Origin of the sequence: Streptomyces sp. ISL-94, from assembly GCF_018614075.1 — a bacterium.
GTDB lineage: Bacteria > Actinomycetota > Actinomycetes > Streptomycetales > Streptomycetaceae > Streptomyces.
The window spans coordinates 1-57284 of sequence record NZ_JAGGOZ010000027.1 but is presented as its reverse complement, the minus strand read 5'-3'; the positions used below and the strand labels follow the sequence as shown (position 1 = coordinate 57284).

Annotated in this window: 48 protein-coding genes and 1 tRNA gene (1 of these 49 running past the window's edge); 30 read left to right on the top strand and 19 right to left on the bottom strand. The window is 72.0% G+C overall.

The genetic code is table 11. The features are described from left to right. Nucleotides 1-548: the final stretch of a hypothetical protein gene (locus J7E94_RS10420; protein ID WP_215014284.1), read on the top strand. The gene continues 571 nt to the left of window position 1, outside the view; only the last 548 of its 1119 coding nucleotides appear in the window; its start codon lies off the left edge, out of view; its stop codon occupies nt 546-548. Nucleotides 549-782: 234 nt separating this feature from the next. On the opposite strand, the gene J7E94_RS10415 is transcribed toward J7E94_RS10420, so the two are convergent. Beyond that, nucleotides 783-1553: an SURF1 family protein gene (locus tag J7E94_RS10415; RefSeq protein WP_215014283.1), complete on the bottom strand. Its 771-nt coding sequence runs from the start codon at nt 1551-1553 to the stop codon at nt 783-785. A 43-nt stretch (nt 1554-1596) separates the two neighbouring features. Continuing rightward, nucleotides 1597-3435 carry a prolyl oligopeptidase family serine peptidase gene (locus J7E94_RS10410; RefSeq protein WP_215014282.1) on the bottom strand — a complete coding sequence of 613 codons (1839 nt, stop codon included), beginning with the start codon at nt 3433-3435 and terminating at the stop codon, nt 1597-1599. Between the two features lie 188 nt (nt 3436-3623). On the opposite strand from J7E94_RS10410, the gene codA reads away from it, so the two are divergent. Continuing rightward, on the top strand, nt 3624-4916 hold the full coding sequence (codA, locus tag J7E94_RS10405) for a cytosine deaminase (RefSeq protein WP_285440736.1): 1293 nt from the start codon (nt 3624-3626) through the stop codon (nt 4914-4916). A gap of 88 nt (nt 4917-5004) precedes the next feature. Continuing rightward, nucleotides 5005-5505 (top strand): DUF5956 family protein, encoded by a 501-nt coding sequence (locus J7E94_RS10400; RefSeq protein WP_215014281.1) that lies wholly within the window; start codon nt 5005-5007, stop codon nt 5503-5505. A gap of 4 nt (nt 5506-5509) precedes the next feature. On the opposite strand, the gene J7E94_RS10395 is transcribed toward J7E94_RS10400, so the two are convergent. Further along, a complete protein-coding gene (locus J7E94_RS10395) occupies nt 5510-6163 on the bottom strand; it encodes a DUF1326 domain-containing protein (protein ID WP_215014280.1) in 654 nt (217 codons plus the stop codon). Between the two features lie 118 nt (nt 6164-6281). Here J7E94_RS10395 and J7E94_RS10390 point away from each other — a divergent pair, with 118 nt between their 5' ends. After that, a complete protein-coding gene (locus tag J7E94_RS10390; protein WP_215014278.1) occupies nt 6282-7112 on the top strand; it encodes a DUF2182 domain-containing protein in 831 nt (276 codons plus the stop codon). Between the two features lie 9 nt (nt 7113-7121). On the opposite strand, the gene J7E94_RS10385 is transcribed toward J7E94_RS10390, so the two are convergent. The 3 genes from J7E94_RS10385 to J7E94_RS10375 form a co-directional block, all read right to left on the bottom strand. Further along, nucleotides 7122-8615 carry a SulP family inorganic anion transporter gene (locus J7E94_RS10385; protein WP_215014276.1) on the bottom strand — a complete coding sequence of 498 codons (1494 nt, stop codon included), beginning with the start codon at nt 8613-8615 and terminating at the stop codon, nt 7122-7124. A 94-nt stretch (nt 8616-8709) separates the two neighbouring features. Continuing rightward, nucleotides 8710-8783 (bottom strand) — tRNA-Pro (locus J7E94_RS10380). A 113-nt stretch (nt 8784-8896) separates the two neighbouring features. Further along, nucleotides 8897-9838, bottom strand: a complete 942-nt coding sequence (locus J7E94_RS10375) for a metallophosphoesterase (RefSeq protein WP_215014274.1) — start codon at nt 9836-9838, stop codon at nt 8897-8899. Between the two features lie 67 nt (nt 9839-9905). On the opposite strand from J7E94_RS10375, the gene J7E94_RS10370 reads away from it, so the two are divergent. Continuing rightward, entirely contained in the window at nt 9906-10367 is a 462-nt protein-coding gene (locus J7E94_RS10370; protein ID WP_215014272.1) for a GatB/YqeY domain-containing protein, read from the top strand. Between the two features lie 91 nt (nt 10368-10458). Here J7E94_RS10370 and J7E94_RS10365 read toward each other — a convergent pair whose 3' ends face one another. Further along, complete coding sequence (locus J7E94_RS10365; RefSeq protein WP_215014270.1) at nt 10459-12756, bottom strand: transglycosylase domain-containing protein; 2298 nt, start codon at nt 12754-12756, stop codon at nt 10459-10461. A 385-nt stretch (nt 12757-13141) separates the two neighbouring features. Here J7E94_RS10365 and J7E94_RS10360 point away from each other — a divergent pair, with 385 nt between their 5' ends. Further along, nucleotides 13142-13492 carry a WhiB family transcriptional regulator gene (locus J7E94_RS10360; RefSeq protein WP_215014268.1) on the top strand — a complete coding sequence of 117 codons (351 nt, stop codon included), beginning with the start codon at nt 13142-13144 and terminating at the stop codon, nt 13490-13492. Between the two features lie 77 nt (nt 13493-13569). On the opposite strand, the gene J7E94_RS10355 is transcribed toward J7E94_RS10360, so the two are convergent. Together J7E94_RS10355 and J7E94_RS10350 are read right to left on the bottom strand one after the other, a co-directional pair. Beyond that, nucleotides 13570-14841 (bottom strand): ArsA family ATPase, encoded by a 1272-nt coding sequence (locus tag J7E94_RS10355; protein WP_374224420.1) that lies wholly within the window; start codon nt 14839-14841, stop codon nt 13570-13572. Beyond that, nucleotides 14838-15821, bottom strand: coding sequence for an ArsA-related P-loop ATPase (locus J7E94_RS10350; RefSeq protein WP_215014267.1), 984 nt, complete (start codon nt 15819-15821; stop codon nt 14838-14840). Before J7E94_RS10350 ends, J7E94_RS10355 begins: the two co-directional genes overlap by 4 nt. Before the next feature lie 53 nt (nt 15822-15874). Between J7E94_RS10350 and J7E94_RS10345 the strand changes: the two genes are divergently transcribed. From J7E94_RS10345 to J7E94_RS10330, 4 genes are all read left to right on the top strand, one after another. Continuing rightward, on the top strand, nt 15875-16036 hold the full coding sequence (locus tag J7E94_RS10345; protein WP_007264966.1) for a DUF4177 domain-containing protein: 162 nt from the start codon (nt 15875-15877) through the stop codon (nt 16034-16036). Beyond that, entirely contained in the window at nt 16033-16503 is a 471-nt protein-coding gene (locus J7E94_RS10340; protein ID WP_215014266.1) for a RidA family protein, read from the top strand. The genes J7E94_RS10345 and J7E94_RS10340 overlap by 4 nt, the downstream gene beginning before the upstream one ends. Nucleotides 16504-16789: 286 nt before the next feature. Next, a complete protein-coding gene (locus J7E94_RS10335) occupies nt 16790-17689 on the top strand; it encodes an NUDIX hydrolase (protein ID WP_215014265.1) in 900 nt (299 codons plus the stop codon). After that, a complete protein-coding gene (locus J7E94_RS10330) occupies nt 17686-18531 on the top strand; it encodes an MBL fold metallo-hydrolase (protein WP_215014264.1) in 846 nt (281 codons plus the stop codon). The genes J7E94_RS10335 and J7E94_RS10330 overlap by 4 nt, the downstream gene beginning before the upstream one ends. Nucleotides 18532-18547: 16 nt before the next feature. On the opposite strand, the gene J7E94_RS10325 is transcribed toward J7E94_RS10330, so the two are convergent. Beyond that, nucleotides 18548-19351: a nucleotidyltransferase domain-containing protein gene (locus J7E94_RS10325; protein WP_215014263.1), complete on the bottom strand. Its 804-nt coding sequence runs from the start codon at nt 19349-19351 to the stop codon at nt 18548-18550. Nucleotides 19352-19573: 222 nt separating this feature from the next. Next, nucleotides 19574-20248: a Crp/Fnr family transcriptional regulator gene (locus J7E94_RS10320; RefSeq protein WP_003981529.1), complete on the bottom strand. Its 675-nt coding sequence runs from the start codon at nt 20246-20248 to the stop codon at nt 19574-19576. Nucleotides 20249-20503: 255 nt separating this feature from the next. On the opposite strand from J7E94_RS10320, the gene nth reads away from it, so the two are divergent. From nth to J7E94_RS10305, 3 genes are all read left to right on the top strand, one after another. Beyond that, nucleotides 20504-21364, top strand: coding sequence for an endonuclease III (nth, locus tag J7E94_RS10315; RefSeq protein ID WP_215014262.1), 861 nt, complete (start codon nt 20504-20506; stop codon nt 21362-21364). A gap of 231 nt (nt 21365-21595) precedes the next feature. After that, nucleotides 21596-22318, top strand: coding sequence for a CoA pyrophosphatase (locus J7E94_RS10310; RefSeq protein WP_215014260.1), 723 nt, complete (start codon nt 21596-21598; stop codon nt 22316-22318). A gap of 13 nt (nt 22319-22331) precedes the next feature. Continuing rightward, on the top strand, nt 22332-23534 hold the full coding sequence (locus J7E94_RS10305; RefSeq protein WP_215014258.1) for a MarP family serine protease: 1203 nt from the start codon (nt 22332-22334) through the stop codon (nt 23532-23534). A gap of 319 nt (nt 23535-23853) precedes the next feature. On the opposite strand, the gene J7E94_RS10300 is transcribed toward J7E94_RS10305, so the two are convergent. The 5 genes from J7E94_RS10300 to J7E94_RS10280 all read right to left on the bottom strand — a co-directional run bounded on the left by J7E94_RS10300 (nt 23854) and on the right by J7E94_RS10280 (nt 31501). After that, on the bottom strand, nt 23854-24810 hold the full coding sequence (locus J7E94_RS10300) for an alpha/beta fold hydrolase (protein ID WP_215014256.1): 957 nt from the start codon (nt 24808-24810) through the stop codon (nt 23854-23856). Next, nucleotides 24807-25265, bottom strand: a complete 459-nt coding sequence (locus J7E94_RS10295; protein ID WP_215014254.1) for a phage holin family protein — start codon at nt 25263-25265, stop codon at nt 24807-24809. Before J7E94_RS10295 ends, J7E94_RS10300 begins: the two co-directional genes overlap by 4 nt. Before the next feature lie 54 nt (nt 25266-25319). Then, on the bottom strand, nt 25320-26753 hold the full coding sequence (nhaA, locus tag J7E94_RS10290) for a Na+/H+ antiporter NhaA (RefSeq protein WP_308344832.1): 1434 nt from the start codon (nt 26751-26753) through the stop codon (nt 25320-25322). A gap of 224 nt (nt 26754-26977) precedes the next feature. Further along, the gene (acs, locus tag J7E94_RS10285) at nt 26978-28933 is read right to left on the bottom strand and encodes an acetate--CoA ligase (RefSeq protein WP_308344831.1); all 1956 of its coding nucleotides are present in this window, start codon (nt 28931-28933) and stop codon (nt 26978-26980) included. Between the two features lie 210 nt (nt 28934-29143). After that, nucleotides 29144-31501 (bottom strand): SulP family inorganic anion transporter, encoded by a 2358-nt coding sequence (locus J7E94_RS10280; protein ID WP_215014252.1) that lies wholly within the window; start codon nt 31499-31501, stop codon nt 29144-29146. 234 nt (nt 31502-31735) lie between these two features. Here J7E94_RS10280 and J7E94_RS10275 point away from each other — a divergent pair, with 234 nt between their 5' ends. After that, a complete protein-coding gene (locus tag J7E94_RS10275; RefSeq protein WP_215014251.1) occupies nt 31736-33037 on the top strand; it encodes a hypothetical protein in 1302 nt (433 codons plus the stop codon). On the opposite strand, the gene J7E94_RS10270 is transcribed toward J7E94_RS10275, so the two are convergent. After that, on the bottom strand, nt 32991-34121 hold the full coding sequence (locus J7E94_RS10270; protein WP_251056442.1) for an ATP-binding protein: 1131 nt from the start codon (nt 34119-34121) through the stop codon (nt 32991-32993). The genes J7E94_RS10275 and J7E94_RS10270 overlap by 47 nt on opposite strands. Nucleotides 34122-34235: 114 nt before the next feature. On the opposite strand from J7E94_RS10270, the gene J7E94_RS10265 reads away from it, so the two are divergent. Then, a complete protein-coding gene (locus J7E94_RS10265; RefSeq protein WP_215014250.1) occupies nt 34236-35057 on the top strand; it encodes an oxidoreductase in 822 nt (273 codons plus the stop codon). Nucleotides 35058-35496: 439 nt separating this feature from the next. Here the strand turns inward: J7E94_RS10265 and J7E94_RS10260 are convergent, their stop codons facing one another. Continuing rightward, nucleotides 35497-36399, bottom strand: a complete 903-nt coding sequence (locus tag J7E94_RS10260; RefSeq protein WP_215014249.1) for an HAD family phosphatase — start codon at nt 36397-36399, stop codon at nt 35497-35499. Nucleotides 36400-36888: 489 nt separating this feature from the next. Here J7E94_RS10260 and ssd point away from each other — a divergent pair, with 489 nt between their 5' ends. From ssd to J7E94_RS10225, 7 genes are all read left to right on the top strand, one after another. Next, nucleotides 36889-38001 (top strand): septum site-determining protein Ssd, encoded by a 1113-nt coding sequence (ssd, locus tag J7E94_RS10255; protein WP_215014391.1) that lies wholly within the window; start codon nt 36889-36891, stop codon nt 37999-38001. Continuing rightward, the gene (locus tag J7E94_RS10250) at nt 37998-39146 is read left to right on the top strand and encodes a TadA family conjugal transfer-associated ATPase (protein WP_215014248.1); all 1149 of its coding nucleotides are present in this window, start codon (nt 37998-38000) and stop codon (nt 39144-39146) included. Before ssd ends, J7E94_RS10250 begins: the two co-directional genes overlap by 4 nt. Then, nucleotides 39143-40027 carry a type II secretion system F family protein gene (locus J7E94_RS10245; RefSeq protein ID WP_308344829.1) on the top strand — a complete coding sequence of 295 codons (885 nt, stop codon included), beginning with the start codon at nt 39143-39145 and terminating at the stop codon, nt 40025-40027. The genes J7E94_RS10250 and J7E94_RS10245 overlap by 4 nt, the downstream gene beginning before the upstream one ends. Beyond that, nucleotides 40027-40818 carry a type II secretion system F family protein gene (locus J7E94_RS10240; RefSeq protein ID WP_251056441.1) on the top strand — a complete coding sequence of 264 codons (792 nt, stop codon included), beginning with the start codon at nt 40027-40029 and terminating at the stop codon, nt 40816-40818. Before J7E94_RS10245 ends, J7E94_RS10240 begins: the two co-directional genes overlap by 1 nt. A 62-nt stretch (nt 40819-40880) precedes the next feature. Then, complete coding sequence (locus tag J7E94_RS10235) at nt 40881-41078, top strand: DUF4244 domain-containing protein (protein ID WP_215014246.1); 198 nt, start codon at nt 40881-40883, stop codon at nt 41076-41078. Continuing rightward, the gene (locus J7E94_RS10230; RefSeq protein ID WP_215014244.1) at nt 41065-41463 is read left to right on the top strand and encodes a TadE family type IV pilus minor pilin; all 399 of its coding nucleotides are present in this window, start codon (nt 41065-41067) and stop codon (nt 41461-41463) included. The genes J7E94_RS10235 and J7E94_RS10230 overlap by 14 nt, the downstream gene beginning before the upstream one ends. Before the next feature lie 26 nt (nt 41464-41489). Next, a complete protein-coding gene (locus J7E94_RS10225) occupies nt 41490-42002 on the top strand; it encodes an Rv3654c family TadE-like protein (protein ID WP_308344828.1) in 513 nt (170 codons plus the stop codon). A 100-nt stretch (nt 42003-42102) separates the two neighbouring features. On the opposite strand, the gene J7E94_RS10220 is transcribed toward J7E94_RS10225, so the two are convergent. Continuing rightward, entirely contained in the window at nt 42103-44583 is a 2481-nt protein-coding gene (locus J7E94_RS10220; protein WP_215014243.1) for a DEAD/DEAH box helicase, read from the bottom strand. Between the two features lie 81 nt (nt 44584-44664). Between J7E94_RS10220 and bldG the strand changes: the two genes are divergently transcribed. From bldG to tmk, 8 genes are all read left to right on the top strand, one after another. Next, nucleotides 44665-45006 carry an anti-sigma factor antagonist BldG gene (bldG, locus tag J7E94_RS10215; protein WP_069920854.1) on the top strand — a complete coding sequence of 114 codons (342 nt, stop codon included), beginning with the start codon at nt 44665-44667 and terminating at the stop codon, nt 45004-45006. Nucleotides 45007-45106: 100 nt separating this feature from the next. Continuing rightward, nucleotides 45107-45547, top strand: a complete 441-nt coding sequence (locus J7E94_RS10210) for an ATP-binding protein (protein WP_215014242.1) — start codon at nt 45107-45109, stop codon at nt 45545-45547. A gap of 277 nt (nt 45548-45824) precedes the next feature. Beyond that, on the top strand, nt 45825-48233 hold the full coding sequence (locus J7E94_RS10205; protein WP_215014241.1) for a sodium-translocating pyrophosphatase: 2409 nt from the start codon (nt 45825-45827) through the stop codon (nt 48231-48233). A 164-nt stretch (nt 48234-48397) separates the two neighbouring features. Beyond that, complete coding sequence (locus J7E94_RS10200; protein WP_215014240.1) at nt 48398-48964, top strand: small secreted protein; 567 nt, start codon at nt 48398-48400, stop codon at nt 48962-48964. 210 nt (nt 48965-49174) lie between these two features. Further along, the gene (locus J7E94_RS10195) at nt 49175-50695 is read left to right on the top strand and encodes a methyltransferase (RefSeq protein ID WP_215014239.1); all 1521 of its coding nucleotides are present in this window, start codon (nt 49175-49177) and stop codon (nt 50693-50695) included. A 114-nt stretch (nt 50696-50809) separates the two neighbouring features. Then, the gene (locus J7E94_RS10190; RefSeq protein WP_215014237.1) at nt 50810-51007 is read left to right on the top strand and encodes a hypothetical protein; all 198 of its coding nucleotides are present in this window, start codon (nt 50810-50812) and stop codon (nt 51005-51007) included. 314 nt (nt 51008-51321) lie between these two features. Further along, complete coding sequence (topA, locus tag J7E94_RS10185; protein WP_215014235.1) at nt 51322-54144, top strand: type I DNA topoisomerase; 2823 nt, start codon at nt 51322-51324, stop codon at nt 54142-54144. A 563-nt stretch (nt 54145-54707) separates the two neighbouring features. Beyond that, nucleotides 54708-57284 (top strand): dTMP kinase (gene tmk / locus J7E94_RS10180; protein ID WP_215014233.1); only part of this gene is annotated, 2577 nt, incomplete at its 3' end.

Below are 57284 nucleotides of genomic sequence, written 5' to 3'. Positions count from 1 at the left end.
TGGGCGCGGCCCGCGCCCCCCGGGCCGACGGCAAGGTGTACGGCAGTTTCAAGGTCACCAACGTCTCCGCACGGGGCTGCAGTGTCACCGGCCCGGACACCGTGACGGCGGCCGCCGCGGCCGCCACCGTGCCCGGCAAGGTCCCCGGGGTCACCGTGGTGGGCCACACGGCGGGGGACCCGGCCAGCGGACTCCTGCCGGACCCCTCGGCGGAGGCTCCGGTGCTGGTGCTCCCGCCGAACACGGCGTACGAGGTCCGCTTCGCGTGGGTGCCGTCGGGGGAGGCCTGTACGGCGGAGAGCCCGGACACGGGCGCGAGCGCGAAGCCGCCGCAGGAACAGAGCGGGGACGCCGGGACGGCGCCTTCCGGAACGGCGGGGGCCACGGACCCGCAGACGGGCGCCGAGCCCGCGGCACCGGCCGGCGTGGCGGTGTCGCACACGCCGCAGACGGGGTCTCCGACCACACAGACGACGATTCCCGAGGCGTGCGGCGGCACGCTGTACCGGACGGGCACGATCCCGGTGGACTCCCCGCCGAAGCCGTAGCCCTCCCGGGCGGGGTGGCGGTTCCGGCGGGCCCGGAGGGCCGGGTGTGCCGGGGCGTCTCCTCGGGTGGCGGTTCCGGCCGGGCCGGGCACGCGCCGGGGCGTCTCCTCGGGCACCGAACGTGGCCACGGGTCGGACAGGGATGCGGGACTGTGTTCGGCGCCCTGCGGGGACGCCCCGGCGCACGCCCAGCCCTCCGGGCAGCCGGCCCGCGCCCCGGAAGGGGGCCCTGGGTCAGGCTTGGTCCGCCGCTGCGGGCACCAGCCCGGCTTCCGCGTCGCGGAGGGTCTCCACCTCGCGGCGGTAGAGCCGGAACCACATGAAGAGCACGAAGGCGACGAAGACGAACCACTCGCCCGTGTAGCCGAGGTTCTGGAAGGCCTTCAGGTCGAGCCCGGTGTTGGTCGGCGCCTGCGCGGGCACCGGAGTCATGCCGTCCGCCGGCGTCTGCACGGTCAGCCAGGCGTCGTAGAGGCCGTACGGGACGATGTTGACCAGCGCGGCCGCCCCGATCACCCCGAGCTGCCCGGCCGGCAGGCCGCCCTGGGAGTGGACCCCCTTCGTACCGGAGTTCTCCGAGGCCTGGAGCGCGCCCGTGACCTCCACCCGACCCGTCGGCGCGGCCGGTGCCTTCGCCGCGTCCGCGGTCCCCGGCAGCCAGCCCCGGACCACCGGGACGGCCTTGCCGGCGTCGGTCTTCAGCAGGGTCAGGACGTAGAAGCCGGACTTCCCGTCGAGCCGCCGGTCGGGGACCAGCAGCTGTTCGGCGTACTCCCCGGAGGTCGAGGCCAGGCGCCCGGAGGTCTTCTTGTCCACCGGAAGCAGCGAGTCCAGCGGCGCGGCGGCCTGGTCGGCGGGCCGCTCGGCGGTCGCCTCCCGGTGGCTGTCGACGCGGTCCTCGAACCGGCCGAGCTGCCAGGACCCCATGAACAGGCAGAAGGGAACGGCGAGCGCGACGAAGACGTTGATCCCCCACCAGCGCGGGGTCAGGAGAAACCGGTGCACCCCACCACCGTACGGTGGGTGCACCGGTCGCCCTCCCGCAGGGTCAGGCGGGCAGGTGCTTCAGCGCGAACTCCAGCTCCATCCGGACCTGCTTGATCCGCTCCTCCACGACCAGCGAGCCGTGCCCCGCGTCGTACCGGTACACCTCGTGCACCGCCTCGCGCGCCGCCAGCCGGTCCACGTAGTTGTCGATCTGCCGGATCGGGCAGCGCGGGTCGTTGACGCCCGCCGCGATGTAGACGGGGGCCTTCACCGCGTCCACGTACGTCAGCGGCGAGGACGCCTCGAAGCGGTCCGGGACCTCCTCCGGCGTCCCGCCGAAGAGGGTGCGGTCCAGGGACTTCAGCGCCTCCATCTCGTCGTGGTAGGCCGTCACGTAGTCCGCGACCGGTACGGCGGCCAGGCCCACGGCCCACGCTCCCGGCTGCGTGCCGAGCCCCAGCAGCGTCAGGTAGCCGCCCCAAGAGCCGCCCGACAGGACGATGCGCGCCGGGTCCGCGAGGCCGGAGGAGACAGCCCACTCCCGGACCGCGGCGATGTCCTCCAGCTCGATCAGGCCGACCCGGTGCTTGAGGGCGTCCGTCCACGCGCGGCCGTAGCCGGTCGAGCCGCGGTAGTTGACCCGGACGACCGCGAAGCCGTGGTCCAGCCAGGCCGCCGGGGTCGCCGCGAAGGCGTCGCTGTCGTGCCAGGTGGGCCCGCCGTGGATCTCGAACACCGTCGGGAAGGGACCGTCGCCCCGCCCGGCCGGCCGCTGGGCGAGCGCGTGGATCCGGCCGCCCGGACCCTCCACCCACACGTCCTCCACCGGCACGGAGCGCGGAGCGCGGAGGCCGGGCGGGTCCAGGACGATCCCGCCCGCGTTGGACCGTACCGCCGGGGGCTCGGCCGCCGAGGACCACAGGAACTCCACCGTCCCGTCGGGCCGCGCCGTGGCACCCGCAACCGTCCCCGGCGGCGTGTCCACCCGTACGAGGTCCCGCGCGGCCAGGTCGTACCGCCACAGCTCGCTGCGCGCCTCGAAGCTGTGCGCGATCAGCAGGGCCGAGCCGTCCGGGTACCATTCGGCGCTGACATCGCCGGGCAGATCGATGGCCAGGCCCACCTCGGAGCCGGAGGCCACGTCCCACACCATCGGCTCCCAGCGGCCGCGCCGCTGGTGGCCGACGAGCAGCCGGGTGTCGCCCGCGACCGGCGCGAAACCGAGCACCTCCAGGCCCAGCTCCTCGGTGCCGCCCTTGGAGTCGTCCAGCTCGGCGACGGTGGTCCCGTCGAGGGTGAGCACGCGCACCGCGGAGTGCATCGCGTCACCGTGCTCGGTGTGCTCGATGGCGACCAGCGTTCCGTCGCGGGACAGGTCGCCGACGCCGGCCGACTCCCGGTGCCGGTAGATCACCGTGGGCGCGGAGCCGTCCGCGGGGACCACGTGGACGGTCGAGCCTCCCCCGGACTCCGTCTGGGGGGACCCCCAGTCGGTGGAACGCCCGACGACCGCCGTCCCGTCCCGGCCGATCGCGAGCCCGGCCGGGTAGGAGGGCTCCAGCCCGGGGGTGGCCGGCTCGTCGGGGCCGCCGGCGAAGGGCTGGCGCACCCAGGTGCCGAACTCGTCGCCGTCGGTGTCGGAGAACCACCAGATCCACTCGCCGTCGGGGGAGAGGGTGCCGTCGGTGGTGCCGTTGGGGCGGACGGTGGCCTGCCGCTGTGCGCCGGTGGCGCGGTCCCAGGCGTAGAGCTCGAAGGTCCCCGTCGCGTTGGAGACGAAGAGGCAACGGTCCGGGGCGTCCTCCGCCCACTCGGGCAGCCCGACGCGCGGCGCCCGGAAGCGCTTCTCCCAGTCGGGCATCTCGGGGGTGTTCTCGCTGTCGCTGGTCATGCCCCCCATTCTTGCCGCATCGGGCGCCCGGCCTGCCGGGGCAGGGACGTGCAGTCGGTCGCCGCGAAGACGCGGGGCATGCAGCAGAAGGCTCAGGCCAAGCGCGGCTGAATCCCGGCACCCACAGGGTGTCACCGGCCGGCCGGCCCGCGGTTTCCCTCCCGCGAAGCCGCGCCCCGCGTGCGTAGGCTGGCGGCATGCGGATGATCGTCCGGGGTGCCCGGCTGCTGCACGCTCACGGCCTCGTCGACGTGGAGGTCGCCGAGGACGGCCGGATCGCGCGGGTGGTCCCGTACGACGACCAGAAGGAACCGCCGGCCACCGGAGTCCTCATCGAGGCCCACGGCTCGCTCCTCAGCGCGCCCTTCGTCGAGCCGCACATCCACCTCGACACCGCCCTGACCGCCGGAGAACCGCGCCCCAACGCCTCCGGGACCCTCTGGGAGGGCATCGCGTGCTGGAGCGAGCGCAAGCGGACCCTGACCCGCGAGGACGTCGTCGCGCGGGCGAGCGAGGTGCTGCGCTGGCAGGCTGCGCAGGGCGTACTGCACGTCCGCACCCACTGCGACATCACCGACCCGGCCCTGACCGCGCTCGACGCGCTGCTGGAGGTGCGCGACCGGGTACGGGACGTCATGACCCTCCAGATCGTTGCCTTCCCGCAGGAGGGGATCGTCTCCTTCCCGGACGGCGAGGCGCTGCTGCGCGAGGCGGTCCGGCGCGGGGCGGACGTCGTCGGCGCCATCCCGCACTTCGAGGACACGCGCGAGGACGGGGTGGCCTCGCTCCGGACGGCCTTCGCGCTGGCCGAGGAGCACGGGCTGCGCGTGGACGCCCACTGCGACGAGATCGACGACGAGCAGTCCCGCTTCGTGGAGGTGCTGGCCACCCTCGCGCTGCGCTCGGGCCTGCGCGAGCGCGCCACGGCCTCCCACACGACGGCGATGGGCTCCTACAACGGCGCGTACAGCTTCAAACTCCAGCGGCTGCTCGCGCGTTCGGGCATCAACCTGGTCTCCAACCCCTTCGCCAACCTCAATCTCCAGGGGCGCTTCGACGCCTACCCCCGGCGGCGCGGCCTCACCCAGGTCAAGGAGATGCTGGCGGCGGGGGTCAATGTGGCCTTCGGCCACGACGACGTGATGGACCCCTGGAACGCCCTCGGCACCGCCAACCCGCTCCAGACCGCCCTCGTCGGGCTGTACGCGGCTCAGCTCACCGGCGCGGAGGAGATTCCGGTGGCCTTCTCGATGGTGACGGACCGTGCGGCGCGGGTCCTGGGCCTGTCGGACGCGGAGTACGGCCTCGCGGAGGGCGCCCCCGCCTCCTTCGTCCTGCTCCCGGCGCCGACGCCCGAGGAGGCGATCCGCCGCCAGGTCCGCCCCCGGTACGTCGTCGCCCGCGGCACCGTCGTCGCGCAGACCCCGCCCGCGCCGACCCGCCTGTCCTGGCCCGGGGAGCCTCCGAGCGAGGTCGACTTCAGCCGCTGACTGGGCTGACCGGCCGTCACAGGGACGCTTGACGGCCGCCACTACCGAGGTCACCGGCATCCGCCACCGCGTCGGATAACGTGCCCGCATGTCGTGGGACGAGGACGGAACACCGGACCCGCTCGCACTGCGCCGCACGGGCCGCAGCGAACTGGAACCGGACCGGCTGCCCGAGATCCGGGAGCTGGAGGTGCTCGGCTGGGAGCCGGCTCCCGAGGAACTGCGCTGGGCCTTCCTCCCGTACGTCTGGCCCCCGGCGGCCCGTACCTGGATCCCGGACCGCTCCACTCACTGGGCGGTGGAGACCTCGCTGGACGGCCACGGCCACATCACGGACGTGCAATGCGCCCCGCTCCCGGAGGGCGATCTCCGCGAGCTCGACGGGGAGACGGACACCGTCCTCGCTGCCTTGGGCCTCCCGCCCAGCCCCCGGGGCCGGCTCTGGCTGCTCCGCCCGGTCGGCTCCCTCCCCACGGTCGCCGCCGTCCTCGACCACCTCGACGCGACGGCCGCGGAGCGCGGGGTGCAGCCCGGCCTCTCCCCTGAGTTCCTCGGCCTGGCCGCCACGGAGCTGGCCGCGCTGGCATGAGGGGCTAGTCGGGCCCGGTCCAGTCGAAGGTGATGTGCTTGCTGGACTGGCCTTCCCTGTTCCACTGGAAGCCGTACGCGTCGGCGCGGTCCGCTGTCGAACGGCCCCAGGTCGCGACCTGGCCCGGCCCGGTCTCCGAGCCGGGCATGTTGGTCGACTGGACCCGGGCGCCCTCCGGCGTGGTGGGTCCCGTGAGCGCCTCCGCGCCGGCCTCGACCCGGCCGGGGACCGCGGCCCGCCAGCTCCCGAGGTCGTCGGCGACCTCGAACTCGATGGGGGCGAACTCCATCCCGCGCATCTCGGCGCCCATCATGCTCACCATCTCGGCGGGCCAGCTTCCCGCCTGGCCGCCGAAGATCATCTGGAGTGCCTCGCGCTGCGCGTCGTCGGCGCGCTCGTCGACGAAGACCGCCGCGTAGGTGTCGGAGTGCTCGGCCCAGACGTTGCCGACGAACGAGCCCAGCATCAGCACATTGAGTCCGTCCAGCGGCACGTCCCCGTAACGCCCCTCGCGGATGTGCCACGCCAGGACGCCCTCGCAGTCGCCGTAGGTGGGCAGCTGCGCGAAGGTGCAGGGGCAGGGCACCTTGCACTTGCAGGTGTCGAACCAGTCGCCTGCCGCGTGCCACCTCGGAACAGTCGCTGTCGTCTCGGACATCTCTGCCTCCTCGTGACCGTGTACCGGATCACCCAGGCCCATTATCCGCCCGCCGGGGCCGCCCGGAGGTCCTGGTTCCGCGCGGGCACGGGTAGGTCCGGTGTGCTGTGCTGGAGGTGTGCGCCGCGACCGGAAGGCCCCGTCCCCGTCACCGCCCCGGAGCCCGGCAGATTTCCTGTCGGCCCGGCAGCTGGCGCTCGCCTGGTCCGTCATGGCGCTGATGGCGCTGCTCGCCTGGGTGCTGGTCGTCGGCCAGGCCCGTGACACGGGGATCGAGCCGGGAACCATGGGCATGGGCGTCCCGCTGTTCCTGCTGCTGTGGCTGATCATGATGATCGCCATGATGTTCCCGTCCGTGGCCCCGGTGGCGATCACCTGGGCCCGGGCCATCGGCCGCCAGTCGTCCGGAGCCGTCCGCACGGCCCGTACCGCCCAGTTCGCGGCCGGGTACCTCCTGGCCTGGACGACCTTCGGCCTGATCGCCTACGGGCTCCTCGCCGGGACCGGGGCCCTGCTGGACGACCACCCCGGTGCCGGGCGCTGGATCGGCGCCGGCGCCTTCCTGATCGCCGGGCTGTACCAGTTCAGCCCGCTGAAGAACCTCTGCCTGAGCCACTGCCGCAGCCCCATGGGCCAGCTCGTGCGCTACGCCGGATTCCGGCCCGGGGCCCGCGATCTGCGGGTCGGGCTGCACCACGGGGCGTACTGCGTCGGCTGCTGCTGGGGGCTGATGATCGTCCTCGTCCCGCTGGGCTTCATGAACGTACTGGCCATGGCCGCCGTGGCCGGGGTGATCTTCGTGGAGAAGCTGTGGCGACTGGGCCCCGCCTTCTCCGCCGCTGTCGGGACCGTGTTCCTCGCCCTCGCGTTGCTGGCGCCCTTCCAGACCTGGCTGCTGCCCGGCCTGGAGCCGCAGCCGTCACCGATGACGGACATGCTCCGGCCGTAGGACGAACGGTCAAGAGCGCCGGGTGAGGCTCCCGTACAGGCGGGCGCTGGGCTCGTTGAGGCCGGTGATCTCGACGGTCTTGCCGAGCTGCGCGTAGCGGTGCTCGATCGCGTCGAGCGTGGCGACCGACGAGGCGTCCCAGATGTGGGCCGCGGACAGGTCGACGACCACGTGCGCCGGGTCGCCCGCGTAGTCGAACCGGCCGACCAGCTCGTTGGAGGAGGCGAAGAACAGCGCGCCGCTCACCGCGTACACGATCTGGCCGCCGTCGGGATCCGTCACCGAAGTGACGTCGGCGAGCCGCGCCACGCGCTTGGCGAAGATGACCATCGCCGTGACCGAGCCGGCGACCACGCCCACCGCGAGGTTGTGGGTGACGACCACGCACACGACGGTCAGCACCATCACCGTGATCTCGCCCGCGGGCATCCGCTTGAGCGTCTTCGGCGCGATGGAGTGCCAGTCGAAGGTCGCGAAGCAGACCATCACCATCACGGCGACCAGCGCGGCCATGGGGATCCGGGAGACGGCCGGGCCGAAGACGATGCACAGCACCAGCAGGAAGGCGCCCGCAAGGAAGGTGGACAGCCGGGTCCGGGCGCCCGACACCTTCACGTTGACCATCGTCTGGCCGATCATCGCGCAGCCGCCCATGCCGCCGAAGAAGCCGGTGACGATGTTCGCGATGCCCTGGCCGATCGACTCCCGCGTCTTCGACGAGCGCGTGCCGGTGATCTCGTCGACCAGCTTCGCCGTCATCAGCGACTCCATCAGCCCGACCAACGCCATGGCGAAGGCGTACGGGGCGATGGTGGCCAGGGTGTCGAGGGTGAACGGGACGTCGGGCAGGCCCGGCACCGGCAGCGAGGAGGGCAGGGCCCCCTTGTCGCCGACCGTGGGCACCGCGATCCCGGCCGCCACCGTGATCGCGGTCAGGATCACGATGGACACCAGCGGCGCCGGCACCAGCGTGGTCGCCTTCGGGAAGAAGACCATCAGCGCCAGCCCGGCCGCCAGCAGCGGATACACGGCCCACGGCACGTTCCGCAGCTCGGGCACCTGGGCCATGAACACCAGGATCGAGAGGGAGTTGACGAAGCCGACCATCACCGAGCGCGGGATGAACCGCATCAGTTTGCCGACGCCGAGCGCGCCCAGCAGGATCTGGAAGAGGCCCCCCAGGATGACCGCGGCGACCAGGTACCCGAACCCGTGCTCCCGGTTGAGCGGCGCGATGACCAGGGCCACGGCCCCCGTCGCCGCCGAGATCATCGCCGGCCTGCCGCCGACCACGGCGATCGTCACCGCCATCGTGAAGGACGCGAACAGCCCGACCGCCGGATCAACTCCGGCGATGATCGAGAACGAGATGGCCTCCGGAATCAGCGCGAGCGCGACCACCAGACCGGCCAGCACCTCGGTGCGCAGCACCCGCGGCGACAGCCACGCCGGACGGAACCCGCGTATCCGCGCGGCTATGGAGACGGTAGAAGAAGCAGACACCACAGAACGGACCTTGATCTCCCAAGCGATCACGACAACGCAGGAAGGGCCTGATCCGCTATGCGGATCAGGCCCTTGACCTGGTCTTACGAAGTCGGGGTGGCGGGATTTGAACCCACGACCTCTTCGTCCCGAACGAAGCGCGCTGCCAAGCTGCGCTACACCCCGATCGTCGCCTTGCAGCACTGCTGTCCTGGCGACATCGATTACTTTAGCGGACCTGCGGCCGGAGACGAAATCCGGTTTTCACGGAGCGTTCGCGGGGCCGGGGGAGCCACGGGTCATGACGCCTTCGGGGTCAGCGTCAGGAGCGTGGCCTCCGGCGGACACGCGAAGCGGACCGGGGTGAACCGGTTGGTGCCGCAGCCCGCCGAGACGTGGAGGAACGCGCGGTGGCCGCCCGCCTCGTGCGTGGACAGGCCCTTCACCCGCTCGGTGTCCAGGTCGCAGTTGGTCACGAGCGCCCCGTAGAAGGGGATGCACAGCTGCCCGCCGTGCGTGTGCCCGGCGAGGATCAGCGGGTAGCCGTCCGCCGTGAAGGCCTCGAGCGTGCGCAGGTACGGGGCGTGCACGACGGCGATCGAGAAGTCCGCGTCCGGATCCGGACCGCCCGCCACCCGCTCGTAGCGGTCCCGCTTGATGTGCGGGTCGTCCAGTCCGGTGAAGGCGAGCTCCAGGCCGTCCAGCTTCATCCGCGCCCGGGCGTTGGTGAGGTTCAGCCAGCCCGCCGCGTCGAAGGCGTCCCGCATCTCCTCCCACGGGTTGTGGACGGCGCCGACGACCGGCTTGTTGCCGTTCAACCCGTGCCGGCCCTGCACCTTCTCGATCAGGTAGCGCCCGGGGTTGCGCAGCCGCGGCCCGTAGTAGTCGTTCGACCCGAAGACGTACGCCCCCGGGAAGGACATCAGCGGACCCAGCGCGTCGAGCACCTCGGGGATGCCCTCGGTGTCGGAGAGGTTGTCGCCGGTGTTCACGACGAAGTCGGGGCGCAGGCCGGCCAGGGACTGGAGCCAGGCGCGCTTCTTGCGCTGCCCGCTGACCATGTGGATGTCCGAGACCTGCAGTATCCGCAGCGGCCGCATCCCCTGGGGCAGGACGGGGACGGTCACCCGCCGCAGGCGGAAGGACCGCGCTTCGAAACCGGCGGCATAGGCCACACCCGCGGCCCCCACCGCAGCGATTCCGGCAGCCGCTTTCAGGGGTACTCCGTAACGCGCACGCATGGCCCCATCGTCGCAGACCCGCAAAACCTACGGGCGCCAGCGCCCCCGCACCTGGCAGACTCGGGTCATGACCACGCTCAAGGCCAAGCTCCAGGAAGACCTCACGACCGCCATCAGGGCGCGCGACGAGCTGCACTCGTCCACGCTGCGCCTGACCCTCTCCGCCATCACCAAGGAGGAGGTCGCGGGCAAGGAGGCACGCGTGCTCTCCGACGAGGAAGTCCTCAAGGTGATCGCCAAGGAGGCGAAGAAGCGCCGCGAGGCCGCGGAGGCGTTCGCCCAGGGCGGCCGTCCCGAGCAGGCCGCGCGCGAGACCGCCGAGGGCGAGTTCCTCGACACGTACCTGCCCAAGCAGCTTTCCGACGACGAGCTCGCCGCGATCGTGGCGCAGGCCGTGGAGGAGGCCAAGGCGGCGGGTGCCGAGGGGCCGCGGGCCATGGGCGCCGTCATGAAGATCGTGAACCCCAAGGTGGCCGGGCTGGCGGAGGGCGGGCGCGTCGCCGCCGCCGTCAAGAAGCAGCTCTCCTAGCCGTGACCAGCCCGAGTAGTACTGAGTAGCCCTACGGGAAGGGGCCCCAGCCGGATCGATCCGGCTGGGGCCCCTCTCCTCTTGCTGCTTCCTACTGGTCCTCGCGGCCGCCGATCATGCCCGGGTCGAGGGTGATCCCGGGGAACGGGTTGTCCGGGGTGGCGCCGCCCGTCGTCCCGCCGGTGGCTCCGGCCGCCGTGGTGCCGCCGGGGCGTCCGCCGGGCTTGTTGTCGCCGCCCGGCTTGCCGGGCTTCGGGGGCTTGACCGGGGTCGTGGCCGGCCGGCCGCCGTTGCTGCCGCCGCCCGGGACCACGGGTTCCGGGATGCTGATCGTGACGAAGCTCGGGGCCTCGCGCCCGGCCAGGGCGCCGGTGACCGCGTCCTTCCAGATAGGGCCGGGCAGGCCGCCGCCGAAGACCTTGTCGTAGGACCTGCCGCCGATCACGATGTCCTCCATCGAGATCTTCGTGGCGCCGCCCGAGCCGACCCACACCGCGCCGGAGATGTTCGGGGTGTAGCCCACGAACCAGGCGTTGTAGCGGCCGTCGGTCGTACCGGTCTTGCCCGCGCTGTCGCGGTCGGTCAGACCGGCCCGCTCACCGGTACCGGAGTCGACCACTCCGCGCAGCAGGGTGTTGATGGTGTCGGCCGTGTCCTGCGACATGGCCCGGTCGCACTTGGACTTCGGCACCGCGAGGGCCTTGCCGTGCGCGTCGGTGATCGACTCGACGGCGACCGGCGTGCAGTAGATGCCCCGGTTGGCGAAGGTCGCGTACGCGTTGGCCATCGTCAGCGGGGAGAGTTCGGCCGAGCCGAGCGCGATCGACGGGGCCTCGGGCAGCTTCGAGCCGTCGGCCGGGACCACGCCGAGCTTCTGCGTCATCTCCGTCACCGGGCAGAGCCCGATCTCGCCGATCATCTCGACGAAGTAGGTGTTGATGGACTTCTCCATCGCCGTCTTCAGCGCGTACGGACCGATCTCGTCCTCGGTCTCGTTCTTGGCCGTCTGGATCTTGCCGTTGACGGGCAGGTTCAGCCACTGCGAGCCGTCGCACTTCTGGATCGGCGTCGGGTAGTCCATCTTGTTCGGCGCCGGGTACACCTGCGTCGGCGGCGTACCCCGCTCCAGCGCGGCCGCCGCGATGAACGGCTTGAAGGTCGAGCCGACCTGGAAGCCGAAGTTCGAGCCGCCCATCCGCTTGTCCACGGAGTAGTTGATCTGCGTCTCGTTCTTCCCGAAGCCGTACGGCTTGGACTGCCCCATCGCCAGCACCCGGCCGGTGCCCGGCTGGACCATGGTCACAGCCGTCGCGATCGAGTCCTCCTGGTAGACGTGGTCCTTGATCGACTCATTGGCCGCGTCCTGGGACTGCGGGTCCAGGGTCGTACGGACCGTCAGGCCGCCCTGGTTCCAGACCTTCGCCCGCTCTTCGCGCGTCTTGCCGAAGACCGGATCGGTCAGGAAGGAGTTGCGCACGTAGTCGCAGAAGAATCCGGCGCCCTTGACGGCGGTGATGCAGCCGTTCTTCGGCCGGGTCACCTTCAGGGTGACCGGCTTCGCCTTCGCCGCGTCCGCCTCCGCCTGCGAGACGTCCTTGATGTCGGCCATCCGCTGGAGGACGACGTTGCGCCGCTTCATCGCCTCGGTCGCGTCGTTCACCGGGTCGAACCGGCTCGGCGACTGGACGACGCCTGCCAGCAGCGCGGACTCCTCCAGGGTCAGGTCCTTGGCCGGCTTGCTGAAGTAGCGCTGGGCCGCGGATTCGATTCCGTAGGCCTGCTGCCCGAAGTACGTGATGTTGAGGTAGTTCTCGAGGATCTTCTTCTTCCCGAGCTCCTCCTCGACCTGGATCGCGTACTTCAGTTCGCGGATCTTGCGCCCGAGGCTCTTCTCCTGGGCTTCGCGCACCTTGGTCTCGTCGTCGCCGGCCTCTTCGACGAATACGTTCTTCACGTACTGCTGGGTGAGGGTGGAGGCGCCCTGAGCCGCGCCGCCTTCCTGTGCGTTGCGGTTGACCGCGCGCAGGATGCCCTTGAGGTCGACCGCGCCGTGTTCGTAGAAACGCGAGTCCTCGATGGCGACGATTGCCTTCTGCATGTACGGGGAGATCGCCGTGAGGGGGACCACCTGCCGGTCGCGCGAATAGACAGTGGCGATCAAGCCACCTTCGGAGTCCAGAATCGTGGTCCGCTGGCTCAGTGGCGGAGTCTTGAGATTGGCCGGGATCTCATCGAATCCCTCGACCGTGCCCTTGGCCGCGAGCCCCAGGGCGCCTGCCGCCGGGATCGCCATGCCGGCCAGCACAACTCCGGAGAGAACGGACACCCCGAGGAACTTGGCGGCCTGCTGGCTCCCCGTGAGCCCGCCGCCCGAGCGCTTCTTACCCATGGAGGGCAGCCTACGTTCTCATTCCCCGGACACACGCGAATGCCTTGGCCTAAGCTGTCCCCAACTGTCACAGCAGGGCGGTGCGACATCAACCCCTCGGCTGATTTTCACCCTTCCCGAATGGGGTGGACTCATGCCCGAATCCCGCCTGCTGCGTTGATGATGCCCCGCCGATTCCACCCGAATCGCCGGAATGGTCGGGCATGTCGCCGGATCACTCCGTCGGGTGATCTGCCGCTTACTCATAGTCCGTTCGGACCATTCAAGATTGGGCCCGTCGGGGGTGTTGCACTGTGCCCACCTTCCGTAACGTCCTCAACTGGCAGCGGTGAATATGCCGCTACCGCCGTGGGGGAGCCTCGATTCGGGAGAGGACGGCGCCGGGATGGGCTGGGTTACCGACTGGAGTGCGCAGGCAGCCTGCCGCACTACCGATCCGGATGAACTGTTCGTTCAAGGAGCGGCACAGAACAGGGCCAAGGCGGTGTGCACCGGATGTCCGGTGCGGACCGAGTGCCTGGCCGACGCGCTCGACAACCGTGTCGAGTTCGGAGTATGGGGCGGAATGACCGAGCGGGAACGACGTGCGCTGCTGCGCCGGCGTCCCACCGTCACCTCGTGGCGACGGCTGCTCGAGACCGCCCGCACGGAGTACGAGCGCAGTACGGGCATCCTCACCATGGATGACGATGTGGAGATCGACGTTCCGTACGAGACGTACGCGGCAGCCGGGTAGATCACCCGGGGCGCCACGCCACGCGCCATGCCACGCCGTGTCATGTCACGGCACGTCAGGGCATGTCGTTGGAACACCTATGCTCCGGCCGGAACCCCGGTCGCGAGTCGCTCTCCGATGGCCCGCAGCCCGGCGAGGTCGTGCACATCGCCGGGCAGGGCGGCCACTTCGGCCACCGCCACTTCGGGGTGCAGCGAGGTGAAGCGGTCGCGTGTGCGCTTTTCGCGCGCGATCACCTGCATGCGCTCGGCGTGCAGGCGCAGCAGTCCCGCCGTGATTGCGTCGACCTCCGTGGTGTCGTCGGTGTCGCTGTCGGCATCACGAAGTCCAGCTTTCCCGGACTCCTGATCGACAATGCCGCCCTCTTCAAGATTCTCTGCGGCGGCCAACGCCCGTTCGGCGGACAGCTGGTCGGCGCCGCTGCCGTGCACCCGGTTCAGTACCAGACCGGCCAGCGGCATGCTCTCGGCCGCCAGCCGCTCCACGAAATACGCCGCCTCGCGCAGCGCGTCCGGCTCGGGCGCCGCGACCACGAGGAAGGCCGTACCGGGCGCCTGGAGCAGCCGGAAGGTGGCGTCCGCCCGTGTGCGGAACCCGCCGAACATCGTGTCCATCGCCGCCACGAAGGTCTGCACGTCCTTCAGCAGCGAGGCGCCCATCAGCTTGCTCAGTGTGCCGGTCATCATCGACATGCCGACATTGAGGAACTTCATCCCCGCCCGGCCGCCCACCTTCGCCGGAGCCATCAGCACCCGGATGAACCTCCCGTCCAGGAAGGACCCGAGGCGCTTCGGCGCGTCCAGGAAGTCCAGCGCCGACCGGCTCGGCGGGGTGTCCACGATGATCAGGTCCCAGTCGTCCCGGGCCCGCAGCTGCCCCAGCTTCTCCATCGCCATGTACTCCTGCGTGCCCGCGAAGCCGGCCGACAGGGACTGGTAGAAGGGGTTGGCGAGGATGGCCTGGGCCCGCTCGCCGTCCGCGTGCGCCTCGACGATCTCGTCGAACGTCCGCTTCATGTCCAGCATCATGGCGTGCAGTTCACCGCCGTCCGCGCCCACGCCCGCCACCTTGCGCGGGGTGTTGTCCAGCGAGTCGATCCCCATCGACTGCGCGAGCCGCCGCGCCGGGTCGATGGTGAGCACGACCGCCTTCCGCCCGCGCCCGGCCGCCCGTACGCCGAGCGCCGCGGCCGTGGTGGTCTTGCCGACCCCGCCCGCGCCGCAGCACACGATGATCCGGGTGCCCGGATCGTCCAGCAGCCCGTCGACGGCCAGCCCCGGCGGCGTGTCCAGTCCCACGGTGTCCAGTCCCACGGTGTCCAGTCCCACGGTGTGCCCCCCCTCGCTCATTCGGCCACCGACTGCTTCCGCAGTTCCTTGGCCAGCTGATAGAGCCCGCCCAAGTCCATCCCCGCGCCGAGCAGGGGAAGTTCGTACGTCGGCACGTCCAGCCCGGCCAGTACGGTGCGCTGCGCGCGCTCCAGCTCCACCCGGCTCGCGTGCTCGGCGGCCTGCGTGAGCAGCGGGTCCACCAGCCGCTCGGCCAGCCCCCCGCGGCGCGCTCCGCCGAGGCCGGCCCGGGACAGCGCCCTGGCCACCTCCGCGCGGTGGTCGCCGGCCGCGGTGCGCAGGGTGTCCTCGTCCAGGTGGTGCGGCCGCACCATGTTGACGACGACCCGGCCCACGGGCAGCCCGGCCTCCCGGAGCTCGGCCATGCCGTCCGCGGTCTCCTGGACCGGCATCTCCTCCAGGAGGGTGACCAGGTGGACGGCCGTCTCGGGGGACTTGAGCACCTTCATGACGGCCTGGGCCTGGTTGTGGATCGGCCCGAACCGGGCCAGGCCCGCGACCTCGTCGTTGACGTTCAGGAAGCGGGTGATCCGCCCGGTCGGCGGCGCGTCCATGATCACGTGGTCGTAGACGTAGCGTCCGGCCTTGTCCCTGCGCCGCACCGCCTCACAGGCCTTGCCGGTCAGCAGCACGTCGCGCAGCCCGGGGGCGATGGTCGTCGCGAAGTCGATGGCGCCGAGCTTCTTGAGGGCGCGGCCGGCCGAGCCGAGCTTGTAGAACATCTGGAGGTAGTCCAGCAGCGCCCGCTCGGCGTCGATGGCGAGCGCGAAGACCTCCCCGCTGCCGCCGGGCGCGACGGCGATCTTCCGCTCCTCGTACGGGAGCGCCTCGGCGCCGAAGAGCTGCGCGAGCCCCTGCCGGCCCTCGACCTCCACGAGAAGAGTCCGCTTGCCCTCGCGTGCGAGGGCAAGCGCGAGTGCCGCGGCGACCGTGGTCTTGCCGGTGCCGCCCTTGCCGCTGACCACCTGGAGCCTGCTCACAGCGTCCGAGCCTAATTCCTTCGCTCCGGACGGCAGGCACTACCCTCGCTCCCATGACCAAGAAGTTCGAATACGCGACCGTCCCGCTGCTCGTGCACGCCACCAAGCAGATCCTGGACACCTGGGGCGAGGACGGCTGGGAGCTCGTCCAAGTCGTGCCCGGGCCGAACAACCCCGAGCAGCTCGTGGCCTACCTGAAGCGGGAGAAGGCATGAGCGGCGTCGTCGAGGCGAAGCTGGCCGAGCTCGGCCTGACCCTGCCCGAGGTCGTCCCGCCGCTGGCGGCGTACCAGCCGGCCGTGCGGTCGGGCGCCTACGTCTTCACCGCGGGCCAGCTCCCGATGGTCAAGGGCAGCCTGCCGCTCACCGGCAAGGTCGGCGCGGAGGTCTCGGCGGAGCAGGCCAAGCAGCTGGCCGCCACCTGCGCCCTGAACGCCCTGGCCGCCGTGAAGTCGGTCATCGGCGACCTCGACAAGATCGCGCGTGTCGTGAAGGTCGTCGGCTTCGTCGCCTCGGCCCCCGACTTCACGGGACAGCCGGGCGTGCTGAACGGCGCGAGCGAGCTCCTGGGCGCCGTCCTCGGCGACAAGGGCGTCCACGCCCGCAGCGCGGTCGGCGTGGCGGTCCTCCCGCTGGACGCCCCGGTCGAGATCGAGTTCCAGGTCGAAGTCGCCTCCGCCTGACCCCTCCGGGGCGGTTCCGCGAGCCCGGTCGGTGCTGCCCCCGCGCGGCATCCGGCCGGGCTCGACGCCGTTGCGCTGCGCGCACGTGCAGGCTGATGCCGGCCAAAATCCAGCCCCTCCGGCGTTTGAGGAGCGGGGTGCGGGGCGGAGCCCCGGTCTTTGAGCCGCGCCAGACGGACGACATCAGCCGAATCCGGTACCGCCAGGGGGACCTCCCGGGGCGCGGGGCGGCCTGCCGCATCGGGGACCCCTCGAACATCGGGCCGGATGGCCGTAGCATCCCGCCATGCCGAATGGTCAGTACGGTCAGCAACAGCCCCCCGCCGGAGGCCAGTGGTACCCGCCGGAGTGGCCCGACCGCATCCGCGCGCTCGCGGACGGCTCGCTCACCCCGGTCGCCCCCCGACGCGCCGCCACCGTGATGCTGCTGCGCGACACCCCCGCCGGGCCCGCCGTCCACATGCTCCGCCGCCGGGCCTCCATGGCCTTTGCCGGAGGCGCGTACGCCTATCCGGGCGGTGGGGTCGACCCCCGCGACGCGGAACACCAGGTCGGCTGGGCAGGGCCGTCCCGGCAGGACTGGGCCGCGCGCCTCGGCACCGATCCCGCCGCCGCCCAGGCCATCGTGTGCGGCGCGGTACGGGAGACCTTCGAGGAGGCGGGCGTCCTGCTCGCGGGGGAGACCGAGGACACTGTCGTCGGCGACACCACCGGCGACGCGTGGGAGGCCGACCGGCAGGCCCTCGTGGCCCGGGAGCTGTCCTTCGCCGAGTTCCTCGACCGACGCGGCCTGCGGCTCCGCTCCGACCTGCTCGGGGCATGGGCCCGCTGGATCACCCCGGAGTTCGAGCCGCGCCGCTACGACACCTGGTTCTTCGTCGCCGCCCTGCCCGAGAGCCAGCGCACCCGCAACGCCTCCACCGAGGCCGACCGGACCGTCTGGATCCGCCCCGCCGACGCGGCCGGCGGGTACGACAAGGGCGAGCTGCTGATGATGCCGCCCACCATCTCCACCCTGCGCTCCCTGGAGCCGTACGGGAGCGCCGCCGACGCGCTCGCCGCGGCCGGGACGCAGGACCTCACCCCCGTTCTGGCCCAGGCCGCGCTGGAGGACGGCGTAGTGGTGCTCAGCTGGCCGGGCCACGACGAGTTCACCAAGCGAGTGCGCCTCGGAGGCCCCGCATGACCGACGCCGCCGCCCTGCCCGGTCAGCCCCGCGGATTCGTCGCCTCCGGGCCCGCGACCGCCCGCGCCGTCAACATCCTGGCCCCCAACGCCTCCGCGATGACCCTGGACGGCACCAACACCTGGCTGGTGGCCGAGCCGGACTCCGACCTGGCCGTCGTCATCGACCCCGGACCGCTGGACGAGGCACACCTGCGCGCGGTGATCGCCACCGCTGAGCAGGCCGGCAAGCGGATCGCCCTCACCCTGCTCACCCACGGCCATCCCGACCACGCGGAGGGCGCCGGCCGCTTCGCCGAGCTCACCGGCACGAAGGTCCGCGCCCTGGACCCGGCCCTGCGCCTCGGCGGCGAGGGCCTGGCCGCCGGGGACGTGATCCGGACCGGCGGGCTGGAGCTGCGCGTGGTGGCGACCCCCGGCCACACCGGCGACTCCCTCTGCTTCCACCTGCCCGCCGACCGGGCCGTCCTGACCGGCGACACGGTCCTGGGCCGCGGCACCACCGTCGTCGCGCACCCCGACGGCCGCCTGGGCGACTACCTCGACTCCCTGCGCCGCCTGCGCTCGCTCACCGTCGACGACGGGGTGCACACCGTCCTGCCGGGCCACGGGCCGGTCCTGGAGGACGCCCAGGGCGTCGTGGAGTACTACCTGGCCCACCGCGCGCACCGCCTCGCCCAGGTCGAGACCGCCGTCGAGAACGGCTTCACCACCCCCGAGGCGGTCGTCGCCCAGGTCTACGCGGACGTGGACCGCTCCCTGTGGCCGGCCGCGGAATGGTCCGTACGGGCGCAGCTGGAGTACCTCCAGGAGCACGGCCTGATCCCGGGCGGTCCCGAATGAGCGCGTCGGCCGCGGGTCAGGACCGCGGGGCCTTCGGGCCGTGCCGGGCCGTGTACTCGTCCGCGAGCCACGGCCCCAGGTCCTCGATGTAGGTCCGCAGGACGGCCGGGTCCGCGACCGGATCCAGGGCCACGGCGGCCGCGTCCCGCATCTGGGCCGCCCGCTCCGGGTAGTACGCGCCGAAGATCTCCGCGGACTCCGTCAGGTCGCTGGTCCAGCCGCCCCACCGGGGCATGACCAGGGTGAAGCCGGCGCGGACCAGGCGCCGCGCGAAGGCCCGGCTGAGCCTGCGGTAGTCCTCCGGCGCCGACGCGGCCTGCACCTTCGCCCGCCAGTCGGGCAGTACGTCGGCCAGGTCGCCGTTGGTCTCGCGGGCGAGCAGGCCGTCCGGACGGTAGCGGGGCAGGTGCTCGGCCAGGTCCGCGCCGAGCAGGGGGGTGCACAGGCAGGCGAGGAACCAGCCCAGGTCGTATCGTTCCTGCTCGCTCAGCAGGGTGTCCTTGCCGTAGAGCAGGATCCCGGCGCCTTCGATCTCCGGGAAGTCCTCGTCGAGCCCGCGGGACAGCACCTCGGCGGCGTCCCGGTCCTCCTCCGAGGGCTCGCGGTGCAGGGCGAGTAGCAGGTCGAGGTCGGACAGCCCGGGCCGGGCCGTGCCGCGCGGCAGGGACCCGTACAGGTAGGCGCTGTGGAGCCGTCGCCCGTACGCCTCGGCGATCCGCTCCCGGGCGGCGGCCACGACCGGCCTGAACTCGGCCTGGACCTGCCCGAGGGCCCCTTCCCGCTCGATGTACCCGTCCGCGTCCAGGCCTCTGTGCTCCATGCCTCCACTGTGCCCGCACTCTGGCCGGGGACCTCTGGCCAAAACGCCGGGCAAAGCCGGCCCCGCCGCTTTGAAGCGGGGCCCCGATCTTCAGCCCCGCCGGCGTTCGAGGCGCGGGGCCCGCGGGGCCCGGGGCGGAGCCCAGCAGCGGCGCCGTACCCGAACACGCGAAAGGGGCCCCGCCCAACCGGGCAGGGCCCCCAAACACGACAACGGCCAGCGTCAGCGCGACCGCTTGGCGAGCCGCTCCACATCCAGCAGGATCACGGCACGTGCCTCCAGGCGGAGCCAGCCGCGGCCCGCGAAGTCGGCCAAGGCCTTGTTCACGGTCTCGCGGGAGGCGCCGACGAGCTGCGCCAGCTCCTCCTGCGTGAGGTCGTGGACCACGTGGATGCCCTCCTCCGACTGCACGCCGAACCGGCGCGACAGGTCGAGGAGCGCCCGCGCCACACGGCCGGGAACGTCGGAGAAGACCAGGTCGGACATCTGGTCGTTGGTCTTGCGCAGGCGCCGGGCGACGGCGCGCAGCAGCGCGGTCGCGACCTCGGGCCGGGCGTTCAGCCACGGCTGGAGGTCGCCGTGCCCGAGGCCGAGCAGCTTGACCTCGGTCAGCGCGGTGGCGGTGGCGGTGCGCGGGCCCGGGTCGAAGAGCGACAGCTCTCCGATCAGCTCGCCGGGGCCGAGGACGGCCAGCATGTTCTCGCGACCGTCGGGGGAGGTGCGGTGGAGCTTCACCTTGCCCTCGGTCACGACATACAGCCGGTCGCCGGGATCGCCCTCGTGGAACAGGGCGTCACCGCGTGCGAGGGTCACCTCGCCCATGGAGGCGCGGAGCTCCGCGGCCTGCTCGTCATCGAGCGCCGCGAAGAGCGGGGCGCGCCGCAGAACGTCGTCCACGAGTCTCTCTCCTATGTCGACCAGCTCAAGGGGACCGGTCTCCCATTTTGCCGGACGGCTCAAACAGTGCGATCAATCACTACCAAGGATGCCGGACGTACGCGTGTGCTGTGCGGTGGGAGACCGATCGGGGTGGTGTTACCTGAGGTCCGGGCGGGTGTCAGCGGTCGGCCTTAGGCTGGCCGGGTGTCCAATAAGCCGGTGAGAGCACAGGCCAAGGGGTCCGCAGGAGTGACGGCGGCCCATAATTCAGCCGTGGGCGAACATGCCCTCGGGAAGGCATCTTCGCAGGCCCCACCCTCCTCCAAGGGCAAAGGTTCGGCCAAGAAACCGACGGTGGCCAAGCCCGAATCCCGCCTGGCCATGGTGCGCCGGGCCCGCCGCATCAACCGCGAGCTGGCCGAGGTCTATCCGTACGCCCATCCGGAGCTCGACTTCCGCAATCCCTTCGAGCTGCTCGTCGCGACGGTGCTGTCCGCGCAGACCACCGACCTGCGGGTGAACCAGACGACCCCGGCCCTCTTCGCCGCCTACCCGGCCCCCGAGGACATGGCCGCGGCCGCTCCCGAACATCTGGAGGAGCTCATCAGGCCGACCGGGTTCTTCCGGGCGAAGTCGAAGGCCCTGCTCGGCCTCTCGCAGGCCCTGCGGGACACCTTCGGCGGGGAGGTGCCGGGCCGGATAGAGGACCTGGTGACCCTGCCCGGAGTAGGCCGCAAGACGGCGAACGTGGTCCTCGGCAATGCGTTCGGGGTCCCCGGGATCACGGTGGACACCCACTTCGGCCGGCTGGTGCGCCGCTGGAAGTGGACGGAGCAGGAGGATCCGGAGAAGGTCGAGGCGGAGATCTGCGCGATCTTCCCCAAGAGCGAGTGGACGATGCTGTCGCACCGCGTCGTCTTCCACGGCCGCCGGATCTGCCACGCCCGCAGGCCGGCCTGCGGGGCCTGCCCGATCGCCCCGCTCTGCCCGGCGTACGGGGAGGGCGAGACGGACCCGGAGAAGGCGAAGAAGCTGCTCAAGTACGAGAAGGGCGGCCTGCCGGGCCAGCGCCTGAGCCCGCCCCCGGACTACCCGGGCCTCCCGGCCCCGCCCGCCGGCCCCGCCCCGGTGTGAGGCATGGGGGTCCGCCGGGACTCCGTCCGGGGGAGCGTCCGGAGCGGGGCCCCGGCAGCGGGGCGCAGCCGTAGTACTGGAGAAGACCGTCTGCTGCGCGGATCCGTCGGAGGAGCGGCCCAAGCGGTCCGCCCGCGCGCTCACCGTCTTCGAGCGCCGGCCGCGCAAGCAGGAACGAATCGGTACCCGGACCGCGTTTGGCGGTCAGGGAGAACAGGGACAGGGGTGCCTATGACGCGCGGTACACGGGACGAGACGGCAGCCGCAACGGCAGCGCGCGAGGGCGCCGGCATCGCGGTGTCCGCCGACGGCCTGCCCGGCTGGCTGGAGCCGGTCGAGCGGGTCGTACGGACCATCGAGCCGCCCCAGCTCAGCCGGTTCCTGCCGCCCGAGGACGGCGGCGGCCGGCAGTCCGCCGTGCTCATCCTCTTCGGCGAGGGCCCCCGCGGCCCCGAGCTGCTGCTCATGGAGCGCGCCGGGACGCTGCGCTCCCACCCGGGCCAGCCCTCCTTCCCCGGCGGCGCCCTCGACCCGGAGGACGGCGATCCGCACACCACCGGCCCGCTGCGCGCCGCCCTGCGCGAGGCCGAGGAGGAGACCGGGCTCGACCCTTCCGGTGTCCAGCTCTTCGGGGTCCTGCCCCGCCTCTACATCCCCGTCAGCGAGTTCGTCGTGACCCCGGTCCTCGGCTGGTGGCGCACCCCCAGCCCCGTGGGCGTCGTGGACCCGGCCGAGACGGCCCGCGTGTTCACGGTTCCCGTGGCGGATCTCACGAATCCCGAGCACCGTGTCACGGTCGCCCACCCGAGCGGCCACCTGGGCCCGGGCTTCACCGTCGAATCGGCCCTGGTCTGGGGTTTCACGGCCGGAGTGATCGACCGGCTGCTGCATTTCGCGGGGTGGGAGCGGCCCTGGGACCGCTCGCGGCACGTCCCGCTCGACTGGCGCGCGTGAGACGGTGACCCATGTGAACGTGCTGGACATCTTGTTGCTGCTCGCTGCCGTGTGGTTCGCGATCGTCGGCTACCGCCAGGGGTTCGTCGTCGGCATCCTGTCGGTGATCGGGTTCCTCGGCGGTGGCCTCGTCGCCGTGTCCCTGCTCCCGCTGATCTGGGACCGGGTGACGGACAACGGCACCCAGGTGTCCACCACGGTCGTCGTCATCGCCGTCGTCGTGATCATCATCTGCGCCTCGATCGGCCAGGCCCTGACCACCCACCTCGGCAACAGACTCCGCCGCCACATCACCTGGTCGCCGGCGCGCGCGCTCGACGCGACCGGCGGGGCCCTGGTCAACGTGGTGGCGATGCTGCTGGTGGCGTGGCTGATCGGTTCCGCACTGGCCGGGACCTCGCTTCCCACGCTGGGCAAGGAGGTCCGCAACTCCAAGGTGCTCCTCGGCGTGGCGCGGGTGCTGCCCGCCCAGGCGAACACCTGGTTCTCGGACTTCAGCTCCACCTTGGCGCGCAACGGCTTCCCACAGGTGTTCAGCCCGTTCTCCAACGAGCCCATCACCGAGGTGAAGGCGCCCGACCCGGCGCTCGCCATCAGCCCCGTCACAGAGCAGGCCAGGCGCTCGATCGTGAAGGTCGTCGGCACCGCTCCCGGCTGCAGCAAGGTGCTGGAGGGCACGGGCTTCGTCTTCGCGCCCGGCAAGGTGATGACCAACGCGCACGTCGTCGGCGGGGTCGCCGAGCCGACCGTGCAGGTCGGCGGCGAGGGCAAGCTGTACGACGGCAAGGTCGTGCTCTACGACTGGGGCCGCGACATCGCCGTCCTGGACGTGCCCAAGCTGAAGGCCCCGGCGCTGGAGTTCTCCGACCGGGACGCGGCGAGCGGCAGCGACGCGATCGTCGCCGGCTTCCCGGAGAACGGCGCGTACGACGTCCGCTCCGCCCGCGTCCGCGGCCGGATCAACGCCAACGGCCCGGACATCTACCACCGCGGTACCGTGCGACGGGACGTCTACTCGCTGTACGCGACGGTCCGCCAGGGCAACTCCGGCGGCCCGTTGCTGACTCCCGACGGCAAGGTGTACGGGGTCGTCTTCGCGAAGTCCCTCGACGACCCGAACACCGGCTACGCGCTGACGGCGGACGAGATCCGCGACGACATCCGGATCGGCAAGAGCGCCGTCCAGCGGGTCGACAGCCAGGGCTGCGCCCTCTGAGGCCGTGCGGTTCCCGCGCCGCCGCGTCTGCGCGGTTCTTTACGTCCGCGGATGCCGCAGGCGTGCCGAGACCCAGCGGGCCCGGCGGCGCAGGATGCGCGGAATCCCGAGTCTGAGGTCGTGGCCGCGCGGGCCGGGCCTCTCGTGGGTGCCCGGCGTAGCTGCCGAGCGGCGTTCGTGTGCGGTGTCACCGTAGTCGTGCGTCCAGCCCATACTCCGAGCTGTGCCCGTGCCCCAAGGTCGGTAACCCCGTACGCGGCGGCCAATTGGCCTATGCGCCAGGCAATTGAATGATTGTCATCTCGCGCGGTGGAGCGGGTCAGCGGTCCGGCTCGGGGTCTTTCAGCCAGTTCACCAACTCGGTAGAGAAGGCGACCGGGTCCTCCTCGTGCGGGAAGTGCCCGAGACCGTCGAACAGCCGCCACCGGTACGGGGCTTCGACGTACTCCCCGGAACCGGCCGCACTGCGCGTCCGCATCACCGGGTCGAGCGAGCCGTGCAGGTGCAGCGTCGGCACCCGCACCGGCCGCTTCATCCGCCGGTTGAACTGGAGCCCGTCGGGCCGCGCCATCGACCGCATCATCCAGCGGTACGGCTCGATCGAGCAGTGCGCGGTGGACGGGATGCACATCGCCCGCTGGTACACGGCGAGATCCGCGTCCTCCGGAAGCAGCGGCCCCGACCAGTCCCGGATCAGCTGCCCTACGAGGGCCCCGTCATCGGCGACGAGCTGCCGCTCGGGGACGAACGGCCGCTGGAAGCCCCAGATGTGCGAACTGGCCCTGGCCTGCCCGAAGTCCGACAGCATCGCCGAGCGCCACCGCCGCGGATGCGGCATGGAGGAGACGACGAGGCGGCGCACCAGCTTGGGCCGCATCACGGCCGCCGTCCAGGCGAGGTACCCGCCCAGGTCGTGCCCCACGAGGGCGGCGTCCGGTTCGCCGAGGGACCGTACGACCCCGGTGATGTCGAGCGCGAGATTGGCGGGGTCGTAGCCGCGCGGGGTGCGGTCGCTGCCGCCCACGCCGCGCAGGTCCATGGCGACCGCCCGGTAGCCGGCGTCGGCGAGCGCGGTCAGCTGGTGCCGCCAGGTCCACCAGAACTGCGGGAAGCCGTGCAGCAGGAGCACCAGCGGCCCGTCACCGAGCTCGGCGACATGGAAGCGGGCACCGTTGGCGGCGACGTCCCGGTGCGTCACCGACCTCCCGGGCACGTCGAGCCGTACCGCCGTGGCAGCGGTGGGCGGAGTGCTGGGGTCCGGCGAGGGGGCTGTCATGAGGACGAGCGTGCCACACCCAGGGCCTTGTCACTCAACGGCCGCGCGTGCGGCTTGACGGTCCCTACGAGCGCAGCGGTCTGCTTGACGGACTCGATGGTCTTCACCGGCGGCTTGACCTTCTTGAACTTGACCACGGCGAGCAGCCCGACCAGGCCCGCGAGCAGCCAGAACGCACCGCCGACGATGAGGAAGGACCACGCGAGGCCGAGCCCGAGGTTATGGATCCCGTAGGCCGCGGCGAAACTCAGTACGGGCAGGGAGAAGAGCACCAGCACGCCCGCGACGATGGCGGCGCCGCTGCCGATGCCCGCGCGCTTGACGTCCTGCTTGATCTCCACCTTGGCGAGGGCGATCTCGTCGTGCACCAGGGCGGACATCTCGGCGGTGGCCGAGGCGACCAGCTGGCCGAGTGTGCGCTCGGCTCCTTGCACTCCTTGGTCCCCTGCGGTCATCGCTCTCTCCCTCTGTCGTCTGCTGCCGGCGGCTGTCCTCCGTCGTCAGTCAGATCATGCCGGACGGTCGCCCTCTGCGTGGGAACCGGCTGCCGCTTCGGCCGGACCGGCGGCTGCCGCCTCGGCCCTGCGGCGGTGCTCTGCGGCCTTGTTCTCGTAGATCCTCGCCATCCGCAGGTGGTACTCGGGGTTGTGCTCCTCGTAGATGTCCGGGATGCCGTCCAGGTCCTCGTCGCGCTCCTCGGCCTCGGTGAGCGCCCTGTACCTGCGGTCGCGGAGCTTGAGCAGGACACAGGCGAGGACGGCGGAGATGAGCGAGCCGATCAGGACGGCGGCCTTGACCTCGTCGGTGAGGACCGCGTCGCCGGCGAAGGCGAGCTCGCCGATCAGCAGCGAGACGGTGAAGCCGATGCCGGCGAGCGAGGCCACGGCGAATACGTCGGGCCAGGCCAGGTCCTCGTTGAGCTCGGCCTTGGTGAAGCGGGCGGCCAGCCAGGTGCCGCCGAAGATGCCCACGGTCTTGCCGACGACCAGGCCGAGGACGACACCGAGGGTCTCCGGCCGGGTGAACACCTGGCCGATGGACTCGTCGGAGAGGGAGACCCCGGCGGAGAACAGGGCGAAGAGCGGGACGGCGAGACCGGCGGAGAGGGGCCGGATCAGGTGCTCGATGTGCTCGCCGGGGGAGTGGCGCTCGTCGTCCTTGCGGGTGCAGCGGAGCATCAGGCCCATGGCGACACCGGCGATGGTGGCGTGGATGCCGCTGTTGTACATCAGGCCCCAGATGACCAGGGCGAGCGGGACGTAGACGTACCAGCCGCGGACGTTCTTGCGGAGCAGGAACCAGAAGAGGGCCAGACCCACGACAGCGCCGCCGAGCGCCAGGAAGTCGAGCTCGTTGGTGAAGAACACGGCGATGATCAGGATGGCGAAGAGGTCGTCGACGACGGCGAGGGTCAGCAGGAAGGCGCGCAGGGCGGACGGCAGCGAGGTGCCGATGACCGCGAGGACCGCGAGCGCGAAGGCGATGTCGGTCGCGGTCGGGACCGCCCAGCCGTTCAACGAGCCGCCGCCGGACATGTTGGTCAGGGCGTAGACCAGGGCCGGGACGGCCATGCCGCAGAGGGCGGCGATGACGGGGAGGGCGGCCGCCTTGGGCTCGCGCAGGTCACCCGCGACCAGCTCGCGCTTGAGTTCGATGCCGGCGACGAAGAAGAAGACCGCGAGGAGGCCGTCGGCGGCCCAGTGCTGGATCGACAGGTCCAGGCCCAGGGAGCCGGGGCCGAGGTGGAGGTCCCGGACCGTGTGGTAGCTGTCCGCCAGGGCGGGCGTGTTGGACCAGATCAGGGCGGCGATCGCGGCCACGAGCAGCAGCACGCCACCGACGGTCTCGGCGCGCAGGGCGTCGGCGACGAAGCGGCGCTCGGGCAGTGAGAGCCGGCCGAGCAGCTTGCGGCTGGGGGTGGGGGTAGGCGTGGGCGTGGCCACGGGGGGCACCTCCGGGCGGTCGACGGCATGACAAACGCTGTTGCCGACCAGACTTCCCGGCGCACCCTGAAAACTTGAGCACGTCATATATTGACGCTTTTCCTATTTTACAGGGTCGGCCGGTCGCATCAGGTGATCTTCACCTTAAACGGCAGGAGGGTGTCCGGCGCGCTACGCGCCGAACACCCTCCTTCAACCCGTTGCGCCCCGGTCGGGCAGCCCCGTCAGTCCTCGCTGGCCGCGGACGGCAGCTGGCTCTGGATCAGGTCCATGACCGAGGAGTCGGCGAGCGTGGTGACGTCGCCGACGGCGCGGTTCTCCGCCACATCGCGCAGCAGGCGGCGCATGATCTTGCCCGAGCGGGTCTTCGGCAGCTCCTGGACCGGCAGGATCCGCTTCGGCTTGGCGATCGGGCCGAGCGTGGCGCCGACGTGGTTGCGCAGCTCCGCGACCAGGCTCTCGGTCTCGGAGGCGCTGCTGCGCAGGATGACGAAGGCCACGATGGCCTGGCCGGTGGTCTCGTCGTTGGCGCCGACCACGGCCGCCTCGGCGACGGAGGGGTGCGAGACGAGCGCCGACTCGACCTCGGTGGTGGAGATGTTGTGGCCGGAGACCAGCATGACGTCGTCCACCCGGCCGAGCAGCCAGATGTCGCCGTCGTCGTCCTTCTTGGCGCCGTCGCCCGCGAAGTACTTGCCCTCGAAGCGCGACCAGTAGATGTCGATGAAGCGCTGGTCGTCACCCCAGATGGTGCGCAGCATCGAAGGCCACGGCTCGGTGAGGACCAGGTAGCCGCCTCCGCCGTTGGGGACCTCGTTCGCCTCGTCGTCCACGACGGTGGCGGAGATCCCGGGCAGGGCGCGCTGCGCGGAGCCCGGCTTGGTGTCGGTGACGCCCGGCAGCGGGGAGATCATCATCGCGCCGGTCTCGGTCTGCCACCAGGTATCCACGATCGGGCAGCGGTCGCCGCCGATGTGCTTGCGGTACCAGATCCAGGCCTCGGGGTTGATCGGCTCGCCGACCGAGCCCAGGACGCGCAGGCTCGACAGGTCGAACTTCGCGGGGATGTCGTCGCCCCACTTCATGAACGTGCGGATGGCCGTCGGCGCCGTGTAGAGGATGCTGACGCCGTACTTCTGCACGATCTCCCAGAACCGGCCCTGGTGCGGGGTGTCCGGCGTGCCCTCGTACATCACCTGGGTGGCGCCGTTCGCGAGCGGCCCGTAGACGATGTACGAGTGCCCGGTCACCCAGCCGATGTCGGCGGTGCACCAGTAGACGTCGGTCTCCGGCTTCAGGTCGAAGACCGCGTGGTGGGTGTACGCGGTCTGCGTGAGGTAACCGCCCGAGGTGTGCAGGATCCCCTTCGGCTTACCCGTGGTCCCCGAGGTGTAGAGGATGAAGAGCGGGTGCTCGGCATCGAAGGCCTGCGGGGTGTGCGAGGTGGACTGGCGGCCGACGGCCTCGTGCCACCAGACGTCGCGGCCCTCGGTGAAGGCGGTGTCCTGGCCGGTGCGCCGCACCACGAGCACGTTCTTGACCTGCGGACACTTGCCGACGGCCTCGTCGATGGCGGGCTTCAGCGCGGTGGGCTTGCCGCGGCGGTAGCCGCCGTCGGCGGTGATGACCAGCTTGGCGTCGGCGTCCTGGATGCGGGAGGCGACGGCGTCGGCGGAGAACCCGCCGAACACCACGGAGTGCGCGGCGCCGACGCGGGCGCACGCGAGCATCGCGACGACTGCCTCGGGGATCATCGGCAGGTAGACGGCGACGCGGTCGCCGGGCTGGACGCCCAGCTCGGTCAGGGCGTTGGCGGCCCTGGAGACCTCGTCCTTGAGCTCGGCGTAGGTGATCGCGCGGCTGTCGCCGGGCTCGCCCTCGAAGTGGATGGCGACGCGGTCGCCGTTGCCGGCCTCGACGTGGCGGTCCACGCAGTTGTACGCCACGTTCAGCTTGCCGTCCGCGAACCACTTCGCGAAGGGCGGATTCGTCCAGTCGAGCGTCTCGGTCGGCTCGGTGGCCCAGGTCAGCCGCCGGGCCTGCTCGGCCCAGAAGCCCAGCCGGTCCGCGTCGGCCTGTGTGTACGCAGCCTCTGTCACGTTGGCGGCGGCGGCCAGATCGGCGGGCGGTGCGAACCGCCGCTCCTCCTTGAGCAGATTGGCCAGGCTTTCATTGCTCACGACATCTCCCTTTCCCAGGGTGTCCGTTGTGTCCCCGGGGCATAGCTCATCAGTCAGCGGCCCAGGTGACAAGGGGTAGCCGAGGATTGGTTTAGACCTATAGCACGGCCGGATGCGCGCGCGAAAGGCCCCCTCCCGCTGCAGGGTGCGGGAAGGGGCCAAAACGATTGCACGGATACGGGAGGCTATCGGTTCAGGCGCGCGGTGGTTTCAGGCGTTCTGTCCCACTGCTCCGTCGGCTCCGACGGTGTCGAAGACGCGGCAGTCGAAGAAGTCCTCGCCCTCGGAGAGCAGGTATGCCTGGGCCTCGCCCACGTGGAAGTACATCCCGTGCAGCTCCAGGGTGCCCTCGGCGAGCCGCCTGGCCACCGACTCATGGGCCCGCAGGTGCTCCAGCTGCTGGACCACATTGGTCAGGCACAGCTGTTCCACGGCGTCCGCCGGCAGCCGGCCCGAGATCCGGGCCCAGGCGTGGTTCCGGCTGGCCATCCGCTCCAAGCTGGGCAGCCCGTGGCGCAGCCAGCGGCGCAGCGGGGTCATCGGTGCTCCGGGCGCGGAGTTGAGCAGGGCCTGCATGGCCCCGCAGCCCGAGTGCCCGCACACCGTGATGCTGTCCACCTTGAGCACGTCCACCGCGTACTCGATGGCAGCCGCGACCGAGTCGTCGGTGGACTCGGCGCCCGGCAGCGGGACCAGGTTCCCGACGTTGCGGACGGTGAACAGGTCGCCCGGCCCGCTGGCCGTGATCATGCTGGTCACCAGGCGGGAGTCGGCGCAGGTGAGGAAGAGCTGGGAGGGCCGCTGCCCTTCGCGGGCCAGCCGGGCCAGCTCGTCCCGTACGTGCGGCGCGGTATCGCGCTGGAAGGCGCTGATCCCGTTGGCCAGTTGACCGGCGCCGCGCCGGCGGGGCGCCGGCGTCTGCGCCTCGGTGCCGGTGGCCGCGGTCGAGCCCGGCACCGTACGGCCTTCGGCGCTGCCGGAGCCGCCGGCGGCGGACCGGTGGTCGCAGTGGTTCTTCCACGGGGTCCACGGGCGGCAGCAGTGGTGGTCCGCGCGCTGGGCTCCGCTCCCGTCGAGGCGCTGCTGCCAGGGCCGGGACCGGTCGGCGGAGCGGCCGGTGATCTCCAGCGCGCCGCCGTGCGCCAGATGGGAGTCCTGCCAGTCCTGGAGCGTCTCGTGCGCCGCGTGGTCCATGAACGAGCCGTCCAGCTCGACCACCACGCGTGCATCGTGCGGAATGTGGCTGAGTACGCGGCTCAGCCGGGGGACGGCGAGGAAGGTCAACTGGCCGCGGGCCCGCACGCGGTGGATGCCGCCCCGCTCCTCCACCGTGATCCGGGTCCGCGTGAGCCGGTACAGCGCGACCGCCACGGCGACCGCGATCCCGATGGCCACTCCCTCCAGCACACCGCCGAGCACCACCGCCGCGATCGTCGTCGCATAGACCAGGACCTCGCGATGCCGGGTGACGGTACGCAGGTGGGTGGCGCTCACCATCTGCACCCCCACCGCCATCACCAGAGCGGCCAGCGCGGCGAGCGGGACCAGGTCGAGGGCGGGGGCGAGGAGTGCGGCCGCGAGCAGGATCCAGAGCCCGTGCAGAACGGCCGACCGCCGGCTGACGGCCCCGGCCTTGACGTTCGCCACGCTGCGCATGGCCCCGCCGGCGACGGGCAGGCCGCCCAGCGCCCCCGAGATGATGTTCGCCGCGCCCTGGCCACGCAGTTCCCGGTCCAGGTCGGCGCGGCGCGGGCGGTTGCCCGTACGCCGCTCGGAGGCGATCGCCTTGTCGGTCGCGACCGCGGAGAGGAGGCTCTCCACACTGCCGACCAGGGTGATGGTCAGTACGGCAGCGATGATGCCGAGGACCGGGCCCTCGGGCAGTTCCGGCAGGGCGTGGCTGCGCCAGGACGGCAGGTCCACCAGGGGCAGGGTGAGGCGGGCCAGCGTGGCGACGGCGGTGGCCGTCGCCACGGCGGCGAGCGCGGCGGGGACCTTGCGCAGGGCGCGGCCGGCCCGTCCGGGCAGCCGCGGCCAGGCGAGCAGGACGGCCAGTGTCAGCGCGCTGACGCCGAGCGCCGCCGGATGCAGATCGGCCAATTGGGCGGGCAGCCCGCGGACGTTGGCCACGGCCGAGCTCTGCGGAGTGCCGCCGAGCACGATGTGCAGCTGGGCGATGGCGATCGTCACGCCGACGCCGGCGAGCATGCCGTGCACGATGGCCGGGCTGACCACGAGCGCGGACCGGGCGGTGCGCAGCGCGGCCAGCCCGAGCTGGCAGCAGCCGGCGAGCACGGTGATGGCGCAGGTGGTGCGCCAGCCGTAGCGCTGGATCAACTCGGCGCTGACGACGGTGAGGCCGGCCGCGGGCCCGCTCACCTGGAGCGGTGCGCCGCCGAGCCGCCCGGCGATGATTCCGCCGACCGCCGCGGCGACCAGTCCCGCCTGGAGCGGTGCACCGGTGGCCAGGGCGATGCCGAGCGAGAACGGCAGGGCGATCAGGAAGACGGCGATGGAGGCGGACAGGTCCGCGGCGAGGTTCGTGGGGGTGGGGGAAGGGGCTGTCATAGGTCCCGTCTCCTCGGGGGAGGGGTGAAGCGGCGGGAGTCTCAACACTCGGTAAATGGATGGTAATGGACAGTAAAGAGAAGTGGTGGTCAATACCGGCAAATAGCCTAGGAATTAGCACTCAAGGGTGATTAATCATTTTGTACGGCTTGTCACATCTTCCTCAAAGTGGACCGCATGGGACGTTGCGGCGCGGAAGCCCTGAAACGGAACTGCGAGGGAGAGGTGGGGCGGATGATCGCCGCCACGAAGAAAATCGCCGGCGGCCTGGTCGCCACGGCGTTGGTCCTGGGAGTTGCCGGCTGCAGCTCCTCGAAGCCCGCCAAGTCCCCAGCCACCGGGCCCAACAAGGGCGCCCATGCCCCCGATGCCCCCGGCAGCGTCAACCGGCTCATCGGCGACGGTTCGACCGCGTACACCGGCAGTCAGCCGAACGTACAAAAGGCGGAGAAGCTGAAGCCCGGCGAGAAGCCCCCGCAGTTCGTGGTGTTCTCGTGGGACGGCGCCGGCGAGGACAGCCAGAAGCTCTTCTCGCATTTCCGCGAGGTCGGCAAGCAGTACAACGCCCGCATGACGTACTTCCTCAGTGGTGTGTACATGCTTCCGGAGGAGAAGCGTTCCCTCTACACCGCCCCGCAGCACTCACCCGGCCGCTCCGACATCGGCTTCGGCGACCTCCAGGGCATCAAGGACACCGCCACCCAGGTGCGCGCCGCCTGGCTGGAGGGCAACGAGATCGGCACCCACTTCAACGGCCACTTCTGCGGTCCCGACGGCGGCGTCGGCACCTGGTCGGTCGACGAGTGGAAGAGCGAGATCAACCAGGCCAAGTCCTTCGTCAAGAACTGGAAGACGAACGCGGGCCTGAAGGACATGGCGCCCCTCCCCTTCGACTACGACAAGGAGCTGATCGGGGCCCGCACGCCGTGCCTGGAGGGCCAGAAGAACTTCATGCTGGCGGCAAAGGACATGGGCTTCCGCTACGACTCCAGCGGCATCAGCAAGCAGATCTGGCCCAAGAAGACGGACGGGCTGTGGGACCTGCCGCTGCAGCTGGTGCCCATGCCGGGCCGCGCCTTCGACACGCTGAGCATGGACTACAACTACATGGTCAACCAGTCCGGGACGACCTCGCAGGGCGACCCCTCGCAGCACCAGTACTGGGGCGACCAGATGCGCGACGGCCTGGGGCAGGCCTTCGACCGTGCCTACCAGGGCAACCGCGCACCGCTGATCATCGGCAACCACTTCGAGTCCTGGAACGGCGGCACCTACATGCGCGCCGTCGAGGAGTCCATCAAGAGCATGTGCACCCGGAAGGACGTCCGCTGCGTGCCGTTCCGCGAGCTGGCGGACTGGCTGGACGCCCAGGACCCGAAGACCCTGGAGTGGATGCGCACCCTCGATGTCGGCGAGTCGCCGAAGCAGGGCTGGGCGAAGTTCCTGACCGCGGGGCCGCCGCCCGCGCCGCCGGCGGCCCCCGCCGAGGTCAAGCCGGCTGCGGGGCCGGCTGATGAGGGTGCGGACGAGGACTGACGAGCGCCTCGACCCCTTCGAGGGCCTCGGCTCCTTCCAGCGCTGCGGCCCCTTCGAGGCCCTCCGCCCCTTCGAGGCCCTCCGCCCCTTCGAGGCCCTCGGCCCCTCCGATTGCCTCGACCCCCTCGCGCAGGACGAAATCGGGGTCGACCTGGTCCGCCAGGTCGACCCCGGTCTTGGCGTTGCCCCAGCTCTCTGCGTTCTTGAGGTGGAACCGCACCATCTGCTCGGTGTACCGCTCCCAGTCGCGGTGCGCGTAGGAGTCGTCGGCCGCGTCCTGGAGGCACTGGAGGGCGAGCCGGTTGGTCGCCTCCAGCAGCTCGAAGGCGGCTGGGCGGCCCTTCTCCATGGCGCGCACCCAGTCGGAGTGCCCGACGGTGACCAGCAGGTCCTCGCCCACCTCGTCCTGGAGGAATTCGATGTCCTCCGGGCCCTGCACCTTGTTCCCGATGACCTTGAGCGAGACCCCGAAGTCCCGGGCGTACTCCTTGTACTGGCGGTAGACGGAGACGCCCTTGCGGGTCGGCTCGGCGACCAGGAAGGTCACGTCGAAGCGGGTGAACATGCCGGAGGCGAAGGAGTCCGAGCCTGCTGTCATGTCGACGACCATGTACTCGTCGGGGCCGTCGACGAGGTGGTTGAGGCAGAGCTCGACCGCCCCGACCTTGGAGTGGTAGCAGGCCACGCCCAGATCGGCCTCGGTGAACGGGCCGGTGGCCATGAGCCGTACGGGCTCCCCGTCGAGCAGGAGGGTGCGCGCGCAGGCCGCGTAGACCGGGTTGTCTTCGGTGATCCGCAGCAGGCGCGAGCCGCGGCCGGGCGGGGTGGTCTTGATCATCGTGTCGGCGGACGCGATGCGCGGGTTGGAACCCCGCAGGTACTCCTTGATCAGGGGCAGGTGCGCGCCCAGGGCGGGCAGTTCGGCTGCCTCGTCCTCGCCGAGTCCGAGCGCGGCGCCCAGGTGCTGGTTGATGTCGGCGTCCACCGCGACGACGGGGGCTTCATTGGCGGCGAGGTGGCGGATGAAGAGGGAGGACAGCGTCGTCTTGCCGCTGCCGCCCTTTCCCACGAAAGCGATCTTCATGTTCACCAAGCGTAGTGGACTGATTGCGTTGAGTTGAGTTGTCAAGGTGAGTGAAGAAGACCACTCCAAGGAGGGGTCGGTGCCATGGGTGTGCAGTGCGTAGGCTCCCTACTTATGAGTAGCGCTTCTGACCCGTTGGCTCCCCTGGCCGGGCTGCCCGGTGTCGCCGAGTCCGTGGATTCCGTACGCAAGGCAGTGGACCGGGTCTACGGGCACCGGGTCATGCGCCGCCGCAGTGGCGAGATCACCTCGGAGGCCGCGCTGCGCGGCGCCCGCGGGAGCGCGGCGCTGTCCGGTGCGGACTGGGCGCTGGAGGAGGTGCGCCGCCGGACCGACTTCGGGACGGAGCCCGAGGCGCTGACGGTGGGCGCGGCGCTCCGGCTCACCGCCGAGGCCGGGCAGCTGCTGAGCATCTGGCGCCAGTCGCCGCTGCGGGTCCTTGCGCGGCTCCACCTGGTGGCGTCGGGGTCGACGGCGGACGGAGACGTGGTGGGCCGCCCGCGCCTGGCGGGCGAGCCGGTGGACGAGCCGCTGGTGGAGCTGCCGCTGCCGAGCGCGGAGGAGGTCGCCGGGCGGCTGGACGGGCTCTCCCGCCTGATCATCGCGGGCGGCTCCGTCCCGGCGCTGATCACCGCGGCGGTGGTGCACGGCGAACTGCTGGCCCTGCGTCCCTTCGCCACGTACAACGGCCTGATCGCGCGGGCGGCCGAGCGCATCGTCCTGATCAACAGCGGTCTGGACCCGAAGGCGATCTGCCCGGCGGAGGTCGGACACGCCGAGCAGGGGCGCGAGGCGTACCTGGCCGCCTTCGAGGGCTACGTCTCCGGTACCGCCGAGGGGATGGCCGCGTGGATCGCCCACTGCGGCCGCGCGGTCGAACTCGGCGTCCGTGAGTCGACGGCCGTCTGCGAGGCGCTTCAGCGAGGCGCGGCCTGAGGGCCTTCCGAACCTTCCCCGAACGTCCCCCGAACGTCCCAGACGCCCCTGAAATGTCTCGGACATCCACGGGCGTTCTTGAATGTTCCCCACAATGGGTTGCGGCGACACCGTCTTGCGTTGGTGTCGCCGCTGGCACTTGCGTCGAGTTACCAAGCGTCCTCGAAGGTTGCCCATCAGGTCGGGAACTTTGCCCGTCACCTGGTGCGGCTGGCCCGTAATCGACGGGTCGACGTCGCGTGGGTGCTCGGCGTTCATGCTTCGGTCCGTGGGCCTTACTGCGTTTTAAAGATGATCCTCTCGGATGTTCTTTGGTCTCGCGGGCCGTTGCTTTATTTGTACTCCGCTTCGGAGCCATGCGAAACCCCTGGCTCCACTTTTTACTTTCCGGGGCGAGATCGGGCGAATCGGGCGTCCGAAATTGGCGCAGATCAAGACATCACGCAGGGGTGGCTGTCACGGCGCTCGCTGCGGCAGCGGCGGCGGCCAGGGCCCCGGCCCGGCGCCGGCTCGCGTACCAGACCAGCCCGGCTGTGGCGGCGGCCGCGCCCACGGCCGCCGCGGCGACCAGCGCCGGCCGCGTCGGCATCGACAGCCCGGGCAGCCGCTGCTTCAGCCGCACCGGCCGGTTGAACACGAGCACCGGCCACTCGCGCGCCACGGCCTCGCGCCGCAGCGCCCGGTCGGGGTTGACGGCGTGCGGGTGCCCGACCGCCTCGAGCATGGGGATGTCGGTAGCCGAGTCGCTGTAGGCGTAGCACCGGGCGAGGTCGTAGCCCTCGGACTCGGCGAGCCCGCGGACGGCCTCCGCCTTCGTGGGCCCGTATGCGTAGTACTCGATCTCTCCGGTGAAGCAGCCGTCCTCGCCGACGACCATGCGCGTGGCGACGACGCGGTCCGCGCCGAGCATCTCCCCGATCGGCTCGACCACCTCCGCGCCGGAGGTCGACACGATCACCACGTCGCGGCCGGCCGTGTGGTGGGCCTCGATAAGGGATGCGGCCTCGTCGTAGATGATCGGGTCGATCAGCTCGTGCAGGGCTTCCGCGACGATCTCCCGCACCTGCTGCACGTTCCACCCCTTGCAGAGGGCGGAGAGGTACTCGCGCATCCGTTCCATCTGATCGTGGTCGGCGCCGCCGGCCAGGAAGATGAACTGCGTGTACGCGGTGCGCAGCACGGCGCGCCGGTTGATCAGACCGCCCTGGTAGAAGGACTTGCTGAACGTCAAGGTGCTCGACTTCGCAATGACCGTCTTGTCCAGGTCGAAGAAGGCCGCGGTGCGCGGCGAGGAGTGCGGCAAGGGCTGATTTTCCACGCACCGAGCATATGCGCCCACCATTCGGCGTAAGGTGTGGCGCGTGGGTTTGCCTGAGAAGCCTCTCGGGTACACCATGGAAGTCACGGATCGTTCGCGACCGTGCTAACCCGGTCTGGCTCCTCCCCCCCCGAGTCGGACCGTGGGGACGACCCCCGCTCTCCCCCCCGGCGGGGGTCGTCGCATGTCCGGACGCGGTTCGCGTCCCTGCCTTCGGCCCCAAGTGACCATTCCTCCGGCCCTCCCGTGTGTAGGGGGCCTGCGTGGCGAAGGCCCTCACCTCTTCAAACTCGTAACCGTGCGTAGTGGTTCCGCCGCGCTCCGGAACTCACCTGAGTGGGTGACCGGGTTATTCACAATCGACTCGGTGTCCACAGTTTTCGAGCAAGATCCACTTCTTTTTCCTGATCGCTGCACGGTGATTCCAGCCGCGAAGTCCGCGGTGCTGGATTTCGCAGTGAGAAGGGGGCGGAGATCGTGGTCCGATCGAAGTCGTGTGAAACGCCGGAGTCGGTGGTGGGCGGGGTGGTGCCCGGTGGCGGGCGACCGCTGATCATCACCGAGGATCCCCTGCTGCTCGACGACCTGCTGCGGCTGTGCGCCGCCGCCGGGGCCGAGCCGCATGTGCACCACGGGGTGCCCGAGCAAAGCGGAACGAGTGGCGCAAGCGTCGGCAGCGTCGGATGGGAGTCCGCGCCGCTGGTGCTGGTCGGGGCCGACGCCGCCCTGCGGGTGCGCGGGGCGCCGCGCCGGGACGGGGTGTTCCTCGTCGGCCGGGACCCGGACGACCCCCTCGTGTGGCAGCGGGCGGTGGAGATCGGCGCCGAGGAGGTGCTCACGCTTCCCGACGCCGAGAGCCGGCTCGTGGACCGCATCGCCGATGTGGTGGAAGGAGCCGGACGGCCCGCCCTCACGGTCGGAGTGATCGGCGGCAGCGGTGGAGCGGGGGCCTCCACCCTCGCCTGCGCACTCGCCCTCAGGGCCGCCCGCGCCGGCGAGCGGACCATCCTCATCGACGGGGACCCACTGGGCGGGGGCATGGACGTCCTGCTCGGGGGCGAGGCCGCGGAAGGACTGCGCTGGCCCGACTTCGCGGCCTCGCGCGGACGGGTCGGAGCCGGAGCATTGGAGGAGTCCCTGCCCGAACTGCATGCCCTGCGGGTCCTCAGCTGGGACCGCGGGGACCGCGTGGTGGTGCCGCCCGACGCGATGCGGTCGGTCGTGGCCGCCGCACGCCGCCGGGGCGGGGTCGTGGTGGTCGACCTCCCGCGGCGGGTGGACGAAGCCGTGGCCGAGGTGCTGGCCCAGCTCGACCTGGTGCTGCTGGTGGTGCCGGGTGAGCTCCGGGCGGTGGCCGCCGCGGGCCGGGTGGCGGCCGGGGTGCGGATGGTGGCCCGGGACGTGCGTGTCGTCGTACGGGGCCGCTGCCCGGGTGGTCTCGATGCCGAGGCCGTGGCCGGACTGCTGGGGGCGCCGCTGGCCGGCGAGGTGCCGGTGGAGGTGGGGCTCCCGGGGCGGGTGGCCGAGGGGGAACCGCCGGGGGCCCAGGGGCGGGGCGCGCTGGCCCGCTTCTGCGACCGCTTCTGGGAGCGGGCGCTCGGCTCAGCCACGGGGGTGCCGGCATGAGCGCGGTGCTTCTGGACGCGGTGCGCAGGCGGCTCGCCGAGACCGGGGCGGAGCCGACTCCGGCGCGGGTGGCGGCCGCCCTGCGGGCCCAGGGCCGACTGTTGGGTGACGCGGAAGTGCTGGGGGTGGCCGCCGAGTTACGGTCGGAGCTGGTCGGCGCGGGCCCGTTGGAGGCACTGCTCGCCGACCCCGAGGTCACCGATGTGCTGGTGGCGGCCCCCGACCGGGTGTGGGTGGACCGGGGCGGCGGGCTGGAGCTGACCGGGGTGACCTTCACCGACGCCGACGCCGTGCGCAGGCTCGCCCAGCGGCTGGCCGCCGTCGCGGGCCGCCGGCTGGATGACGCCCGGCCCTGGGTGGACGCCCGGATGCCGGACGGCACCCGGCTGCATGCCGTGCTGCCCCCGGTGGCGGTCGGGTCGGCCTGCCTCTCGCTGCGGGTGGTGCGGCCCCGGGCGTTCACGCTGGAGGAGCTCGTCGCGGCGGGGACACTGCCGCCCGGCGGACACCGGCTGCTCCGGGAGATGGTCGAGGCCCGGCTGTCCTTCCTCGTCTCCGGCGGGACCGGAACCGGTAAGACGACCCTGCTCAGTGCCCTGCTGGGGCTGGTCGGCCCCGGCGAGCGGATCGTGCTCGCCGAGGATTCGGCCGAGCTGCGCCCGGACCATCCGCACGTGGTGCGGCTGGAGACGCGACCGGCCAACCAGGAGGGCGCGGGTCTGGTCACCCTGGCGGACCTGGTCCGGCAGGCCCTGCGGATGCGGCCCGACCGGCTGGTGGTCGGCGAGGTCCGGGGCCCCGAGGTGGCGGACCTGCTCGCGGCTCTCAACACGGGCCACGAAGGAGGCTGTGGCACGGTCCATGCCAATGCCGCCGCCCATGTCCCGGCCCGGCTGGAGGCGCTGGGGACGGCCGCCGGGCTCGACCGGGCCGCCCTGCACAGCCAGTTGGCCGCCGCGCTGACCCTGGTCGTCCACCTGGTCCGGGACCGGGAGGGGCGCCGCCGGGTGGCCGAGGTGCACGTGCTGGAGCGGGACGCCGCCGGGCTGGTGGTCACCGTACCGGCGCTGCGCTGGGCCGCGCGGGGCTTCGTACGGGAGCGCGGCTGGGAGCGGCTGCGCCCGCTGCTGCGAGGTGCCCGGTGAGCGGCGGGGCGGCGCTGCCGGTGCCGGTGTTCGCCGGGGTGCTTTGCGCCGGGGCGGCCGCCTGGGTGCTGGCCGGGGGTGACCGGGTCTCCCGGCGGGCGCGGGTGCTGGTGGCCGGCGGCGGGCCGGTGGTTCCGGGTGGGCCGGTGCGCTTGGAGCGGCTGGTCGCCGCCGTACGGGTGCGGGCAGGGCGGTGGCGGGAGTGGGCCGGCCTCGGCGCCGGGCTCGTGGTCGCGGTGCTGGGCGCGTCGGTGATCCCGCTGCTGGCCGGGGCGGCCGCCGTGCCGCTGGTGCGGAGGTGGCTGCGGAGCCGGGCGCGGGAGCGGGCCCGGGTGGCGCGGGCCGCCGAGGTGGTGGCGCTGTGTGGCGCGGTGGTGGGAGAGCTGCGGGCGGGAGCCCAGCCGGGGCAGGCGCTGACGGCGGCGATACGGCGGACGGCCGCGGGGCCCGGCGGCCCGGGCGCCGCGGAGGCGGGAGTGCTGGCCGCTGCGGCGTTCGGCGGGGACGTGCCCGCGGCGCTGCGCCAGGCGGCGCGGGAACCCGGCGCCGAGGGACTGGCCGGGATGGCCGCCTGCTGGCGGGTGTCGGTGGACGGCGGTGCGGGCCTGGCCGCCGGGCTGGACCGGCTGGAGGGCGCCCTGCGGGCCGAGCGGGACCGGCAGGAGTCGCTGCGGGCCCAGCTGGCCGGGGCTCGGTCCACCGCGGTGGTGCTCGCCCTGCTGCCCCTGGTGGGCCTGCTGATCGGCACCGGGCTGGGGGCGGATCCGCTGCGGGTGCTGCTGCACACCCCGATGGGGTGGGGGTGTCTGCTCGCGGGCGGATTGCTGGAGGCGCTGGGACTGGTGTGGTGCCGGCGGATCGTGCGGACGGGGGAGCGGTGATGGGCGGCTTCGGCTCCGGGGGTTTCGATGTCCACAGGCTGGGGATGGCGCTGTGCCTGGCGGTGGCGGCGGTGGGTGCGGGCTCGGCGGTCGTGGCACGGGTCCGGGCGCGGGCGGCCCGGCGCAGGTTCGCGGTCCTGCTGGGGGCGAAACCGGGGCTCCGGGGCCCGGCGCCGGGTTCGCGGGTGCGGGGCGTGGTGGCGGCGTGGGCGGCGCCGGTCGGGGCGCTGCTGGCGGGCTGGGTGCTCGTCGGCGGAGTGGCCGGCGCGGCCGTCGGCGGTCTGGCGGCGTTCGCGGTGCGGCGCCGGCGGCCCCGGCCACGGCCGCCGACCGGCATGGACTCGAAGGAGGCGGAGCGTCAGCTGCCGTTCGCGGCAGACCTGTTGGCGGCGTGCCTGGCAGCCGGCGCGGCCCCCGTGGAGGCCGCGGAGGTGGTGGGGGAGTCGCTGGGCGGCCCGGTGGGCGAACGGCTGGCGCGGGCCGGGGCGGAGCTGCGGCTCGGCGGCGAACCGGGCGCCGCGTGGGGGAGGTTGGCGGTGATTCCGGGTGCCCGGGAGCTCGCGGAATGCCTCGAACGGGCCGCCCGGACCGGGGCTCCCGCGGCGGAACCGGTCTCTAGGCTCGCCACGGCCCTCCGGGAGGACCGGACGCGGCAGGCGGGCGCCAGGGCGCAACGGGCGGCGGTCCTCGTCACCGCTCCGGTGGGGCTGTGTTTTCTCCCCGCATTTCTCGCGATCGGGGTCGCCCCGGTGGTGATCGGTATGGCCTCCGGTCTCCTCTCGAACACCTGAAGCCACATCAGCAACTCACATGACCCGCTCACATCATCAACGGAAATCAACAGGAGGTTGCCATGAAGATCATCTGGTTTCGGGTACGGGCGGCGCTGGGTGCCCGCGGGAGCGATAGGGGGATGTCCACCTCGGAATACGCCATGGGCACGATCGCAGCCTGTGCATTCGCGGCTGTTCTGTACAAGGTGGTCACGAGCGAAGTGGTCGCAACGGCCCTTCAGTCGACCATCGGGAAGGCGCTCGATGTGCCGTTCTGAGGAAAAGCCGGCCGGGCGGAGCCGGGGAATCGGGCACCTGGGGGATGGGGGGTATGTGACGGCGGAGGCGGCGCTGGTGATTCCGGCGCTGGTGCTGTTCGCGGCGCTGCTGGTGTGGGCGCTGATGGCGGCGGCCGCGCAGATCCGGTGTGTGGACGCGGCCCGGGCCGGTGCCCGGGCGGCGTCCCGGTCGGAGCCGACGGAAGTGGCGGTGGCGGCGGCTCGGGCGGCCGCGCCTTCGGGGGCGCAGGTGGAGGTGGAGCGGGCCGGGGACCTTTGGCGGGTCCGGGTGGCGGCCCTCGCGCCGGGGCCGGGCGGCCTGCCGGTACGGCTGGGGGCGCAGGCGGTGGCTTTGGCGGAGGACAGCGTGGGGCCGCCGCCGTGAGCCGGGAGGTGCGTGGGGCCGCCGCCGTGAGCCGCGACCGGGGCTCGGCCACGGTGTGGGCCGTGCTGGTGGCCACCGTGCTGGGTGCGGTGTTCGGCGGTGTGCTGCTGCTCGGGCAGGCCGTCGTGGCCCGGCACCGGGCGGCGGCGGCCGCGGACCTCGCGGCCCTCGCGGCGGCGGCGAGCTGGGCCCACGGCCCGGAGGCCGCCTGCGCCACGGCCCGGCGGGTGGCCCGTGCGCAGGGCGCTGCGCTGGCAGCGTGCCGGGTCGAGGGCGAGGTCGCCGAGGTAACGGCCCGCCCCGCGACGGGCCCGTTCACCCCCGGGATCCGGGCCCGCGCAGGCCCGCCCCCTGAGGCGCCGGGCCGGCAGGACTGGGCCCCTCAGGACGCTGCCCCGCCGGACCGCGCCCCTCAGGCCGCCCCTCCGGAACCCGGGCCCGGCCAACGGGGCCCCTCAGGCCTCTCAGGCCCCTCAGAGCTTGGCCCCTTAGGCCCAGGACCCCCTCTCGCCCGGGAGGACCCGCAGGGGCCGCCCTGACCGGTCCTGGGGGCCGGCCTCCGTCCGGGCCCGCCGCTCTGGCCGGCCATCCGGCCCGAGCTTGGGCGGGGGCGGGGCCGGGCCGGTCGGCGGCGCCGGGTCAGGGGTGCGGGGGATCGGTCCGCTCAGGGGGCGGGGATTCGGAGAGGAGGCGGGTGAGGAGGCGGATGGCGCCGCGTTTGTGGAGGGGGTCGTTCCCGTTGCCGCACTTGGGGGACTGGATGCAGGAGGGGCAGCCGGCCTCGCACTCGCAGGCCGCGATCGCGTCGCGGGTCGCCGTCAGCCAGGCGCGGGCCGTGTGGAAGGCCCGCTCGGCGAAGCCGGCGCCGCCGGGGTGGCCGTCGTAGACGAAGACCGTGGGGAGGAGGGTGTCGGGATGCAGCGGCACGGAGACGCCGCCGATGTCCCAGCGGTCGCAGGTGGCGAAGAGCGGGAGCAGGCCGATGGAGGCGTGCTCGGCGGCGTGTAGGGCGCCGCCGAGGATCTCCGGGTTGATCCGGGCCTCGTCGAGCTGGTCCTCGGTGACCGTCCACCACACGGCCCGGGTGCGCAGGGTGCGGGGCGGCAGGTCCAGCTTGGCCTCGCCGAGGACCTCGCCGGTGATCAGCTTGCGGCGCAGATAGGAGACGACCTGGTTGGTGACCTCGACCGAGCCGTAGCAGAGCCGGGCCGCGCCCCAGGGGATCTCGGTCTCGGTTTCGAGGATGGAGATGGAGGTGGTGTCGCGGGCGGTGGTGGAGAAGGGCGGGTTCGCCTCCTCCACGAGGGCCACCGAATCCTCCAGGTCCAGGTGCTTCACGAGATACGTGCGGCCCTGGTGGAGGTGGACGGCCCCGTCGTGGACGGCGGTGTGGGCGGCCGACTCGTCGACCGTGCCCAGCAGCCGGCCGGTCGACGCCTCGACGATCTGCACCGGGCGGCCGCCGCCGCCCCGGATGTCCGTCAGGTCCGAGGCCCGCTCCCGGCGGGTCCAGTGCCAGGCCGTCGCGCGGCGGCGCAGCAGCTTCGCCGCTTCGAGCTGGAGGAGGAGGTCGTGGGTGGCCGGGCCGAAGAGCTCCAGGTCGGATTCGGTCAGGGGCAGCTCGGCCGCCGCCGCGCACAGGTGGGGGGCGAGGACGTACGGGTTGTCGGGGTCCAGGACGGTGGCCTCCACCGGTTGGCGGAACAACGCCTCGGGGTGGTGGACCAGGTAGGTGTCCAGGGGGTCGTCGCGGGCGATCAGCACGGCCAGGGCGCCCTGGCCGGAGCGCCCGGCCCGGCCCGCCTGCTGCCACAGGGAGGCCCGGGTGCCCGGATAGCCGGTGATCAGGACGGCGTCCAGGCCCGAGACGTCCACGCCCAGCTCCAGGGCGGTCGTGGCGGCCAGGCCCAGCAGCTCGCCGGAGTGCAGGGCCCGCTCCAGGGCCCGGCGCTCCTCGGGCAGGTAGCCGCCCCGGTAGGCGGCGACCCGCCGGGCCAGCGAGCGGTCGACCTCCGCGAGCCGCTCCTGGGCGATCACGGAGATCAGCTCCGCGCCGCGCCGCGAGCGGACGAAGGCGACCGTACGGACGCCCTGGATGACCAGGTCCGTCAGCAGGTCGGCGGTCTCGGCCGTGGCCGTACGGCGTACCGGCGCGCCCCTTTCGCCCCGCAGGTCCGTCAGGAGCGGCGGCTCCCAGAGGGCGAAGACCACCTCGCCGCGCGGCGAGGCGTCGTCGGTGATCTCGACGACGCGGACCCCGGTCAGGCGGGAGGCGGCCGCCGCCGGGTCGCTGGCGGTGGCGGAGGCCAGCAGGAAGACCGGATCGGAGCCGTAGCGGGCGCACAGCCGCCGCAGCCGGCGCAGTACCTGGGCCACGTGGGAGCCGAAAACCCCGCGGTAGGTGTGGCACTCGTCGATCACGACGTAGCGCAGGGCCCGCAGGTAGGAGGCCCAGCGCGGGTGGGCCGGGAGGATGCCGCGGTGCAGCATGTCGGGGTTGGTGAGGACGTAGTTGGCGTACTGGCGCACCCATTCGCGTTCCTCGACGGGCGTGTCGCCGTCGTAGACGGCGGGACGGACCGCGTTGCCGAGCGGGGCGGCCAGCTCCCGTACGGCGCGCCGCTGGTCGGCCGCCAGGGCCTTGGTGGGGGCCAGGTAGAGGGCGGTCGCGCCCCGTCCGTTCGGGGCCTCGGCGCCGTCCGCCAGGGCGGAGAGCACGGGCGCGAGGTAGGCCAGCGACTTGCCCGAAGCCGTGCCGGTGGCGACGACCACGGACTCGCCGTCCAGGGCGTGCTCGGCGGCCGCGGCCTGGTGTTCCCACGGATGGCCGATCCCGGCGGCCTCAATGGCGGCTACGACATCAGTTCGGATGCGGTCGGGCCAGACTGCATGACGGCCCTCCCGAGGGGGCAAGTGCTCCGTATGAGTGATGCGTGCAGCGCGAGAAGGCCCCCGTGACAGCCGGTGCAGGACCGTGCCGGGGGTGGGTCGAGGGTCCGCGGGTGGCGTGGGCGGACCGGGGCGGTGAGTATGGGCCATTGGAACCGAGTGTGTCACCGGCGTGCGGGACAATGGTCCGAAGGCGTCGTGTGCGCCTGCCGGTAAGTGATTGAATGCCATCGCGGCAGCCAATCCCTCACCTACCTTCGGGTGGGGAGGCCCCTGGGGGGCGCCGCTCGATAGCAAGGTGCTGGAGGATCCGTGGACCTGTCCCTGTCGACTCGCACTGTCGGCGACCGTACGGTCGTGGAGGTCGGTGGCGAGATTGATGTGTATACCGCGCCCAAGCTGCGTGAGCAGTTGGTCGAGTTGGTGAACGACGGCAGCTACCACCTGGTTGTCGACATGGAGCGAGTGGACTTCCTCGACTCCACCGGGCTTGGTGTGCTCGTGGGTGGCCTCAAGCGCGTCCGCGCGCACGAGGGTTCGCTGCGTCTGGTGTGCAATCAGGAGCGCATCCTGAAGATCTTCCGCATCACCGGTCTGACCAAGGTGTTCCCGATCCACACCAGTGTGGAAGACGCCGTCAACGCCACCGACTGACGGCTCCCTCAGCAGGGAGCCGACGAGGAGAACGGGGGTACCGGGCCACGGTTGGCCCGGGCCCCTGTCAAGGCACGCCCGTAGTCCGAGGGGGACGCGCATGGCCACCGTTGAACTCCGCTTCAGCGCCCAGCCCGAACACGTCCGGACGGCCCGCCTGGTCGCGGCCGCCGTGGCGCGTCGGGCGGGTGTGGAGGAAGCCGTCCTCGACGAGGTCCGCCTCGCCGTGGGCGAGGCCTGCTCGCGCGCCGTCGGGCTCCACCGCAGCAACGGGCTGACCGCGCCCGTCCGGGTCGTGCTGACCGAGGAGGAGAAGCTGTTCTCCATCGAGGTCGGCGACGAGGTCCCCGGACCGGGTGGCGGCCCGGGCGACGCCGTGTCAGGCATCGACGCCGTCCTGGACCCAGACGTCGAGGGCGAGGACGAGATGGGCCTCGCCGTGATCAGCGGGCTCGTCGACGACGTCGAGGTGACCAGTGGGGAATCGGGCGGGACCATCCGGATGAGCTGGCCCGTGTCGGGGAGCTCCGAGGTGCCGTAGATCCACCGCGATCCACCGCCTCCGCATTACGTCGTATCTTCCGATCTTTGTCAGGGCCCTGCTGAGCAGGGCCTTTTTCATGCCTGAACGCATTTCCTAGATCATTGATGTGCCGTCAATGCCTTTGACCCATTAGCACTTTCGGGGGTAATGGAGTGACGCGATCTATTGCTGAGGAGCAAGAGCACGCCAATTGCGTTTCCTGCCCACTGTTTTGATCGCAGCGCGCTCCCTACAATCCGTCCACATCTTGAGCTCATGACGTCAAGGAGGACGAATGACGGGGCTCTTCACCCCTATCGCGCCGGATGCCCCCACTGATCTGGCAGCCGCAGTACTCACCGATGACAATCGCCTTATCGTGATCGTCATCGCGGCCGTGGCACTGGCCGCCCTCGTCGTCGCGCAGATCCTGGTCCGCCAGGTCCTCGCCGCCGACGAGGGAACCGACAGCATGAAGAAGATCGCCGCAGCCGTCCAGGAAGGCGCCAACGCCTACCTCGGCCGGCAGCTGCGCACCCTCGGCGTCTTCGCCGTCGTGGTCTTCTTCCTGCTCTTCCTGCTCCCCGCCGACACCTGGTCGCAGCGGGCGGGACGTTCCGCCTTCTTCCTCGTGGGCGCCCTCTTCTCGGCGGCCACCGGCTACATCGGCATGCGTCTCGCGGTCCGCGCCAACGTCCGCGTCGCCGCCGCCGCACGCGAGGCCACCCCCGCCGAGGGCGAGCCCGCCAAGGACCTGACCGAGGTCGCCCACAAGGCGATGCGGATCGCCTTCCGCACGGGCGGCGTGGTCGGCATGTTCACCGTCGGCCTCGGCCTGCTCGGCGCCTCCTGCGTCGTCCTGGTCTACGCCGCCGACGCCCCCAAGGTCCTGGAGGGCTTCGGTCTCGGCGCAGCGCTGATCGCGATGTTCATGCGCGTGGGCGGCGGCATCTTCACCAAGGCCGCCGACGTCGGCGCCGACCTGGTCGGCAAGGTCGAGCAGGGCATTCCGGAGGACGACCCGCGCAATGCCGCGACCATCGCCGACAACGTGGGCGACAACGTCGGAGACTGCGCCGGAATGGCGGCCGACCTCTTCGAGTCGTACGCCGTCACCCTGGTGGCCGCGCTCATCCTCGGCAAGGCCGCCTTCGGCGACCTCGGCCTCGCCTTCCCGCTGATCGTGCCCGCCATCGGCGTCATCACCGCGATGATCGGCATCTTCGCGGTCTCCCCGCGCCGCAGCGACCGCAGCGGCATGACCGCCATCAACCGCGGGTTCTTCATCTCCGCCGCGATCTCCCTGGTGCTGGTCGCGATCGCCGTCTACGCCTACCTGCCGGCCACCTACAAGGAGCTCGTCGGCGTCGAGAACGCCGCGATCACCAACCACACCGGCGACCCGCGCGTCCTGGCCGTCATCGCCGTCGCGATCGGCATCGTGCTCGCCGCGCTGATCCAGCAGCTGACCGGCTACTTCACCGAGACCAACCGCCGTCCCGTCCGGGACATCGGCAAGTCCTCCCTGACCGGCGCGGCCACCGTCGTCCTCGCCGGCATCTCCGTCGGCCTCGAGTCCGCCGTCTACACGGCGCTGCTCATCGGCCTCGGCGTCTACGGGGCGTTCCTGCTCGGCGGCACGTCGATCATGCTCGCGCTCTTCGCGGTGGCCCTGGCCGGCACCGGCCTGCTCACCACCGTCGGCGTCATCGTCGCCATGGACACCTTCGGGCCCGTCTCGGACAACGCCCAGGGCATCGCCGAGATGTCCGGCGACGTGCAGGGCGCGGGCGCCCAGGTGCTGACCGACCTGGACGCCGTGGGCAACACCACCAAGGCCATCACCAAGGGAATCGCCATCGCCACGGCCGTGCTCGCCGCGGCCGCGCTCTTCGGCTCGTACAACGACGCGATCGCCACCGCGGTCAAGGACGTCGGTGCCAAGGCCGGGGAGATGAACCTCAGCCTGGACATCGCCCAGCCCAACAACCTCGTCGGGCTGATCCTGGGCGCGGCCGTCGTGTTCCTGTTCTCCGGCCTCGCCATCAACGCGGTCTCCCGCTCTGCGGGCGCCGTGGTCTACGAGGTGCGCCGCCAGTTCCGCGAGCACCCCGGGATCATGGACTACACCGAGAAGCCCGAGTACGGGCGCGTCGTGGACATCTGCACCAAGGACGCGCTGCGCGAGCTCGCCACGCCCGGCCTGCTCGCCGTTCTCACCCCGATCGCCGTGGGCTTCTCCCTCGGTGTGGGCGCGCTCGGCTCCTTCCTCGCCGGGGCCATCGGCACGGGCACGCTGATGGCGGTCTTCCTCGCCAACTCCGGTGGCGCGTGGGACAACGCGAAGAAGCTCGTCGAGGACGGCCACCACGGCGGCAAGGGCAGCGAGGCCCACGCCGCGGTCGTCATCGGAGACACGGTCGGCGACCCCTTCAAGGACACCGCCGGTCCGGCGATCAACCCGCTGCTGAAGGTCATGAACCTGGTGGCACTGCTGATCGCCCCGGCCGTCGTGCAGTTCAGCTACGGCGCGGACACCAGCGCGACCGTACGGGCGATCGTGGCGGTCCTGGCGATCGTCGTCATCGTCGGCGCGGTGTACGTCTCCAAGCGCCGCGGCATCGCCGTCGGCGACGAGGGAGAGGGCGAGGGCGGAACCGCCGAGCGGGTGGCCCAGCAGACCGACCCCGCGACGGTCTCCTGACCCCAGGCACGGCATCAGTACCGGGCAGAGCCGGGGCAGGGCCGGCCGTACGCCCGAACGGCGGACAGGCGGCGCGGACTGACGCGTCGTCTGTCCGCCTTTGTGCGCCGCCGGAGGGCAGCCGTGTATCTTCCGGGCCGAGAGCCTTCGAAGGGACCAATCCGGTGAACAAGAAGCTTGCGGCCGCATTGTCGGGCGGTGCGGTACTGATGCTCGTCCTGTCCGGTTGCGGCGGGGACGACAGCGACAAGAAGGCCGACGACTGGGCCAAGAAGGTCTGCGACCAGTGGCAGCCCGAGCTGAAGAAGATCGAGGCGGCCAACGCCGAGATCAAGCGCGTGGCGACGGAGAGCAGCAAGCCCGAAGAGGTCCAGAAGACCGACTCGGCGGCGTTCGGGACGATGTCCGAGTCGTACAAGGCGATGGGGACGGCCCTGCAGGGGGCGGGAGTTCCGCCGGTCAAGAACGGCCAGACCACCTTGGACGCGGCGGTCAAGGGCTTCCAGGACACATCCAAGGGCTACGCCGACCTGAAGACCAAGATGGACGGTCTGGACCCCAAGGACCAGACGAAGTTCGCCGAGGGCCTCAAGGAGGTGGCGGGCGGCCTGAACGACGCGACGAAGGGCGGCAAGGACGCGCTCGCCCAGCTCAACGCGGGCGGTCTGGACAGGGCGATGAACAGCCAGAAGGGCTGCCAGGTCACGGCGCCCTCGCCGACGCCCAAGTAGGCACCCGGGTAGTCGCCCAGGTAATCACCAGGCAGTCGCCAGGCACTCGCCCGAACAAGGGCGGCGCACCGACGCCACCAGGGCGGCCGGGGTCCCGGAAAGGGGCCGCGGCCGCCCTGTCGCAGTTTCCGGCCCGAGTCGGCCCGCGCCGCCCCACGCGCGAGGGCCCGGCTGATCGGCAAGACGCGTCCCAGCGGACACAATGGTCGGGTGAGTACCACCAGCCTTCCCTCGTCCGACCACGCCGCCGAGCTCCGCGCCGCGTTCCTCGCCAACGGCTTCACCGCCGACGGGCTGCTCGAACTGCTCGGCGCCCCCGCCTACGCCGCACTGGCCCGGAGCGAGACGGTCCCCGCCCTGCGCGCCACGCGCGGCGACGGCCCGCTCGCCTGCCTGGTCCGGCTGTTCCTGCTCCAGCAGCCCGTACCGCACGTGCACGCCGAGGCCGCCCTGCCCGTCGACGCGGCCTTGGCCGACGGCTGGCTGCGCCGCGAGGGCGACGAGGTGCACGCCACCGTCGACGTGCGCCCGTACGGCGGCCCCGACGGCGAGGACTGGTTCATCGTCTCCGACCTCGGCTGCTCCGTCGGCGGGGCCGGCGGGATCGGCAGCCGGGGGCGTCAGCCAGGCACAGCCGTGGTCCTCGGCGTCGGCGGCGCCTCCACCACCCTGGCCGGAATCACCGTGCGCATCCCGGTCGGCTCGGCCCTCGACGTCGGCACCGGATCGGGCATCCAGGCGCTGCACGCCGCCCAGCACGCCACCCGGGTCACGGCCACCGACGTCAACCCCCGCGCCCTGGAGTTCACCCGTCTGACGCTGGCGCTGTCCGGCGCCCCGGAGGCCGAGCTGCTCGCCGGGTCGCTCTTCGAGCCGGTCGGCGAGGAGACGTACGACCTGATCGTGTCCAACCCGCCCTTCGTCATCTCCCCCGGCGCCCGGCTGACGTACCGGGACGGCGGGATGGGCGGCGACGACCTGTGCCGGGCCCTGGTCCAGGAGGCCGGCGCGCGGCTGAATCCGGGCGGGTACGCGCAGTTCCTCGGCAACTGGCAGCACGTGGAGGGCGAGGACTGGCACGACCGGCTCCGCTCCTGGGTGCCGCGCGGCTGCGATGCCTGGATCGTGCAGCGTGACGTACAGGACGTGACGCAGTACGCGGAGCTGTGGCTGCGCGACGCCGGTGACCACCGCACCGACCCGGCCGAGTACGCGCGGCGCTACGAGGACTGGCTGGACGAGTTCGAGGCGCGCAAGACCAAGTCCGTCGGCTTCGGCTGGATCACCCTGCGCCGGTCGGACGCGGCCGAGCCCTCGATCGTGATCGAGGAGTGGCCGCACTCGGTGGAGCAGCCGCTGGGCGAGACCGTACTGGCCCACTTCGCCCGGCAGGACTACCTGCGGGAACACGATGACGCGGCCCTGCTGGAGGGGTATTTCGCCCTCACCGCGGAAGTGGTCCAGGAGCAGGTCGGCGCGCCCGGCGCGGAGGACCCGGAGCACGTGGTGCTCCGGCAGAACCGCGGGATGCGGCGCGCGACGAAGGTCGACACGGTCGGGGCGGGCTTCGCCGGAGTGTGTGACGGCTCACTGACCGCGGGCCGGATCCTGGACGCGATCGCGCAGCTGGTGCAGGAGGATCCGGTCCTGTTGAGGGATCGGACGCCGGAGGCCATCCGGACGCTGGTCGAGCAGGGCTTCCTGGAGCCGGTGGCGGGCCCCCGGCACTAGCCGGAACCGGGATGTAACCCGGAGTTCGCCTCCTGTATCCCCAGGGCTGTCAGGGTCATGCGCAGCGGGAACCGGGGGGGATCCCGAGGGCGGCCCAGGGGTAAGGGGAGCGGCATGGAAGACGGGCCGGGGATCTTCGCGGCGACCGTGTTTCTGCTGTTCGGGGCCGCTCTGTTGGTCTGGACGGGGGCGCGCGCCCTGCACCGCGCGCCGGTGGCTGAGGGCGTGCGCCCCGTCGTGGCCGTACGGCTGGCCCTGCTCGCCGGCGCGGCGTCGCCGGCCCTCCGCGCGTGGTGCCTCGCGCGCCTCTGACGCGGGGCCGTGACCGGCATGGATCCGGCCGCGAAAGCCGACGTGAAAGGGGCTGCGGAAGCGGTCCTGAAAGTGCACCTGAAAGTCGGTGCGGGACCGGGTGCCGGGGCGGGGCCAGACGGCCCCCCGGACACTCGGCCCAGTGATCGTCAAGGGTCCGGCGCGGCATCCGGGCGGCAGAAACGGCACTTGTCGGGTTACCGTTCGAGTGGCCGTTGCGGGCTTGTGCCGTTTGACACGGGGGCGGGTTGTACCGTCACACTCCGCAGCGTCGCCGTACCGCGACCGAGTGCCAACCGGAGAGAAGAGCCAAGTTGTCCCCGACTAGCGAGACCGCAAAGGGCGGCCGCCGACTCGTCATCGTCGAGTCCCCTGCCAAGGCGAAGACGATCAAGGGCTACCTCGGCCCGGGATACGTCGTCGAGGCGAGCGTCGGGCACATCCGCGACCTCCCGAACGGGGCCGCCGAGGTTCCCGACAAGTACACAGGCGAGGTCCGCCGTCTCGGCGTGGACGTCGAGCATGACTTCCAGCCGATCTATGTCGTGAATGCCGACAAGAAGGCGCAGGTCAGGAAGCTCAAGGAGCTGCTGGCCGAGTCCGACGAACTCTTCCTCGCCACCGATGAGGACCGCGAGGGCGAAGCCATCGCGTGGCACCTCCAGGAAGTCCTCAAGCCCAAGGTCCCCGTCCACCGGATGGTCTTCCACGAGATCACCAAGGACGCGATCCGCGATGCCGTCGCCAACCCGCGCGAGCTGAACCAGCGCATGGTCGACGCGCAGGAGACCCGCCGTATCCTCGACCGCCTCTACGGCTACGAGGTCTCGCCGGTCCTGTGGAAGAAGGTCATGCCGCGCCTGTCGGCCGGCCGTGTCCAGTCCGTGGCCACCCGCCTCGTCGTCGAGCGGGAGCGCGAGCGCATCGCTTTCCGCTCCGCCGAGTACTGGGACCTGACCGGAACCTTCGCCACCGGGCGGACCGGCGACGCGTCGGACCCGTCGTCCCTGGTCGCCCGCCTGAACACGGTCGACGGCAAGCGCGTCGCGCAGGGCCGCGACTTCGGCTCGACCGGGCAGCTCAAGAGCGAGGTCCTGCACCTCGACGAGGCGAACGCCCGGGCGCTGGCCGCCGCGCTGGCGGAGACCTCGTTCGCCGTCCGCTCGGTCGAGTCCAAGCCGTACCGCCGCTCCCCGTACGCCCCGTTCCGCACGACGACGCTCCAGCAGGAGGCCTCGCGCAAGCTGGGCTTCGGTGCGAAGGCGACGATGCAGGTGGCGCAGAAGCTGTATGAGAACGGCTTCATCACCTATATGCGTACGGACTCAACGACGCTGTCGGACACCGCGGTGTCGGCGGCGCGGGCGCAGGTCACGCAGCTCTACGGGGCCGACTACCTGCCGGAGAAGCCGCGCGTCTACGCCGGCAAGGTCAAGAACGCGCAGGAGGCGCACGAGGCGATTCGTCCTTCGGGTGATCGTTTCCGCACTCCGGCCGAGACGGGTCTGACCGGCGACCAGTTCCGCCTGTACGAGCTCATCTGGAAGCGGACCGTCGCCTCCCAGATGAAGGACGCGGTCGGCAACTCGGTCACCGTCAAGATCGGCGGCCGGGCGTCGGACGGCCGTGACACCGAGTTCACGGCCTCCGGCAAGACGATCACCTTCCACGGCTTCATGAAGGCCTACGTCGAGGGCGCGGACGACCCGAACGCCGAGCTCGACGACCGCGAGAAGCGCCTCCCGCAGGTCGCGCAGGGCGACGCGCTCGCCGCCGAGGAGCTCACGGCCGACGGCCACTCGACCAAGCCGCCGGCCCGCTACACCGAGGCCTCGCTGGTCAAGGAGCTGGAGGAGCGGGAGATCGGCCGCCCGTCGACGTACGCGTCGATCATCGGCACGATCCTCGACCGCGGATACGTCTTCAAGAAGGGCACGGCGCTCGTGCCGTCCTTCCTGTCCTTCGCCGTGGTGAACCTGCTGGAGACGCACTTCGGGCGGCTCGTCGACTACGACTTCACCGCGAGGATGGAGGACGACCTCGACCGCATCGCGCGGGGCGAGGCCCAGTCCGTGCCGTGGCTGAAGCGGTTCTACTTCGGCTCGGAGGACGCGACCGAGGTCGTGCCGGCCGACGGTGACGCGCTCGGCGGCTTGAAGGAGCTGGTCACGGACCTGGGCGCGATCGATGCCCGGGAGATCTCCTCCTTCCCGGTCGGCGAGGGCATCGTGCTGCGGGTCGGCCGCTACGGGCCGTACGTGGAGCGGGGCGAGAAGGACGCGGAGGGCCACCAGCGGGCCGACGTACCGGACGACATGGCTCCGGACGAGCTGACGGTCGAGTACGCGGAGGAGCTGTTCGCGAAGCCGAGCGGCGAGTTCGAGCTGGGCAAGGACCCGGTCAGCGGGAACGAGATCGTCGCGAAGGACGGCCGCTACGGGCCGTACGTGACGGAGATCCTTCCCGAGGGCACGCCGAAGACGGGCAAGAACGCGGTCAAGCCGCGGACGGCCTCGCTGTTCAAGTCGATGAGCCTGGACACGGTGACGCTGGACGACGCCCTTCGGCTCATGTCCCTTCCCCGTGTCGTGGGCGTGGACGCGGAGGGCGTGGAGATCACGGCCCAGAACGGCCGCTACGGCCCGTACCTGAAGAAGGGCACGGACTCGCGGTCGCTGGAGACCGAGGACCAGCTCTTCTCGATCACGCTGGACGAGGCGCTCGCGATCTACGCGCAGCCGAAGCAGCGGGGCCGGGCGGCGGCCAAGCCGCCGCTGAAGGAGCTGGGCACGGACCCGGTCAGCGAGAAGCCGGTGGTCGTGAAGGACGGCCGCTTCGGCCCGTACGTGACGGACGGCGAGACGAACGCGACGCTGCGGCGGGACGACGACGTCGAGACGATCACGCCGGAGCGGGGCTACGAGCTGCTCGCGGAGAAGCGGGCGAAGAGCCCGGCGAAGAAGACGGCCAAGAAGGCCCCGGCCAAGAAGGCCCCGGCGAAGAAGGCGACCGCTGCCGCGAAGAAGACGACGGCGACGGCGGCCAAGAAGACGACGGCCAAGAAGACGACGGCGAAGAAGACGGTGGCGAAGAAGGCCCCGGCCAAGAAGACGGCCGCGGCCCCGACGGAGGACTAGCCTCCGCGGATGCCTACCCAGGCCCCTGTGCGCCGGCACGGGGGCCTGCGGCTTTCCTGCCGCAGCCCGAGGCCTGGGCTGCGCCGTCAAGAGCCGACGGGCTGCCCTTGCGCTGCGCGCACTTGCAGGCTTAGGCCGGGCACATCCAGCCCCGCCGGCGTTTGAGGCGTGGGGTCTGGGGCGGAGCCCCGGGGGCCCGGCGCAGGCGGCGCCCGCCCTGCGAGACGTCGCGGCTGGCGCGGGCCAATTCCAGCCCCGCCGCTGTTTGTGGCGCGGGGTCTGGGGCGGAGCCTGGGGGCCTGGCGCGGCCGGTGCCCGCTGCCCGCCCTGCGAGACGTCGCGGCTGGCGCGGGCCAATTCCAGCCCCGCCGGCGTTTGAGGCGCGGGTGGGGCGGAGCCCGGGGGCCCGGCGCAGCCGGTGCCCGACCTACCCGACGCCGTCGGGCCGTGCCGGGGTCCGGGGGCTGGGCCGGGGCGGAGCCCCGGGAGGATGGGGGCGGGGTCACAGCGGACGTTGTCCACAGGCCTCCGCAGCCGCCAAGCGCAGCGGATAGGCTGGGCGGATGACGCGAGCCGAGCAGCCAACGGTCGTGACCGCCCCGGCGAACCCCACCTACGACGAAGCCCTAGCCGCGGATTCCCGCGAGCGTGCGGTGCGCGCACTGCTGCGCACCCCCAGGCTGCGCCGGCTGTGGAGCGCCCAGCTGGTGAGCGGAATCGGCGATGCCCTCGCCCTGCTGGTGCTGGTGCTGCTGGCCTATCAGGCCGCGGTCTCGGACGGCGCCTTCGGCGGCGGCTACCGCGGCGCGGCCCTCGCCGTCGCCGCCGTATTCGGGGTCCGGATCCTCGCCACCCTCTTCTTCGGCGCGGTCCTGCTGGGCCCGCTGGCCGGGCTCCTCAGCCCCGGCGGCAAGCTGGACCGCCGCTGGACTATGATCGGCGCCGACGGGATCCGCCTCGGCCTCTTCGTCGTCGCCCCGCTGTGGCTCGACTGGATTCCGGCCCACGCGCTCACCGCCCTGCTGGCCACCGTCTTCGTCGCCGGCGCCGCCGAGCGGCTGTGGACCTTGGCCAAGGAGAGCGCCGCACCCGCCCTGCTGCCCGCGCCGCCGCCGGAGGGGGCGACCGTACGGCCGCTGCCGGACCACCTCGACGCGCTGCGCCGGCTGACCCTGCGTACGGCCTTCGCGGCGCTCCCCGTCGCCGCGGCCGCGCTGCTCGCCGCCACCCTGATCGGCCGGGCCCTCGGCCTCGGCGTCGACTGGTTCGCCGAGAACCAGGCCGCCCTCGGCTCGTACGTGGCCTCCGGCCTCTTCGCGGCGTCCGTCTCGCTGCTGCTCCCGCTCGTCCTGCCCGGCGTGAAGACCCCGCGCCCCCGTTCCCCGCTGGAGGGCCTGCGCGCCCCCAAGGCGGGCGACCGTCCCGACAAGGGCCGCACGGGCGCCATCCCCCTCCTGGTCCTGGCCTGCGCCGCGGTCGCCGGAGCGGTGTCCTGCGCCGTCGCCGTGTCCGCACTGCACGCCTTCGACCTCGGCGGCGGCCCGGCCTCCTTCGCCCTGGCCGTCCTCGCCCTGGTCGGCGGCACCACCGCCGGCATCCGCGCCACCCAGGCCGGCAAGGTGCTGCCCGCCCTGTCCCGGCGCCGCCTGCTGGCCCTCGCCATAGCGGTGGCCGGACTGGCGCTGCTCCTGACCGGGCTGGTCCCGGACACGGCGACCGTGCTCTTCCTGTCGCTGCTCGCCGGCACCGCCGCGGGCGTCGCGGCCAACACCGGCCACACCCTGCTGGACCAGGAGACCGAGGAGTTCCGCCGGGCCCGGGTCACCGAGCACCTCCAGGCGGTCGTACGGGTGGCCCTGGCCCTCGGTGCGGTCGCCGCCCCGGTGCTGGCTGCGCTCATCGGCCCGCACCGGCTCGGCGGCGGGGAGATCGTCCTCGCGCACGGCGGCGCGGCCTTCACCCTGATGCTGGTGGGCGCCCTCCTGCTGCCCGTCGCCGTCGTGGTCCTCACCAAGGCCGACGACCGTAGTGGCGTACCTCTGCGCCGCGACCTGCGCGAGGCGCTGCGTGGCGGGGAGCCGCTGCAGGCGCCGTCCGCCACCGGGTTCTTCATCGCCCTGGAGGGCGGGGACGGAGCCGGCAAGTCCACCCAGGTGGAGGCCCTGGCCGACTGGATACGCGGCAAGGGCCACGAGGTCGTCGTGACCCGCGAGCCGGGAGCCACCCCGGTCGGAAAGCGGCTCCGCTCGATCCTGCTGGACGTCTCCTCGGCCGGGCTGTCGAACCGCGCCGAGGCGCTGCTGTACGCCGCCGACCGGGCGGAACACGTGGACACCGTGGTGCGCCCGGCCCTGGAGCGCGGCGCGGTGGTCGTCTCGGACCGCTACATCGACTCCTCGGTGGCCTACCAGGGCGCCGGCCGCGACCTCTCCCCGACCGAGATCGCCCGGATCTCGCGCTGGGCCACCGACGGGCTGGTCCCGAACCTGACCGTGCTGCTCGACGTATCGCCGGAGGCGGCGCGGGAGCGGTTCACGGAGGCTCCGGACCGGCTGGAGTCGGAGCCGGCGGAGTTCCACCAGCGGGTGCGGTCCGGGTTCCTGACGCTGGCCGCGTCGGACCCGGGGCGCTATCTGGTGGTGGACGCGGGCCAGGACCCGGATTCGGTGACCACCGTCGTACGGCACCGCCTGGACCGGATGCTCCCGCTCTCCGAGGCCGAGGTGGCCGCCCAGGCGGAGGCCCGGCGCCTCGCCGAGGAGGAGGCCCGGCGCAAGGCCGAGGAAGAGGCCGCGCGCCAGGCGGAAGAGGCGCGGCTGCGCGCCGAGGAAGAGGCCCGCAAGGCCCGCGAGGCCGAAGAGGCCCGCATCAAGGCCGAGGCGGAGGCCGCCCGCAAGGCGGCGGAGGAGCGCCGGCGCGCCGAGGAGGAGGCCCGGCTGCGGGCCGAGGCCGAGGAGCGGCGGCTGGAGAAGCAGCGGCGGGCGGAAGAGGCCCTGCTGAAGGCCGAGGCGGCGCGCCGGACGGCGGCGGCCGCCGCGGCCGAGCAGGCGGCGACGGCTGCGGCTGCCGCGTCGGCCGCGGCGGCTCAGGCTGCCGCGCCCGCCGTCGAGCCTGCACCGGCCCCTGCCCCTGCCCCTGCC

Excerpts from the sequence above, each read along its gene's own strand:
- J7E94_RS10410 (WP_215014282.1), bottom strand. The coding sequence starts at position 3,435 with ATGGGGGGCATGACCAGCGACAGCGAGAACACCCCCGAGATGCCCGAC.
- codA (WP_285440736.1), top strand. The coding sequence starts at position 3,624 with ATGCGGATGATCGTCCGGGGTGCCCGGCTGCTGCACGCTCACGGCCTC.
- J7E94_RS10400 (WP_215014281.1), top strand. The coding sequence starts at position 5,005 with ATGTCGTGGGACGAGGACGGAACACCGGACCCGCTCGCACTGCGCCGC.
- J7E94_RS10395 (WP_215014280.1), bottom strand. The coding sequence starts at position 6,163 with ATGTCCGAGACGACAGCGACTGTTCCGAGGTGGCACGCGGCAGGCGAC.
- J7E94_RS10375 (WP_215014274.1), bottom strand. The coding sequence starts at position 9,838 with ATGCGTGCGCGTTACGGAGTACCCCTGAAAGCGGCTGCCGGAATCGCT.
- J7E94_RS10370 (WP_215014272.1), top strand. The coding sequence starts at position 9,906 with ATGACCACGCTCAAGGCCAAGCTCCAGGAAGACCTCACGACCGCCATC.
- J7E94_RS10365 (WP_215014270.1), bottom strand. The coding sequence starts at position 12,756 with ATGGGTAAGAAGCGCTCGGGCGGCGGGCTCACGGGGAGCCAGCAGGCC.
- J7E94_RS10360 (WP_215014268.1), top strand. The coding sequence starts at position 13,142 with ATGGGCTGGGTTACCGACTGGAGTGCGCAGGCAGCCTGCCGCACTACC.
- J7E94_RS10355 (WP_374224420.1), bottom strand. The coding sequence starts at position 14,841 with ATGAGCGAGGGGGGGCACACCGTGGGACTGGACACCGTGGGACTGGAC.
- J7E94_RS10345 (WP_007264966.1), top strand. The coding sequence starts at position 15,875 with ATGACCAAGAAGTTCGAATACGCGACCGTCCCGCTGCTCGTGCACGCC.
- J7E94_RS10340 (WP_215014266.1), top strand. The coding sequence starts at position 16,033 with ATGAGCGGCGTCGTCGAGGCGAAGCTGGCCGAGCTCGGCCTGACCCTG.
- J7E94_RS10335 (WP_215014265.1), top strand. The coding sequence starts at position 16,790 with ATGCCGAATGGTCAGTACGGTCAGCAACAGCCCCCCGCCGGAGGCCAG.
- J7E94_RS10330 (WP_215014264.1), top strand. The coding sequence starts at position 17,686 with ATGACCGACGCCGCCGCCCTGCCCGGTCAGCCCCGCGGATTCGTCGCC.
- J7E94_RS10325 (WP_215014263.1), bottom strand. The coding sequence starts at position 19,351 with ATGGAGCACAGAGGCCTGGACGCGGACGGGTACATCGAGCGGGAAGGG.
- J7E94_RS10310 (WP_215014260.1), top strand. The coding sequence starts at position 21,596 with ATGACGCGCGGTACACGGGACGAGACGGCAGCCGCAACGGCAGCGCGC.
- J7E94_RS10300 (WP_215014256.1), bottom strand. The coding sequence starts at position 24,810 with ATGACAGCCCCCTCGCCGGACCCCAGCACTCCGCCCACCGCTGCCACG.
- J7E94_RS10295 (WP_215014254.1), bottom strand. The coding sequence starts at position 25,265 with ATGACCGCAGGGGACCAAGGAGTGCAAGGAGCCGAGCGCACACTCGGC.
- J7E94_RS10280 (WP_215014252.1), bottom strand. The coding sequence starts at position 31,501 with ATGACAGCCCCTTCCCCCACCCCCACGAACCTCGCCGCGGACCTGTCC.
- J7E94_RS10275 (WP_215014251.1), top strand. The coding sequence starts at position 31,736 with ATGATCGCCGCCACGAAGAAAATCGCCGGCGGCCTGGTCGCCACGGCG.
- J7E94_RS10270 (WP_251056442.1), bottom strand. The coding sequence starts at position 34,121 with ATGAAGATCGCTTTCGTGGGAAAGGGCGGCAGCGGCAAGACGACGCTG.
- J7E94_RS10265 (WP_215014250.1), top strand. The coding sequence starts at position 34,236 with ATGAGTAGCGCTTCTGACCCGTTGGCTCCCCTGGCCGGGCTGCCCGGT.
- J7E94_RS10260 (WP_215014249.1), bottom strand. The coding sequence starts at position 36,399 with ATGGTGGGCGCATATGCTCGGTGCGTGGAAAATCAGCCCTTGCCGCAC.
- J7E94_RS10250 (WP_215014248.1), top strand. The coding sequence starts at position 37,998 with ATGAGCGCGGTGCTTCTGGACGCGGTGCGCAGGCGGCTCGCCGAGACC.
- J7E94_RS10240 (WP_251056441.1), top strand. The coding sequence starts at position 40,027 with ATGGGCGGCTTCGGCTCCGGGGGTTTCGATGTCCACAGGCTGGGGATG.
- J7E94_RS10235 (WP_215014246.1), top strand. The coding sequence starts at position 40,881 with ATGAAGATCATCTGGTTTCGGGTACGGGCGGCGCTGGGTGCCCGCGGG.
- J7E94_RS10230 (WP_215014244.1), top strand. The coding sequence starts at position 41,065 with ATGTGCCGTTCTGAGGAAAAGCCGGCCGGGCGGAGCCGGGGAATCGGG.
- J7E94_RS10220 (WP_215014243.1), bottom strand. The coding sequence starts at position 44,583 with ATGGCATTCAATCACTTACCGGCAGGCGCACACGACGCCTTCGGACCA.
- J7E94_RS10210 (WP_215014242.1), top strand. The coding sequence starts at position 45,107 with ATGGCCACCGTTGAACTCCGCTTCAGCGCCCAGCCCGAACACGTCCGG.
- J7E94_RS10205 (WP_215014241.1), top strand. The coding sequence starts at position 45,825 with ATGACGGGGCTCTTCACCCCTATCGCGCCGGATGCCCCCACTGATCTG.
- J7E94_RS10190 (WP_215014237.1), top strand. The coding sequence starts at position 50,810 with ATGGAAGACGGGCCGGGGATCTTCGCGGCGACCGTGTTTCTGCTGTTC.